Origin of the sequence: Natronorubrum halophilum (assembly GCF_003670115.1) — an archaeon.
Classification (GTDB): Archaea; Halobacteriota; Halobacteria; order Halobacteriales; family Natrialbaceae; genus Natronorubrum; species Natronorubrum halophilum.
Map to the genome: position 1 here is coordinate 560,777 of NZ_QQTY01000004.1, position 55,873 is coordinate 616,649.

At 64.6% G+C, this 55,873-nt stretch carries 54 protein-coding genes (2 of these 54 cut by a window edge); 24 read left to right on the forward strand and 30 right to left on the reverse strand.

The window, feature by feature from the left end; all coding sequences use genetic code 11:
- Together glyS and DWB23_RS18215 are read right to left on the reverse strand one after the other, a co-directional pair.
- On the reverse strand, positions 1-688 hold the 5' portion of the coding sequence (gene glyS / locus DWB23_RS18210) for a glycine--tRNA ligase (protein WP_121744186.1). The gene continues 1,151 nt to the left of window position 1, outside the view; 688 of the gene's 1,839 nt are visible here — the first part of the coding sequence; it begins with the start codon at positions 686-688; its stop codon lies beyond the left edge, outside the window.
- Positions 681-1,532 (reverse strand): CBS domain-containing protein, encoded by an 852-nt coding sequence (locus DWB23_RS18215; RefSeq protein ID WP_121744187.1) that lies wholly within the window; start codon positions 1,530-1,532, stop codon positions 681-683. Before DWB23_RS18215 ends, glyS begins: the two co-directional genes overlap by 8 nt.
- 132 nt (positions 1,533-1,664) lie before the next feature.
- On the opposite strand from DWB23_RS18215, the gene DWB23_RS23145 reads away from it, so the two are divergent.
- The 4 genes from DWB23_RS23145 to DWB23_RS18230 all read left to right on the forward strand — a co-directional run bounded on the left by DWB23_RS23145 (position 1,665) and on the right by DWB23_RS18230 (position 4,174).
- A complete protein-coding gene (locus DWB23_RS23145; RefSeq protein ID WP_162989865.1) occupies positions 1,665-1,826 on the forward strand; it encodes a DUF7556 family protein in 162 nt (53 codons plus the stop codon).
- A gap of 180 nt (positions 1,827-2,006) precedes the next feature.
- Positions 2,007-2,525, forward strand: a complete 519-nt coding sequence (locus DWB23_RS18220; protein WP_121744188.1) for a hypothetical protein — start codon at positions 2,007-2,009, stop codon at positions 2,523-2,525.
- A gap of 91 nt (positions 2,526-2,616) precedes the next feature.
- Entirely contained in the window at positions 2,617-3,123 is a 507-nt protein-coding gene (locus tag DWB23_RS18225; RefSeq protein ID WP_121744189.1) for a hypothetical protein, read from the forward strand.
- Positions 3,124-3,370: 247 nt separating this feature from the next.
- Positions 3,371-4,174 carry a class I SAM-dependent methyltransferase gene (locus DWB23_RS18230; protein ID WP_121744190.1) on the forward strand — a complete coding sequence of 268 codons (804 nt, stop codon included), beginning with the start codon at positions 3,371-3,373 and terminating at the stop codon, positions 4,172-4,174.
- A 138-nt stretch (positions 4,175-4,312) separates the two neighbouring features.
- On the opposite strand, the gene DWB23_RS23150 is transcribed toward DWB23_RS18230, so the two are convergent.
- From DWB23_RS23150 to DWB23_RS18255, 6 genes are all read right to left on the reverse strand, one after another.
- Complete coding sequence (locus DWB23_RS23150; RefSeq protein WP_162989866.1) at positions 4,313-4,471, reverse strand: hypothetical protein; 159 nt, start codon at positions 4,469-4,471, stop codon at positions 4,313-4,315.
- Between the two features lie 212 nt (positions 4,472-4,683).
- On the reverse strand, positions 4,684-6,030 hold the full coding sequence (locus DWB23_RS18235; protein WP_121744191.1) for an ABC transporter ATP-binding protein: 1,347 nt from the start codon (positions 6,028-6,030) through the stop codon (positions 4,684-4,686).
- A complete protein-coding gene (locus tag DWB23_RS18240) occupies positions 6,027-7,259 on the reverse strand; it encodes an ABC transporter ATP-binding protein (protein ID WP_121744192.1) in 1,233 nt (410 codons plus the stop codon). The genes DWB23_RS18235 and DWB23_RS18240 overlap by 4 nt, the downstream gene beginning before the upstream one ends.
- Positions 7,260-7,263: 4 nt before the next feature.
- A complete protein-coding gene (locus tag DWB23_RS18245; RefSeq protein WP_121744193.1) occupies positions 7,264-8,289 on the reverse strand; it encodes an ABC transporter permease in 1,026 nt (341 codons plus the stop codon).
- Between the two features lie 20 nt (positions 8,290-8,309).
- Positions 8,310-9,308, reverse strand: coding sequence for an ABC transporter permease (locus DWB23_RS18250; protein ID WP_121744194.1), 999 nt, complete (start codon positions 9,306-9,308; stop codon positions 8,310-8,312).
- Positions 9,309-9,386: 78 nt separating this feature from the next.
- Positions 9,387-10,988: an ABC transporter substrate-binding protein gene (locus DWB23_RS18255; RefSeq protein ID WP_121744195.1), complete on the reverse strand. Its 1,602-nt coding sequence runs from the start codon at positions 10,986-10,988 to the stop codon at positions 9,387-9,389.
- 476 nt (positions 10,989-11,464) lie between these two features.
- Here DWB23_RS18255 and DWB23_RS18260 point away from each other — a divergent pair, with 476 nt between their 5' ends.
- Together DWB23_RS18260 and DWB23_RS18265 are read left to right on the forward strand one after the other, a co-directional pair.
- Complete coding sequence (locus DWB23_RS18260; RefSeq protein WP_121744196.1) at positions 11,465-11,884, forward strand: PPC domain-containing DNA-binding protein; 420 nt, start codon at positions 11,465-11,467, stop codon at positions 11,882-11,884.
- A gap of 1 nt (position 11,885) precedes the next feature.
- Positions 11,886-15,524, forward strand: a complete 3,639-nt coding sequence (locus DWB23_RS18265; RefSeq protein ID WP_121744197.1) for a DNA polymerase II large subunit — start codon at positions 11,886-11,888, stop codon at positions 15,522-15,524.
- A gap of 302 nt (positions 15,525-15,826) precedes the next feature.
- Here the strand turns inward: DWB23_RS18265 and DWB23_RS18270 are convergent, their stop codons facing one another.
- Positions 15,827-16,735 carry an alpha/beta fold hydrolase gene (locus DWB23_RS18270; protein ID WP_121744198.1) on the reverse strand — a complete coding sequence of 303 codons (909 nt, stop codon included), beginning with the start codon at positions 16,733-16,735 and terminating at the stop codon, positions 15,827-15,829.
- Between the two features lie 450 nt (positions 16,736-17,185).
- On the opposite strand from DWB23_RS18270, the gene DWB23_RS18275 reads away from it, so the two are divergent.
- Positions 17,186-17,485, forward strand: coding sequence for a PRC-barrel domain-containing protein (locus tag DWB23_RS18275; RefSeq protein WP_121744199.1), 300 nt, complete (start codon positions 17,186-17,188; stop codon positions 17,483-17,485).
- Between the two features lie 45 nt (positions 17,486-17,530).
- On the forward strand, positions 17,531-18,436 hold the full coding sequence (locus DWB23_RS18280; protein WP_121744200.1) for a ketopantoate reductase family protein: 906 nt from the start codon (positions 17,531-17,533) through the stop codon (positions 18,434-18,436).
- A gap of 84 nt (positions 18,437-18,520) precedes the next feature.
- Here DWB23_RS18280 and DWB23_RS18285 read toward each other — a convergent pair whose 3' ends face one another.
- Both DWB23_RS18285 and DWB23_RS18290 read right to left on the reverse strand, forming a co-directional pair.
- Positions 18,521-18,889 (reverse strand): NifU family protein, encoded by a 369-nt coding sequence (locus DWB23_RS18285; protein ID WP_121744201.1) that lies wholly within the window; start codon positions 18,887-18,889, stop codon positions 18,521-18,523.
- A gap of 85 nt (positions 18,890-18,974) precedes the next feature.
- Positions 18,975-19,292 (reverse strand): DUF5783 family protein, encoded by a 318-nt coding sequence (locus DWB23_RS18290; RefSeq protein WP_121744202.1) that lies wholly within the window; start codon positions 19,290-19,292, stop codon positions 18,975-18,977.
- Between the two features lie 195 nt (positions 19,293-19,487).
- Here DWB23_RS18290 and DWB23_RS18295 point away from each other — a divergent pair, with 195 nt between their 5' ends.
- Positions 19,488-19,871, forward strand: coding sequence for a hypothetical protein (locus tag DWB23_RS18295; RefSeq protein WP_121744203.1), 384 nt, complete (start codon positions 19,488-19,490; stop codon positions 19,869-19,871).
- 305 nt (positions 19,872-20,176) lie between these two features.
- Entirely contained in the window at positions 20,177-20,932 is a 756-nt protein-coding gene (locus tag DWB23_RS18300; protein ID WP_121744204.1) for a CehA/McbA family metallohydrolase, read from the forward strand.
- On the opposite strand, the gene DWB23_RS18305 is transcribed toward DWB23_RS18300, so the two are convergent.
- The 5 genes from DWB23_RS18305 to hemC all read right to left on the reverse strand — a co-directional run bounded on the left by DWB23_RS18305 (position 20,924) and on the right by hemC (position 25,694).
- Positions 20,924-22,438 (reverse strand): single-stranded-DNA-specific exonuclease RecJ, encoded by a 1,515-nt coding sequence (locus DWB23_RS18305; protein WP_121744205.1) that lies wholly within the window; start codon positions 22,436-22,438, stop codon positions 20,924-20,926. The genes DWB23_RS18300 and DWB23_RS18305 overlap by 9 nt on opposite strands.
- 77 nt (positions 22,439-22,515) lie before the next feature.
- Positions 22,516-22,881, reverse strand: coding sequence for a hypothetical protein (locus DWB23_RS18310; protein WP_121744206.1), 366 nt, complete (start codon positions 22,879-22,881; stop codon positions 22,516-22,518).
- 110 nt (positions 22,882-22,991) lie between these two features.
- Positions 22,992-23,735 carry a uroporphyrinogen-III synthase gene (locus DWB23_RS18315; protein WP_121744207.1) on the reverse strand — a complete coding sequence of 248 codons (744 nt, stop codon included), beginning with the start codon at positions 23,733-23,735 and terminating at the stop codon, positions 22,992-22,994.
- Positions 23,736-23,747: 12 nt separating this feature from the next.
- Positions 23,748-24,560: a uroporphyrinogen-III C-methyltransferase gene (gene cobA, locus DWB23_RS18320; RefSeq protein ID WP_394341757.1), complete on the reverse strand. Its 813-nt coding sequence runs from the start codon at positions 24,558-24,560 to the stop codon at positions 23,748-23,750.
- Positions 24,561-25,694: a hydroxymethylbilane synthase gene (hemC, locus tag DWB23_RS18325; RefSeq protein WP_121744340.1), complete on the reverse strand. Its 1,134-nt coding sequence runs from the start codon at positions 25,692-25,694 to the stop codon at positions 24,561-24,563.
- 155 nt (positions 25,695-25,849) lie between these two features.
- Between hemC and DWB23_RS18330 the strand changes: the two genes are divergently transcribed.
- Entirely contained in the window at positions 25,850-26,215 is a 366-nt protein-coding gene (locus tag DWB23_RS18330) for a group I truncated hemoglobin (RefSeq protein ID WP_121744208.1), read from the forward strand.
- 149 nt (positions 26,216-26,364) lie between these two features.
- Positions 26,365-27,177, forward strand: a complete 813-nt coding sequence (gene pheA, locus DWB23_RS18335) for a prephenate dehydratase (RefSeq protein WP_121744209.1) — start codon at positions 26,365-26,367, stop codon at positions 27,175-27,177.
- 121 nt (positions 27,178-27,298) lie between these two features.
- Here pheA and DWB23_RS18340 read toward each other — a convergent pair whose 3' ends face one another.
- Positions 27,299-28,969, reverse strand: coding sequence for a right-handed parallel beta-helix repeat-containing protein (locus DWB23_RS18340; protein ID WP_121744210.1), 1,671 nt, complete (start codon positions 28,967-28,969; stop codon positions 27,299-27,301).
- A 518-nt stretch (positions 28,970-29,487) separates the two neighbouring features.
- On the opposite strand from DWB23_RS18340, the gene DWB23_RS18345 reads away from it, so the two are divergent.
- From DWB23_RS18345 to DWB23_RS18370, 6 genes are all read left to right on the forward strand, one after another.
- Positions 29,488-29,946, forward strand: a complete 459-nt coding sequence (locus DWB23_RS18345) for a peroxiredoxin (protein ID WP_121744211.1) — start codon at positions 29,488-29,490, stop codon at positions 29,944-29,946.
- Positions 29,947-30,007: 61 nt separating this feature from the next.
- Positions 30,008-30,427 carry an Hsp20/alpha crystallin family protein gene (locus DWB23_RS18350; protein ID WP_121744212.1) on the forward strand — a complete coding sequence of 140 codons (420 nt, stop codon included), beginning with the start codon at positions 30,008-30,010 and terminating at the stop codon, positions 30,425-30,427.
- 195 nt (positions 30,428-30,622) lie between these two features.
- Positions 30,623-31,423: a hypothetical protein gene (locus tag DWB23_RS18355; protein WP_121744213.1), complete on the forward strand. Its 801-nt coding sequence runs from the start codon at positions 30,623-30,625 to the stop codon at positions 31,421-31,423.
- 130 nt (positions 31,424-31,553) lie between these two features.
- On the forward strand, positions 31,554-34,259 hold the full coding sequence (leuS, locus tag DWB23_RS18360) for a leucine--tRNA ligase (RefSeq protein WP_121744214.1): 2,706 nt from the start codon (positions 31,554-31,556) through the stop codon (positions 34,257-34,259).
- A 136-nt stretch (positions 34,260-34,395) separates the two neighbouring features.
- On the forward strand, positions 34,396-35,247 hold the full coding sequence (locus DWB23_RS18365) for a YqjF family protein (protein WP_121744215.1): 852 nt from the start codon (positions 34,396-34,398) through the stop codon (positions 35,245-35,247).
- 181 nt (positions 35,248-35,428) lie between these two features.
- Complete coding sequence (locus DWB23_RS18370; protein ID WP_121744216.1) at positions 35,429-36,865, forward strand: sugar porter family MFS transporter; 1,437 nt, start codon at positions 35,429-35,431, stop codon at positions 36,863-36,865.
- Positions 36,866-36,942: 77 nt separating this feature from the next.
- On the opposite strand, the gene DWB23_RS18375 is transcribed toward DWB23_RS18370, so the two are convergent.
- The 4 genes from DWB23_RS18375 to DWB23_RS18395 form a co-directional block, all read right to left on the reverse strand.
- Positions 36,943-37,935, reverse strand: coding sequence for an ornithine cyclodeaminase family protein (locus DWB23_RS18375; RefSeq protein ID WP_121744217.1), 993 nt, complete (start codon positions 37,933-37,935; stop codon positions 36,943-36,945).
- Positions 37,936-38,424: 489 nt separating this feature from the next.
- Positions 38,425-40,086 carry a thermosome subunit alpha gene (gene thsA, locus DWB23_RS18385; RefSeq protein WP_121744219.1) on the reverse strand — a complete coding sequence of 554 codons (1,662 nt, stop codon included), beginning with the start codon at positions 40,084-40,086 and terminating at the stop codon, positions 38,425-38,427.
- Between the two features lie 297 nt (positions 40,087-40,383).
- Complete coding sequence (locus DWB23_RS18390) at positions 40,384-41,814, reverse strand: short-chain fatty acid transporter (RefSeq protein WP_121744220.1); 1,431 nt, start codon at positions 41,812-41,814, stop codon at positions 40,384-40,386.
- A 141-nt stretch (positions 41,815-41,955) separates the two neighbouring features.
- Complete coding sequence (locus DWB23_RS18395) at positions 41,956-42,513, reverse strand: KH domain-containing protein (RefSeq protein ID WP_121744221.1); 558 nt, start codon at positions 42,511-42,513, stop codon at positions 41,956-41,958.
- A gap of 109 nt (positions 42,514-42,622) precedes the next feature.
- Here DWB23_RS18395 and DWB23_RS18400 point away from each other — a divergent pair, with 109 nt between their 5' ends.
- Positions 42,623-43,402 (forward strand): proteasome assembly chaperone family protein, encoded by a 780-nt coding sequence (locus DWB23_RS18400; RefSeq protein ID WP_121744222.1) that lies wholly within the window; start codon positions 42,623-42,625, stop codon positions 43,400-43,402.
- Between the two features lie 60 nt (positions 43,403-43,462).
- On the opposite strand, the gene DWB23_RS18405 is transcribed toward DWB23_RS18400, so the two are convergent.
- The 3 genes from DWB23_RS18405 to rio1 all read right to left on the reverse strand — a co-directional run bounded on the left by DWB23_RS18405 (position 43,463) and on the right by rio1 (position 46,401).
- Positions 43,463-43,963, reverse strand: coding sequence for a YfcE family phosphodiesterase (locus DWB23_RS18405; protein ID WP_121744223.1), 501 nt, complete (start codon positions 43,961-43,963; stop codon positions 43,463-43,465).
- Positions 43,964-44,028: 65 nt separating this feature from the next.
- The gene (locus tag DWB23_RS18410; RefSeq protein WP_121744224.1) at positions 44,029-45,318 is read right to left on the reverse strand and encodes a tryptophan--tRNA ligase; all 1,290 of its coding nucleotides are present in this window, start codon (positions 45,316-45,318) and stop codon (positions 44,029-44,031) included.
- A gap of 213 nt (positions 45,319-45,531) precedes the next feature.
- On the reverse strand, positions 45,532-46,401 hold the full coding sequence (rio1, locus tag DWB23_RS18415; RefSeq protein WP_121744225.1) for a serine/threonine-protein kinase Rio1: 870 nt from the start codon (positions 46,399-46,401) through the stop codon (positions 45,532-45,534).
- A 174-nt stretch (positions 46,402-46,575) separates the two neighbouring features.
- Between rio1 and DWB23_RS18420 the strand changes: the two genes are divergently transcribed.
- The 4 genes from DWB23_RS18420 (at position 46,576) to ligA (ending at position 50,980) form a co-directional block, all read left to right on the forward strand.
- A complete protein-coding gene (locus tag DWB23_RS18420) occupies positions 46,576-47,976 on the forward strand; it encodes a selenium-binding protein SBP56-related protein (protein ID WP_121744226.1) in 1,401 nt (466 codons plus the stop codon).
- 6 nt (positions 47,977-47,982) lie between these two features.
- Positions 47,983-48,360: a 2Fe-2S iron-sulfur cluster-binding protein gene (locus tag DWB23_RS18425; protein WP_121744227.1), complete on the forward strand. Its 378-nt coding sequence runs from the start codon at positions 47,983-47,985 to the stop codon at positions 48,358-48,360.
- Positions 48,361-48,446: 86 nt separating this feature from the next.
- Positions 48,447-48,827 (forward strand): 2Fe-2S iron-sulfur cluster-binding protein, encoded by a 381-nt coding sequence (locus DWB23_RS18430; RefSeq protein ID WP_121744228.1) that lies wholly within the window; start codon positions 48,447-48,449, stop codon positions 48,825-48,827.
- Between the two features lie 68 nt (positions 48,828-48,895).
- The gene (ligA, locus tag DWB23_RS18435) at positions 48,896-50,980 is read left to right on the forward strand and encodes an NAD-dependent DNA ligase LigA (RefSeq protein WP_121744229.1); all 2,085 of its coding nucleotides are present in this window, start codon (positions 48,896-48,898) and stop codon (positions 50,978-50,980) included.
- A 40-nt stretch (positions 50,981-51,020) separates the two neighbouring features.
- Here ligA and DWB23_RS18440 read toward each other — a convergent pair whose 3' ends face one another.
- The 6 genes from DWB23_RS18440 to DWB23_RS18465 form a co-directional block, all read right to left on the reverse strand.
- Positions 51,021-51,272 (reverse strand): type II toxin-antitoxin system HicA family toxin, encoded by a 252-nt coding sequence (locus DWB23_RS18440; protein WP_121744230.1) that lies wholly within the window; start codon positions 51,270-51,272, stop codon positions 51,021-51,023.
- 2 nt (positions 51,273-51,274) lie between these two features.
- Complete coding sequence (locus DWB23_RS18445) at positions 51,275-51,544, reverse strand: type II toxin-antitoxin system HicB family antitoxin (protein ID WP_121744231.1); 270 nt, start codon at positions 51,542-51,544, stop codon at positions 51,275-51,277.
- A gap of 332 nt (positions 51,545-51,876) precedes the next feature.
- On the reverse strand, positions 51,877-52,884 hold the full coding sequence (locus DWB23_RS18450) for an ArsA family ATPase (RefSeq protein WP_121744232.1): 1,008 nt from the start codon (positions 52,882-52,884) through the stop codon (positions 51,877-51,879).
- 120 nt (positions 52,885-53,004) lie between these two features.
- Complete coding sequence (locus DWB23_RS18455; protein ID WP_121744233.1) at positions 53,005-53,979, reverse strand: ABC transporter permease; 975 nt, start codon at positions 53,977-53,979, stop codon at positions 53,005-53,007.
- Positions 53,976-54,902: an ABC transporter ATP-binding protein gene (locus DWB23_RS18460; protein ID WP_121744234.1), complete on the reverse strand. Its 927-nt coding sequence runs from the start codon at positions 54,900-54,902 to the stop codon at positions 53,976-53,978. Before DWB23_RS18460 ends, DWB23_RS18455 begins: the two co-directional genes overlap by 4 nt.
- A gap of 83 nt (positions 54,903-54,985) precedes the next feature.
- Entirely contained in the window at positions 54,986-55,255 is a 270-nt protein-coding gene (locus tag DWB23_RS18465) for a hypothetical protein (RefSeq protein WP_121744235.1), read from the reverse strand.
- A gap of 113 nt (positions 55,256-55,368) precedes the next feature.
- Between DWB23_RS18465 and DWB23_RS18470 the strand changes: the two genes are divergently transcribed.
- Positions 55,369-55,873: the 5' portion of a hypothetical protein gene (locus tag DWB23_RS18470; RefSeq protein ID WP_238717497.1), read on the forward strand. It continues 131 nt past the right edge of the window; the window shows 505 of its 636 coding nt (coding positions 1-505); its start codon is at positions 55,369-55,371; its stop codon lies beyond the right edge, outside the window.

Below are 55,873 nucleotides of genomic sequence, written 5' to 3' on the forward strand. Positions count from 1 at the left end.
CGGCTTGCGTGAACTCGCGGGTCCGGATGATCGAACGCCGCGGGCTGATCTCGTTGCGGTAGGCGCGGCCGATCTGGGTGACACCGAACGGAAGCTGATTTCTGGCGTACTCCTTCAGCCGGGGGAATTCCACGAAGATGCCCTGTGCGGTCTCGGGACGCAGGTAGCCGGGCTGGGAGTCGCCGGGGCCGATGCTCGTCGCGAACATGAGGTTGAACGCCTCGACGGCCTGACCCGCGAGGCCGGCGCCACAGGAGGGACAGACGAGTTGGTGCTCGGCGATGACCTCCTCGATTGCCGGGATGGCGAGGCTCTCGGCGTCCTCGTACTCCGTGTTGTCCTCGACGACGTGGTCGGCGCGGTGGCTCTCGCCACACTCCGGACACTCGACGAGCATGTCGTCGAAGCCGTCGAGGTGGCCCGACGCCTCGAAGACCGGTTCTGGCATGATCGTCGGCGCGTCGATCTCCATGTTGCCCTCGGCGACCGCGAACCGGTCGCGCCAGGCGTCCTCGACGTTGCCCTTCAGGGCCGCACCCTGCGGGCCGAACGTGTAGAAACCGCCGACGCCGCCGTACGCGCCGGAAGACTGGAAGAAGTAGCCCCGCCGCTTGGCCAGTTCGACCAGTTTCTCGCTCGTCGGTTCGTCCGCGGTGTTGGTCGCCTCCGCGCGTTCGTGCTCACTCATACAGCGCCTCCAGAATGTCGACGTCGCAGACGATACCCACCAACTGCTCGCCGGTGACCATCGGAATCTGTTCGATATCGTTGCTGATCATCTGCTGTGCGGCCTCCTGTACGGACGTCTGTACCGAGACTGTCACCACGTCGTCGCTCATGAACTCGCTGACGGGCCCGTTGGGAATCTCGATGTCCCGGGTCGGGAGGTAGCGACTGCCAACGCCCTTGATGCCCTCCCAGGACCACTCCGAGTCCTGATCCGGGAAGTTGTTCCCCGTCTCCTCTTCGCCCTCGACGATGCGGGCGACGTCGATGATGTCGACCTCCGTCAGAACGCCGCACATCCGGCCGTCATCGTCCAGTACGACCGCGTAGGGAACGTTCGCGTAGTACAGTTCGCGCTCGGCGACCGGCAGCGGCGCGCCCTCGTAGCTCGTGTTCACGTCGGTGCTCGCGTAGCCCTCGACGGTGCCCTCGGTCTCCTGATCTCCCGTCGCGATCGCGTGGATCACGTCCGTCACCGTGACGATTCCCTCGAACTCGCCGTCGACTACCGGGACGCGGCGCGCACCCTCCTCGACCATCGTTCTCGCGACGTCCTCGAGCGACGTCTCGGCCGTCGTCGTCGGTACGTCGTCCATCAACATCACGAGCTGGTCCTCGTCGGGCTGTTCGATCAGGACGTCCCGCGAGACCAGTCCGCGGTATTCGAGGCCGTCGTCGGTCGATTTGACGACCGGAACGGACGAGAAGGATTGTTCTTGCAGGTACTCGAGGACGTCCGAGCGAGTGCCTGGGAGTTCGGCGGTGACCACGTCCTCGCGGGGCGTCATCGCGTCGGCTACGTTCATGTCCCCATCGTACGGCTAAAATAAGTATAAACCCAATGTTTCGCGCGCCCACGATGCCGGTTCGCTGATCAGTCAACGCGACAGACAGTCCGATTCGACGAGTTTATATATGGGTGGGTGCCACTCTCACACATGGTGACGAACTCCCACACCATGACCTCCGACGACACCGTCATCGGCTCGATCGACTCGACGAACTCGAGCGAGGAATACGTTATCGCCGATATTTCGGCCGACGGTGCCTGGCTTTCGATGCAGGCGGACGACGCGCCGACGCTTCCGGCATGGCGATAAGTGGGATGGGTCGGGGACGCTGTCGACGGGGTGGCATCGGCTGTGGATCGATTTACGGGGACTGTCCGACTTTTGTCGCGTGATCGTTCGAACGCCGCTTTTGACTGCGCTGTAACTCGACTTCGAGCAGGCGTGCAGTGGGACCACGTTTTACTACGGTAGCCGTTGAGCCGTCAGTCGATGGTCGGCCCACAGCCCCAACACGACACCGGGACCGACGCGAGCGACGAGTTCGGGTTCGAGACCGACGATTCGCGGTACTCCGTCGCGACGCTCCTCGCTGCGCTCGTGCCGACGCCGCTCGCCCGGCGTGCGGTCTCCGTTTCGATCGAGACCGACCGGACCGTCTACGACCGCGACGATCCCGTCGAGATCGACATCGATTTCAAAAACCGACTCCCACTTCCCGTCTCCGTCCCGACGCCGCGACAGCGCCGCTGGGGGTGGACGGTCGACGGCGAACTCGAGGCCAGCGACGAACGGCGGTACACCCGCAGTCGGCCCGCGGCGTTTCGCTTCAGCGGCGGTGAGCGCAAACAGGTCTCGTTCACCTGGAACGGCCGCCTCGAGCGCACGGACAACGACACGATGGACCGATCGATCGTTCCCGACCCCGGCGAGTACGAATTCGAGGCGTTCGTCACGACGGACGAGGGATGCTATCGGCCAAGCGACTCGGCGACGATCCGCCTTGAGTAGCCGTCCGACGGCCGCCGTTGCTGGGCCGTTCGCCGACCGGTTCGCCCGACCCACCGGTAACCGTTTAGCCGTCCGCGCCGTGGTATCTCTCATGTCGCTCGAGCAGGTGTTCGCCCGGCTACCGGATCCCCGCTCGCACTCGTTTCCCGACCACTCGCTGCCCCGCGGCGACCCCGTCTTCCCGATCGCGGTGGCCCGCGAGGAACTGACGACGGTGCTCGAGTTGTACGAGACCTTCGAAGCCGTCGATCCGACCGGACTGGACGCGAATCCGTTTCTCGAGGCGACGACGCGGTACATGCAACGGGCGTTCGGCGTCCCGGAGTACCGGCCGGACGAGCAGTTGCACGACGATATCGCCGCGCTGCTCAACGACTTCTCGGACGACCTCGGCGGGCGAGCGCTGGGCGTGGTCGACGCGACTCTCCACCACTATCGGACGCTGTACTTCTTCCTGGTCAGTTGCCGGGGCTATCACACCGCACCTCACATCCGGTTCGATCCCGACGAGGTGGCCGTGGAGACGCTGTACGAGATCTACCAGCGGGTGACCGAACAGGACGCGTATCTCAAGCATCCGTTATCGGTTCTCGAGTGACGCCCGAGGCGTGAACGGTGTGGATCCGTACGGAAGGATCTCGCACGCTTGCAGTTCGTGATCAGCGTTCGTCGCGTGCGTGACGGTTGGGTGCTGATCGCGTATCACTAGGTGCCTACATATTTTCCCTGTCCGTAGTGCTACTCGCCGAAACCGAGTTGTAATCCAATGCTTCGACCTACGTTTCCGAACCGGGCGCGAGTCGCCGATAGACCCCCGCTGGCAGCGATCGCAGAGGGGTGGTCGCATGGGTGAAGAACTCAGCCGATCGGCCAAGCGACGTGGCGAACTCTGGAGCGCCGCGGGCGACGACTGGGCCGAACTCCTCGCCCCGACCGTCTCCTCGATCTGGGGTCCTGTTCTCGACCTCGCTCGAGTGACGAGGGGAAGCCGGGTGCTCGACGTCGGCTGCGGATCCGGCGACGTTCTCGCTCAGGCTCAGCTCCGGGGTGCGACGGTGTCCGGCGTCGACCTCGCCGACTCCCTCCTCGAGATCGCGAGCGACCGACTCCCTGAGGCGGACCTCCGACTCGGGGACATGATGACGCTCCCGTTCGAGGACGACGCGTTCGACGCCGTCGTCTCCCTCAACAGCCTCATGTTCGCCGGCGACCCGGTCGAGGCGCTACGCGAAGCGAGGCGGGTACTGACTCCCGACGGCCGACTCGCGGTCGCCCTTTGGGCGGAGGAAGAGATCAACGAGTTCCGCCACGTCGTGCGGGCCCTTGTGAGCGTCCTGCCCGAGCCACCGGCGGGCGACGGCCCGTTCGCGCTCTCCGAGCCCGGGGTCTTAGAGGAGGTGATATCGGAGGCCGGGTTCGAGCCGTTCGAGACGCGATGCGTCCCGACGCCGTTCACCTTCGTCGACCGAGAACACTACCTCGGAGCCGTCCTCGGAATGGCTCCCGGGCAGAGCGTCCTCAGGCAGGTGGACGAGGAGGCGGTGATCGAAGCCCTGTTGGAGGCGGGCGAGGAGTTCCGTCGGGACGACGGGTCGTACCGCCTCGAGAATACGTTCCAGGCCGTTGGTGCGATCCCGCGAGTCGAGTGAGGGAGCGGGCGAGCGGCCGGCGTCCGGCACTTCGATCGGATCGCACCACGCGGAGCTATCGGAGGGAACGCGACGATCGGCGGCGACGAGCTGGAAGAAGAAAATCCGCGTCCGCGGGTTCGGTCGGCGACACGTTCCTCACCCGGTGAGGAAGCCACCCGGCGGAATGCGCGTCGCGGGACTGCCGTCTTCGCTCGTCGTTCGGTCCACACCGAGCTTGGGGGAGTGTCGGATCGTTCGTCGCGCCTTTGTCATTCGTCCGGTGCCAGTCGTGATCGCTGCGAATATCTTACTCATACATGAGTAAAAAAGCACCCTGCGTACATAAGTATTTTCGAGATGAAAGATCGTGTCGTTCATCGGGAGGTCTCAGCGAATCGAGGCACGGGGTGAAGGTGACTTTCGAGCCTTCTCACTCATGAATCTGGGTGATTATTCGACAGCGATTATCGAGAATCGAGCGCAATTTCAAACACTCTGAAATTAGATATGAGGTCGTCGCGCCGCCGTCACCGGTGTCGGTGACACGCCGCGAAGTGTTCGCCAGACCCGTACTCCGGTTCGAGGTCGTAGGCGGGTCGCTCCCGCGCACAGATGCTCCGCTCGGCGAAGGACTCGAGCAACAGGTCGGTCGCTTCCTCCCAGCCCGCTCGATCGCCGGTTTCGTCGTCCTCGGTTCGGTAGTCGCTATCGGCCGCGACGAACTCGATCGCGTTCTCGACGATCTCACCCGCCTCGCCGCTGGGAACGGTGCCGCCGAAGAACTCCTGACGGATTTCGGCGGCTGCCATCGCCTCGAACGCGCGCCGCTTGACCGCGCGCATGAACGCTCGAGTGTGCTCCCACTCTGCTTCGCTCAACGTGTATTCGTCGGGCGCGATCAACTGCGGACATCTGGTCCGGAACCGACAGCCCGAGGGCGGCTCCTGCGGGCTCGGTACCTCCCCCTCGAGCACGCCACGAACCCCCGACTCGCGCGGGTCCGGAACGGGGATCGACTCGAGCAACGCCTTCGTGTAGGGGTGTTGGGGGTTCTCGAACAGTTCTTCCTTCTCGGCGAGTTCGACGATGTGGCCGAGGTACATCACCGCGACGCGGTCGGAGATGTGGCGAATCACGGAGAGGTCGTGGGCGATGAAGAGGTAGGTGAGTCCGAACTCCTCCTGTAGCTCCTCCATCGTGTTCATCACCTGCGCCTGAATGGAGACATCCAGCGCGGAGACGGGTTCGTCACAGACGACGAAGTCGGGGTCGACCGACAGCGCCCGCGCGAGGTTAATTCGCTGGCGCTGCCCGCCGGAGAACGCGTGAGGATATCGGTTGTAGTGGCGCGGATCGAGGCCGACCTTCTCGAGGAGTTCCTTCGCTCGCACCTCGCGACCCTCGCCGTCGAACATGTCGTGGGCCCGCATCGGCTCCTCGATGATCTGGCCCACCTTCATCCGGGGATCGAGCGACGACTGGGGATCCTGAAAGATCATCTGGATCTCCGCGCGCTTCCGGCGCAGTTCCTCGCCGCTCAGCTCGGCCAGATCGTCACCCTTGAAGCTGATCGTCCCGTCGGTCGGATCGAGCAGTCGAAGGATCGTCCGCCCGAGCGTGCTCTTTCCACAGCCCGATTCCCCCACGAGCCCCAGCGTCTCGCCCATCTCGATCTCGAAGGAGACGTCGTCGACGGCCTCCACCCGATCGACCCCGAAACTCACCGGCGGGAACCGATCGGTCTCGAGGTTGATCCCCGCGAACAGCCCCGATTCGGACGCGAAGTGCTTCGTCAGGCCGTCGACCTCGAGCAACGTCTCGCCGCGGGGAATCTCGTTCGCTCCGAAGCCGATCGGATCGTCCGGCGTGCTCATCGCTGGGACTCACCTCTTTCGGACTTCCGGTCCGATGTGGATCGGCTCACGTCGTTCGCCTCACCCCCATCCGTCGACGCCTGTCCTTCCTCCGCGGGCGACTCCGCGTTCACGTCGCTTTCGGTCCCCGTTTCCCCCACCCTCGTCTCCGCCCCGTTCCCTTCCTCGAGCGGCGCGCTTTCCTCGTATCCGACGTCGAAGACGTCGTGTTTCACGCAGGCCGCTCGATGGGGGTGGCCGTCGGCGCGATCGACCTCGAGCGGTTCGGGGTTGACGCGCGTACAGACCTCTCTGGCGTCGGGGCAACGGGGATGGAACCGACAGCCCGAGGGCGGGTTGATCGCCTCGGGCATCACGCCCTCGATGGGGTCGAGTTCGTCGACGGTTCGATCGGGCCGGGGCATCGAATCGAGCAAGGCCTTCGTGTAGGGATGGTTGGTGTCGTAGAACAGTTCGTCCACCGGCGCTTGCTCGACGATTTCGCCGAGGTACATCACGTTCACCCGATCGCAGATCTCGGCGACGACGCCCATGTCGTGGGTGACCCAGATAAAGCTCGTGTCGTAGCGATCCTGCAACTCGTCGACGAGGTCCAGGATCTGGCTCTCGACGGTGACGTCCAGCGCGGTGGTCGGCTCGTCGGCGATGATGAGACTCGGCTCGCAGGCCAGCGCCATCGCGATGAGCACGCGCTGGCGCATCCCCCCGGAGAACTGGTGGGGGTACTCCTCGTAGCGTTCGTTGGGGTCGGGAATGCCGACCTCCCGAAGCATCGCGATCGCCTCGTCTTTCGCCTCGTCTGTCGGGAGGTCGCGGTTGATCTCGATGAACTCCCGGAGCTGGCCGCCCACGGTGAACACCGGGTTGAGCGACTCCATCGGATCCTGGAAGATCACCGCGATCTCGTTGCCCCGGATCCGATCGCGGATCTCGGATTCCGAGAGCATCTCATCGCGCTCGCGGAGTTCCCCGTCGGGTCCCTCCTCGAGCCCGAAGATCGTCTCTCCCTTGTAGGTGACTTCCCCGCCGACGATTTCGCCGGGGGTTTCGACGAGGCGCATCAAACTCATCGACGCGACCGACTTGCCGGCCCCCGACTCGCCGACGAGGCCGACGATCTCGCCCTCGTAGACCTCGAAGGAGATGCCGTCGACGGCGCGAACGGTCCCGGTCTCTGTGAAGAACTGTGTCTTGAGATTCTCGACGCGAAGGAGTGGTTCTGTGCTCATTGTGTTAGTTTTCGATCCGCGGATCCAGCGCGTCCTGCAGCCCGTCGCCGAACAGGTTAAAGCCCATAATGGTCACGAGGATCGCAAGCCCCGGCCAGATCGACAGCCAGATGTTCGAGTGCATGTACCGACCGTGCGCGATCCTGAGCATCTCGCCCCAGTCGGGCGTCGGCGGCTGGGCACCGTAGCCGAGAAAGGAGAGGCCGGCGACGATCAGGATCGTCACGCCGATCTGTAACGTTGCGTACACCATCACGGGCGCGAAGCTGTTCGGGATGACGTGTCTGCGAATGATGTTCCGGTCTTTTACCCCCGCAGCGCGGGCGGCTTCGATGTAATCCATCTCCCGGACGGAGAGCACGCGACTGCGGATGATCCTGGCGAACACCGGAATGAAGGCGATCCCGACGCCGATCACCGCGTACTGGATATCCGGGCTCCCACCGCTGATAAAGACCGTGAAGACGATGATCAACACGAGCGGCGGGATCGCGTACACCGTTTCGACCGATCGCATCAGGAGATCGTCCACCCTGCCGCCGTAGTAGCCCGCGATCGAACCGATAATCGTCCCGCCGATCAGTCCGATCGCCGTCGACGCGAGTCCGACGCTGACGGACACCTGCGAGCCGTAGACGATCCGCGTGAAGTAATCTCGGCCCTGCGGGTCGGTTCCGAGCGGCTGCGAGAGGGTCCCGCCCTCGAGGAACATCGGCGGCTGGTTCGGGTTCCCTTCGCCCGGCGGCGGGATCCGCGTCGGGTGGTCGAAGATCGGCAGCGCCTGTGCGATAGTGTAGTCCGAGACCGCGTCGAACGTGAGCCGCGAGAGGTTGCTGTCGATCGCCGCGAACGCGGCGACGAAGAGGACGAGCCCGACGATGTACAGCCCGATTCTGGCGGTCGCGTCCCGTTTGACTTTCGCAAGCGTGTATCGCCACCCGACGCGGGCTTCGACCTCTTCGCCGGCTGTTCCACCCTCGGCTCCGGTACCTGGCTTCTGATCCTCGAGTTGCGATTCGGTCGTTGCCATGTTTTATGCACCTCTCATCGTTACTCGCGCTCCCCGTAGGTTACCCGCGGATCGATGTACGCGTAGGAGATGTCCGTGATGACGACGCCGATGACGAACATGAATCCGAGGACCATCGTGATCCCCATGATCAACTGGTAGTCGAGTTGCTGGATCGCCTCGACGAACAGCCGTCCGATCCCGTTGATGGCGAAGACGGTTTCGACCAGAACGGCACCGCCGAGCGCCGTCGACAGGTTGAGTCCAACGATAGTGATGATCGGTAGCTGGGCCGACCGGAACGCGTGCTTCCGGAGGATCGTCCGCTCGGGCACGCCGTAGGCGCGGGCGAGTTTGACGTACTCCTCCTGTAACGACTCGATCATCTGCGTTCGCTCGACCCGCATCAACGTCGCCATCTGGAGCGTTCCCAGCGCGATCATCGGTAACAGCAGGTGTCTGATCGACGCGACCCAGTGCTCGAGGTGGCCGCCGTGGCCGGCCGCTTCGGGCGGTTGCCACGGGTAGACCAGCCCCGCCGATGGGAGGACGCCGAGCCTGACCGCGAAGACGATGATCAGCATGATTCCGATCCAGAACGAGGGCGTGCTGACGCCGATCAGCGCGACGATCCGCGAGATGTGGTCGGTCGGTTCGTTTCGCCGCTTGGCCGCGATGACGCCCAGCGGGATCGCTGTCGCGAGCGCGAAGAGGTACGCCGACAGCACCAACAGCAGCGTCGGTCCGACCCGTTCGAGCATCAGTTCGGAGACGGGCCGCCTGCGGTGGATGCTGTAGCCCAGATCGCCCTGGACGAGCCCGGTCATGTAGTTCCAGTAGCGGACGTGCAGCGGCTGGTCGAGCCCGTAGCGCTGTTCGATCGTCCTGATGAGTTGCTCGTCGACTTGCTGGCCCTGTAACATGAGCCGGACGGGATCGCCGGGAGCGAGGTTCGCCAGCACGAACGTGATGACGGAGATCCCGATCAGGACGGGGATCGCCTGTAACAGCCGGTAGATCGTGTATCGGAGCAGCCCCATTCGTATCAGATGTGTGTTGTCGATCGTCGGTCGTCAGCCTCGCCTCGAGTCGGTCGTCGTGGCGTCCACACCACGGGATCACTCCTCGAGGGTAACGTTGTTCTCGCCGGAGACGAGTTGCGGGTTGTACGCGACGTTCGGATGCGGCTGCATGTCGGTGACGTAGTCCTGAGTCGCGATCGTGTTGTGTTCGGAGTAGGCGGCCATAACGGGGAGTTCCTCGACGATTTCGTCGATGGCGCTGACGTAGAGTTCGCGCCGCTCGTCCTGGTCGGCCGTCTGCCGAGCCTCGGCGATGTTGTCGTGGAAATCGCCGCTCCCCTCGTAGAAGTGGCCCTGCGTGACGCCGGCGTTGTCCTCGTGAAAGAGGTTGTAGAGGTAGACGTCCGGGTCGGGCCCCCCCGTCCAGCCGAGGATGTACATCTCGTAGTCGTCCGCGCTGCCCGAGATGTAAGTGTCCGTAAGTGTCGCGAAATCGAGGCTCTGGACCTCGGCGTCGTAGCCCAGTTCGTCCAGCCGCGAGGCGATCAGTTCGCCGAGGGCGATTCGGACGTCGTCCGGCGGGACGATGATGGTCGGATTCCAGGAGTCCGGATCGTCCAGTCCCGATTCGAGGAGCGATTCGGCCTCGTCCGGATCGTACTCCGGCGTGGCCTCCGCCCACTCGTCCGTCGGGAAATCCCAGCCGAGTTCGTCGACGATCGGCGGAACCGGCGAGTTCATCGGGGTTGCGCTGTCGCCGAGGTTCGATGAAACGAACTCGCTCATCGAGAACGAGTGCGCGATTCCCCGTCGAACCTCGGGACTGGTCGTCTCCCCCTCGTTGCAGTTGAACGCGACGTACTGGTAGGACGGACTCCTGGTGCGGTGGACCTCGATCCCCTCCTCGCCGTCGATCTGGTCCCAGTCCGCCGGCGGAACGGTCGCGATCGCGTCCGTATCGCCCGCGAGGATCTGTGAGACCCGCCCCGCGTCGTCTTCGGCCGCTTCGAACCGGATCGACTCGAGTTCCGGCTGTGGCTCACCCCAGTAGTCGTCCCAGGCCTCGAGTTCGACGTACTCGTCGGAGGTCCAGTCCTGGAAGGTGAACGGACCGGAGCCGACGGGATCCCGGTTGTAGCTCTCGCGGTCGTCGGTTCGAACCGACTGGTTGACGACGTATCCCGCCACCGTGAGCGTTTCGAACGGCCCGTAGGGATGATCGAGGTCGAACTGTACCGTCCGTTCGTCGACGGCTTCGGTCCCGTCGACGTCGATGAAGTCGTACTCCGGACGGTTGTCGGTGTCCTCCTCGATCGGCGCGGTAAACGAGTGGACGACGTCCTCGGCGGTGACGGGATCGCCGTTGTGAAACTCCGCGCCCTCGACGATTTCGACGATGTAGCGCTCGCCGTCGCGCTCTTCTTCGGGTTCGCCGGCGGCGATCTTCGGCTGGAGTTCGAGCTCGTAGTCGTACTCGTAGAGGCCGTCGTAAACCTGGTGGATGACCTGACTACTGTAGGCGTCGTTCGAGACGACCGGATCGAAGTCCCCCTCCGGATTCACTTCCTGCGTGTACAGGAGGCCACCATCCCCCGGGCCGCCGTCCCCACCGATACAGCCGGCCACCATCGCTGCACTGACTGCTGCACCTGATGCGAGTACCCGCCGCCGCGTGGCGGTGAACTGATCGTGTACCATCTTGATACCGAATGTCACCCAATGAGTATTGGTAACAGGGTAATACAGGGTTGGCAAGCGAACTTTACTGTAAACATACACGTACACACTGTTCCAGTATTGTACACGGGTGTCCATCTTATCGGACGACGCGAGTCGGTTTCTGCTCGCTTGATATCGGTCCCACCAGCGTCGGCCGCAGGACGATCCAGTCTCACGAGACCGGACCGAGCCCGCGGACCACGGACTCGAGTTCGCGAGCGGGGCTTTTCGTCCCAACCGAAACGCGTGAGACGCCGATCGAATCCCGTATCGACTGACCTACCGGTCCACCCATCGTACGGCCGTCATGCGATCAGATGCGCGGTGACTCGCAGTGGCTACTGTCGCGTGACGGTCAGCAGCGACGACCATCGGGACGTGGTTTCGGATCGAGACCGTGTCGTGACGGACTGAATACCGATGGCATTTTTGTTCTGGTCGTACTGATACTGCGTATGAACTACAGGGCGGTCGAGACGGAATCGGAGTATATCGCCCGCCTCGAGACCGGTGCCGACTGGCGGGCCGAGATCGAGTCGCTCGCGGACGAGGTTGAAGCCGACGCGGCCTGGTTTAGCGCCCTCGGGGCGGTCCAGAACGCCGAACTCTGGTTCTACGATCAGGACGAGTGTGAGTATTATCCGATCGAGTTCGACGAACCGCTCGAGGTCGCGAGTTGCGTCGGCAACGTCTCGTGGCTGGACGGAGAGCGCTTCGCTCACACGCACGCGGTCCTTTCCGATCCCGACGGCGACGCCGTCGCGGGTCACCTGAACGAGGCGACCGTCTGGGCCGGCGAGGTCCACATGCGCGTCTTCGAGGAGGGCTTAGAGCGCGAGTACGACGACACCACCGAACTCGACCTCTGGCTCTGACATGCGCGAGGAAGACACGCGGTACTTCGAGCGACTCGAGTCCCAGTTGGACGAGGCGTTCGACGTCGCCGAGCGCGCCAAGGAACGCGGCAGGGATCCCGAACCCGAGGTCGAGATTCCGGTCGCAAAGGACATGGCCGACCGCGTCGAGAACATCCTCGGCATCAACGGCGTCGCCGAACGGGTTCGCGAACTCGAGGGCGAGATGTCCCGCGAGGAGGCCGCCCTCGAACTCGCGAAGGATTTCGCGGAGGGTCGCGTCGGCGACTACGAGACGAAAGCGGGCAAGATCGAAGGAGCCGTTCGCACTGCGGTCGCCTTGCTCACCGAGGGCGTCGTCGCCGCGCCGATCGAGGGGATCGACAGGGTCGAAATACTGGCGAACGACGACGGCACCGAGTTCGTCAACGTCTACTACGCCGGACCGATCCGCTCGGCCGGCGGGACGGCCCAGGCGCTGTCGGTTCTGGTAGGCGACTACACGCGCGCGCTCGTCGGGATCGAACAGTTCAACGCGCGACAGGAGGAGATCGAGCGCTACGCCGAGGAAATCGCCCTCTACGACAAGGAGACCGGACTCCAGTACACGCCGAAAGCGAAGGAGGCCAAGTTCATCGCCAAACACCTCCCGATCATGCTCGACGGGGAGGCCACCGGCGACGAGGAGGTCTCCGGATTTCGCGACTTAGAGCGCGTCGACACCAACAGCGCCCGCGGCGGGATGTGTCTCGTTCTCGCGGAAGGGATCGCGCTCAAGGCCCCGAAGATCCAGCGCTACACCCGCAATCTCGACGAGATCGACTGGCCGTGGCTGCAGGACCTGATCGACGGTACCTACTACGACGAAGTTGACGGGGGCAGCGACGACGAAGCCGAGTCCGACGGTGAGGGCGAAACGGACGACGCCGACGACGATGACGACGACCCCGACGACGCTGCCGAACCGGACGGCTCCAGCGGCCCGCCCCGCGTCGACACCTCACAGAAGTTCCTCCGCGATCTGATCGCCGGCCGTCCGGTCTTCTCTCATCCCTGTGCTAAGGGCGGGTTTCGACTGCGATACGGCCGCGCGCGAAATCACGGCTTCGCGACCGCCGGCGTCCACCCCGCCGCGATGCACCTGGTCGACGACTTCCTCGCGACGGGAACCCAGATCAAAACCGAACGGCCGGGGAAGGCCGCCGGCGTCGTCCCCGTCGACTCGCTCGAAGGCCCGACCGTCAAACTGGCCAACGGCGACGTTCGGCGGATCGACGACCCCGAGGACGCCCTCGAGATCAGAAACGGCGTCGAGAAGATCCTCGATCTCGGGGAGTACCTCGTCAACTACGGCGAGTTCGTAGAGAACAACCACCCGCTTGCTCCCGCCTCCTACACCTACGAGTGGTGGATTCAGGACATCGCGGCCGCCGGGGCCGACGCGCAGGCGATCGAAGACGACCCGCGGATCGACCAGGAGTTCCCGCCCGCGACGACGGCCCTCGAGTGGGCGTCGGAGTACGACGCCCCACTCCACCCCGAATACACCTACCTCTGGCACGACATCTCGGTCGACGCCTTCTGCGAACTCGCCGAGGCGGTCGCCGACGGCCGGATCGAGCACGATACCGACGCCACCGGCGACGGTACCACGCTCGTCCTCGAGTACAGCGACGCCGTCCGGGAGGCCCTCGAGACCATCGTCATCGAACACCGCCAGCGTCCGGACGACGGCCGAATCGAGATCGACGACTGGCGACCGTTCGTCCGAACGACCGGCTGTACCATCCGTGAAACGGCGACCGACGGAGCCACGCTGAATCCCGACGCCCAGCAGCCGAGCATCGAACTCGAGCGCGCGTGGTCAGAAGACGACCTCTCCGAACGTGCCGAGACCTGGGGTCACGAGGAGGCCGGCGACAACGCCATCGAGACGGTCAACGAGGTGGCCCCCTTCGCGGTCCGCGAACGCGCGCCGACGCGGGTCGGTAACCGAATGGGCCGCCCGGAGAAGTCGGAGAGCCGCGACCTGAGCCCCGCCGTCCACACCCTGTTCCCGATCGGCGAGGCCGGCGGCACGCAGCGCAACGTCGCCGACGCGGCCAAACACGCCGAAACGATGTCGGACACCCCCGGCGTCGTCGAGGTCCAGATCGGCCGTCACCGCTGTCCCGACTGCGAGACGGAGACGTTCAAGAACCGCTGTCCGGACTGTGACACCCGAACGACGCCCGACTACCGCTGTCCCGACTGCGACACCCGTATCGAACCCGACGAAGCCGGCCGCGTCGAGTGCGGTCACTGCGAACGCGAGGCCACCTGCGTCGAGAACCGCGAGGTCGACATCCACGAGGAGTACCGGGACGCGCTCGAGTCGGTCGGCGAGCGCGAGAACGCCTTCGAGATCCTGAAAGGCGTCAAGGGGCTCACCTCGACGACCAAGGTGCCAGAACCCATCGAGAAGGGCGTCCTGCGGGCCAAACACGACGTCTCAACGTTCAAAGACGGCACCGTCCGTTACGACATGACCGACCTCCCGGTCACGGCCGTCCGCGCGAGCGAGCTCGACGTCGACGTCGGCCAACTTCAGGCGCTGGGCTACGAGGAGGACATGCACGGCGAACCGCTGACTCACGAGGATCAACTCGTCGAACTCAACGTGCAGGACATCGTCCTCTCGAACGGCGCGGCCGAGCACATGCTGCAGACCGCGGACTTCATCGACGACCTGCTCGAGCAATACTACGGCCTCGAGCCGTTCTACGAGATCGAAGATCGACAGGAGTTGGTCGGCGAACTCGTCTTCGGGATGGCGCCGCACACGAGCGCGGCGACTGTCGGGAGAGTGATCGGTTTCACGAGCGCGGCGGTCGGATACGCGCATCCGTACTTTCACGCCGCCAAGAGGCGCAATTGTGACGGGGACGAAGATTGCGTGATGCTGCTAATGGACGGTCTTTTGAACTTTAGTACCAGTTTCTTGCCAGACCAACGGGGAGGGAAGATGGACGCCCCGCTCGTCATGTCCTCGAGAATCGATCCCTCCGAGATTGACGACGAGGCCCACAACATGGACATCGTCTCGCAGTACCCCCGCGAGTTCTACCTTGCCTCCCTCGAGCAGGCCGATCCCGAATCGGTCGAGATCCAGATCGCCGAGGAAACGCTCGGCACCGACCTCGAGTACACCGGCTTCGAGCACACTCACGACACCACCGATATCGCGATGGGGCCGGACCTTTCGGCGTACAAGACGCTCGGCTCGATGATGGACAAGATGGACGCCCAGCTCGAGCTCTCGCGGAAACTTGAGGCCGTCGACGAGACCGACGTCGCCGAGCGGGTCATCGAGTACCACTTCCTGCCGGACCTGATCGGGAACCTGCGGGCCTTCTCCCGCCAGGAAACCCGCTGTCTCGACTGCGGCGAGAAGTTCCGGCGGATGCCCCTGACCGGGGACTGTCGGGAGTGTGGCGGCCGCGTCAACCTCACCGTCCACAAGGGGTCCGTGAACAAGTACATGCAGACGGCGATTCAGGTCGCCGACGAGTACGACTGTCGAGCGTACACGAAACAGCGCTTAGAGGTCCTCGAGCGTTCCCTCGAGAGCGTCTTCGAAAACGACAAGAACAAGCAATCGGGGATCGAGGACTTCATGTGAGCCGGCGTTTGCACTGCGGTCTATCGCGCTGACGGCAGCGCAGTTGCCCCAGAGCGTGATGTCTCTCGGCAAACTTCGATCAAAACACTGGAAGACGTTCATCCTCCCGTTCGCTCGCTTTTGTGGCGCTCTGCGCCACGCACTCGCTCATATCAGTCGCCGCCTCGCTTGAGAGCGCCGTTGGCGCTCTCTCGCGGCGACTGTCGGTGAAGCGCCTGCCCTTCCCCGGGTCGCGAGGGTCGTCGCGAACGGCGACGACCCTCAGCTCCCGGCCACACTACTAGTGGTCCAGAGACGGCCGATCAGTAGCTGGCTCGAGTGAGCCCCGGAATCCGGGCCTTCGGATACTGGGGTTGCCGAACGCGCTGATAGTCCGGCAGCCACTCGAGAAGGCTCTCGTTGAACCGTTCCGGCCGCTCTCGAGGCGTCCAGTGGCCACAGTTTTTGACGAGGTCCAGTTCGGCGTCCGGAATCAGGTCCGCCGCGCGGATCGACCACTCGACGGGGACCAGGGGGTCCCGTTTCCCGTGGACGAGCAGCGTCGGGACCAACAGCGACTCGAGTTCGTCGACGAAGTTCGTCGCGACCCGGCCGTTCATGGAGAGTTCGTTTCGCTGGAACGCTTTGAACGCCTTGATCGAGCCCGGTTCCATGAGTTTCTGCCTGACGTCCTCGACGAACGGTTCGGGTAGCGCGGCGGAATCGGCGACGAGACTATCGAGGACCATGCGGACGGTCTCGTTGCTGACGCTCGCTGCGATCTTCCCGAACTCGGTCAGGCCGGGAACCTGCGCGAAGAGCTTCCACGAGAGGGCGCTGGGAAGCCGGCCGCCAAGTCCGTAGCTGTCCACGAGCGCCAACTGCTCGACCCGGTCGGGGTTCCTGAGCGCGTAGCCCAGCGCAGCGCCGCCGCCCATCGAGATGCCGGCGAGCGAGACGCGCTCGTCGGGAAGCGTCTCGAGGAACCCCTCGAGAACGTCGACGTACGTGTCGATGGTGTGGGTGACGTTCCCCGTACTGTTTCCGTACTCCGGCCAGTCGATCCCGTAGACGCGGTAGTCGTCGGCGAGCGCGTCGATGGTGTGTCGCCACGAGACCGTCGCGTCGTCGATCCCGGCACCGTGACAGAGCACGACGGGCGGACCGCTCGTCCCCGCCCGTCGGTAGGCGATCCGACAGTCGCCGATGGTGGCAACGCCGGTTCCGGTCATGCGTGAGACACGCCATCACCGTGATGGCCTCCGCTCGTCTCGGCGGCCGACCGATAGCCGAATCGACCGTTCGTGGTGGCTGTTGGAGGGCGCACGTGCGCCGATTGAGCCTGCCTGTTGTGGGCCTTTCTATCGGCAATGACCGGTCGGCCCCGCGCTCGAACCGACTCGAGACGACGCGATTCGACCGGAAGCACACCGTCAGGAACCCCAGCAGCGCGATCAAGCGTCATGACCGTGTCTCTATACGGGGGATGTATATTGTTTTCTATTACCATGGCTGGAACTGTCATGTGCACGTCGACTCGTCCGACGCCGCTCACATTCTGTATCGCGGATAATAGTTTATGAAACCAATTTCAACACGAATCGACTTTCACAGCGTGGCGTTATTCAGGGCTGTCGGCGGTCGTACTGCCTTTATTGCCCGTCGGAGCGTGAGTTCGTACGATGGCCACAGAACAAGACCAGCCACGTCTCGGATTCGGAACGACGGTCTACACGGAGGACGGGGAGCGAATCGGTCGCATCCGTGGTTTCGACGAGGAGGGGTTCTACGTGACGCTTCGCGACGGTCTCGAGGGGATGAGCGTCGAACACGTCCGCTCCGGCCACGAGTTCGGCGAGGCCCACCTGATGTGGCGCTGTTTCGAGTGTGGTGAGATGGGGTCACTCGAGGACGACTTGCCCGAAACCTGCCCGTCGTGTGGGACCGAACGGGAGAACCTCTACTACTGGACCGAAGACTAGGACGAAAACCGCTTTGATCGCGTCACTCTCAGTACGTGTAGGGCCATGGATATCGTCGTCTTCGGAGCCGGCAGCCTCGGGAGTCTCGTCGGGGGGATGCTCGCACGCGATCCCGCCCACGACGTCACGCTCGTCGCGCGCGACCCCCACGCGACGGCCGTTCGAGAGCGCGGCCTCGAGATCGTCGACGAACTCGAGGCCAGAGTCTATCCGGCGACGACGACCGACGGTCGGGATCTCGCGGCCGAACTCGCCATCGTCACGGTCAAATCGTTCGATACGGCGGCGGCCGCCGAAACGCTCGCCACGGGCTCGTACGAGACGATCCTCTCGCTTCAGAACGGTCTGGGAAACGAGGAAGCGCTTGCAGCCCGACTCGAGTGCCCGATTCTCGCCGGAACCGCCTCCTACGGAGCACTGCTACGGGAACCGGGAGTCGTCGCGTGCACCGGCATCGGCGATATCGTTCTCGGCGCGCGGGGCGGTGGCCCCTCGGAGCGCGCCGATCGAGTCGGCGATCTGTTCGCGTCGGCCGGCCTCGAGACGACCGTCGCCGACGATATGCCCCGCCGTCTGTGGGAGAAACTCGTGGTTAACGCCGGGATCAATGCCGTGACGGCGTTGACCGCGACCGAGAACGGTGCCGTCCTCCAACGGCCGGCGAACGAACTCGCACGCGAAGCGACCGGCGAGGCGGCGCGGGTCGCTCGAGCTCGCGGTATCCGACTCTCGAACCGCGACGCGCTGGCGGCTCTGGAGTCCGTCGCCGCCGATACGGCCGCGAATACGTCCTCGATGCGCCAGGACGTTCGCGCCGAGCGGCGCACCGAGATCGATGCGATCAACGGCTACGTGGTCGATCGGGCGGCGGAACTGGGGATCGAGGTACCGACGAACGGCGTTCTCACGGCGCTCGTTCGAACGTGGGAGCGAGGACGGGACTTGCGCTGATCGGAAGCGGAACAGATCTGTGCGCTGTCGGACGCACCAGTCGGTACGGGCGATTATCGCTACGAAAAAGACTCGCTCGAGGACTCAGAACGGGGCTTCGGGGCCTTCGTCCGCTTCGGTACCGTCGTCATCGACGGTTTCTCCGGGGAAGGAGGGGCTCATGCCGCCGCTGCCATCCATGTCGCCACCCTCCATACCGGTGTGGGCGTTGACTTTCTCGATCTCGGGAATCTCTTTGACCATGCGGCTCTTGATCGCCTGGATCGTCATCGGCGAGATACCGCAGCCACTGCAGGCGCCGCCGAGTGCGATGGAGACTTCACCGGTCTCGCGGTCGAGGTCCTGAATCGCTGCGCTGCCGCCGTGCATCTGAATCTGCGGAAAGTTCCGTCGCAGGAAGTTCGCGACGCGGTCTTCGAGGTCGTCCCCGTCGTTCTGGGTCTCGGTACTCATAGGAAACCCTTCGGTATCAGAGCCCCTAAACCTTCCGTCATCCATGTTCGGCTGCCGACACCAACGGCCGCTACGGGTCAGTTAGTTAGGCGAACCCGAAGACGCGCTCGAGTTCGGTCTCGATCTCTTCGACGTGTTGCTCGAGGACCTTCTCGAATCGTTCTTCTTCGACGACGACGCCCGACAGTCGCTCGTAGGGCTCTTCCGGCAGTTCGATTCTGAACTCGCCGTTTCCCTCGTAGAAGGGTTCGCTCTCGTTTAGCACCTGCTGGTCGATCGCGTGGACGAGTTCGGAATCGTAGGTGTCGTTCATCCGGTTGAACGCGTTCTTGTACGCCTGCTGGAGTTCGGGAAAGTAGTTGGCGTACTTGTCTTCGAATTTGTCGGGATCGAAATCGGCCATATACGGGGAAACGGCGAGCGGAGACAAAAGTCGGGCGATCGGTCGTTCGCGTCCCTCGATTGCGACGGCTGCCTTCTTATTCCGCGTCGGATTTTACCAATGATGACAAGTAATTGATACGGTATGGGTGTCCTACATACGGAGGATGCGTATGCAAGCGGAACCGACACTCCGACAACCCCATTCAAGTGCTACATGTCCCCCGATTACCCTCCCATTCCGCGCGAAGCGTTGCCTCCCGGATGGGGTCTCGCTGACTGCTGTAACGAGACGTTTTCGTACCGTCATACACAGCCTCCGGTCGAACTCCTCGCAGACCGGACGTCCGCTGACCGGTCTCATCCCGGACTCGGACTCAGCCGCTGTTGGGAACTTCGGTATCGATACTCGCTTACAGACCGAACGATCACCGAATCGATCGGCCGCGTCTCGACCCGTCAGGCCGCTGCCGACGGATTACTCGAGTGTATGCACCTCATTCACGAGTCCGTCGAGGAACCGACGGATCCCGTCGAGGTACGGGACGTTCTCGAGCGGGTACGGTTTTCCGACGTCGTTCCGGACAACCCATCCCCGTGAAGTGAGTAAACCCGGGTTACGAACCGTCGATGCGATCGCGCGTTAACTGACTCCACGCCGATCGTACAGCCGATATTCGATCGAGTGGAGCCGTCTATCGTTCTTTCCGAAACCTCGGTACCGGGTCGTAACACTCGGTGTCTGTATTCACAACCTACTCCGATCTCGGATGGCTGTCGTGAGTGTCGCTCCGATAAACTTCATACTGCGATATCGAATCCTCCGCTGCTCTCGAGCGGCGCGCTGGCGGAGCGCTTATACTCTCGTCGGCGAATGGGGTATCACGGAAGCCACCCGATGGTCCTATGATATCTCAGATTCCCTTCGCTATCGACTTCCACGTCCACTCGGACGACTCCTACGACGGTCGTGAACCGATCGAGCTCATCTTGGAACACGCAGCCGACATCGACCTCGATGGGGTCGTCATCACCGATCACGACGAGATCAGCGAGTCGATCCGCGCCGCCGAACTCGCCCCGAAGTACGGTCTGATCGGCATTCCCGGCGTCGAAGTATCGACGCGTCACGGTCACCTGCTGGCGATCGGTGTCGAGGAGCGACCCGACCCCGGCCAACCGTTCATGGAAACGGTCGACGCCGTCCGCGAACTCGGGGGCATCGCGATCGTTCCCCACCCCTTCCAGCGAAGCCGCCACGGCGTCCGCAAACGCCACATCAAAGACGCCGACGCGATCGAGACCTACAACTCCATGGTCTTTACCGGCTACCGAAATCGTCGTGCCCGCACGTTCGCCCGCCGTCGCGACTACCCCGAGATCGGTGCGAGCGACGCCCATTACCTCCCGAACGTCGGGAAGGCCTACACCGAGATTCTCGTCACCCCCGACGCCGAGAACCCGACGAAGGCCGATATCGACGGCGACGAACTCGTCGAGGCGATTCTCGAGGGACGGACGCAGATTCGGGGCAAGCGCACGCCGATTCACAAGAGCACGGTCCAGTACGCCAAGGGCGCGGTTCGCAAGTCGACGTATCTGCTCACGTCGCGCGCGCCGCTCGTGCCGACGGTGCCGGCGTCGATGGACCGATCAGGATAGCTGCTCGCCGACGATTTCGTCCGCGCGTTCGATAAACGCCTCCTCGTTGCCTTTCGGCACCGTCGCACCGGCGGCGACGTCGTGACCGCCCCCGTCGCCGCCGACGGCTCGCGACGCCTCCCCTACCACGGTAGAGAGGTCGAGCCCCTGCCGAACGAGCGTATGCGTGCCGCGGGCCGAGATCTTGACCGCGTCGTCGCCCTCGTCAGCGGATCGCGAATCCGCGCTCTTCTCGGCGAAGGCGATGATCGGCTTCGATCGACTGATTCCCTTGTTCCCCATCGCCATCCCCGCGACGATGCCGACGATGGTCTCGCGGATGCGATCGCCCGCGTGAAACCACTGCAGATGGTCCTCGTGGGTGACTCCCTCCCGCGTCACGAAGTCGATTCCTTCCGAGAGATTGCGCCGGTGGGTTCGGAGGAGCTTCCTGGCGCGCTCGAGCGCACCCTCTCGATCCCCGAGGCAGACGCCGAGGCCGACGTCGGCGCGTTCGTAACGGGCGGTCGCGTTGAGCAGCGTCGAAAACTCGCTGGCGTCTCGGAGTTCGGTGCCGACGGGTTCTTCGGGAAGCACGTAGGCGGTGCTGACGAGTTGGTCGATCTTCTTCGCGGGAACGCCACTCGAGACGGCCCGCTTGACGAGCGCGCTGGCGACGGTCTGTTTCTCGTCGTTCGTGAGGCCGGACCACCGACGCCACTCGCCGTCCGCTTTCAACTCGAGATCGAGTCCGTCGAGGAATCGTAGCGCCCCCTGCTGATCGTTCGAGATGCCGGGAATGTGGACGTCCGTAGCGTACTCGAGCAGTTTCGGCAGCGGACGGGTCTGTTTGCCGTAGAGTGCGAGGTCTTTGCCGGTCTCGAGGACGCCCGCCTCGACCCCTTCGGCGACGATCTTCGCGTTCGCGCCGCGGAGTTCGCCGCCGGAGGCTTGCATGTCGCCGACGGCACCGACGACGGCGAGCGCGGCGAGGTCGCGATTGTCGGGGCGAGCGCTGGTCGCAGCAGTTGCGCCGGCGCCGCCGTCGGTTGCGACTGCCTGGTCCGCATCCGCGTGGCGGTCCGAAACGTCCGCAAGCGCCCGCGCGAGGACGTAACTCGCGCCGGCACCCGACAGTTCGGAGGCGCCGTTGATCCCGAACAGGAGGGGGTTGAGGTGGAACTCGGTCTCGCGGTCGGCGGGCTGGTGGTGGTCCGCGATGACGGGCGTGAACTCGCCCGCGTCCTCGTGATCACCGATCACGTCGAGTTGGCCGCTCCCGAAGTCGGTAAAGAGGACGGTGTCGTAGTCGGTCGCGGCGATATCGGCGACCGCCGTCTCGTCGAGTTGCTTCTCGAAGACCGCCTCGAAGGGAATCTTCGCGCGCTCGAGCGCCTGGGCGGCGATCGCGGCGCTGGTGAGACCGTCGGCGTCGATATGGGAGGCCAGCAGTACGCGGTCGGCCGCACACAGCCGCTGTGCACAGCGAGTTGCACGGTCTTCGAGATCGGGGATCGGACCAGCCATCGAGGTGTCGTTGGGCCGCCTTCAGTCATAAAGGTGCGGTCTAGCTCACGGCGATCGGTTCGGTCGCTCGCGTCGGCTCACCCCCAGATTCCCAGGAGTTCCGGCAGCGGTTGGCGGTAGAGGAGCAGGAGAAGGTTGTTCGCGACGAATCCGACGTACAGTATCACGACGATACTGACGAACCGAACGTCCATCGGATCGGAGAGAACGTGACCGATCACGACCACGATCGCGGCGTAACAGATCGCGGCGAAAGCGACGCCCGGCAGCCCGATCAGTTCGTAGAAGAAGACGGTAACCGGATTGAGCTCCGTCGCATACGGAACCAGAAAGAACAGCGTGGCGGCAACCGCGTCGATACCCCAGAGTACGAGAAACGTGAGCCGTAATCCGGCGGATTCCGGCGGGTCCAGTTTGCGCAACGGAGACGCTTCTACTGTCATGGCTAGTACAGACTTGGCCGCGAGTCAGAGTAGATGTTAAGCTTGCGAAATCCGGTTATGACAGGCGTACACACGCCTCTAGTCCGGTTTCACTCTCCTCGAAAACCACCCTACTTCGGGGTCGTCCGAACCGCCTCGAGCGTCGCCCGCGCGAGCGCGTCGAACGTGGCTTCGTCGGGGACCACGTCGACGTCGATCTCCATCGATTCGGCGGTCTCGGCCGTCGGGGAACCGATCACGCCGACGGTAGCCTCGGCGAGCCCCTCGAGCGCCGCCTCGCGCAGCCCTCGCTCGGCTGCGGCCTCGAGGAAATGTTCGACGGTCAGCGAGGAGGTGAAACAGACGGCCTCGAGTTCGCCGGCGGCGGCGAACTCGGCCGACTCGCCGGTGCCCTCGGGTCGAACCAGCCGATAGAGGATCGTCTCGTGTACGTACGCGCCCGCGGCCTCGAGCCCATCGAGCAACACCTCGCTCCCGTGGTCGCTGCGGGCGACTTCCACGCGTGCGCCGTCTACTTCCCCCTCGAGTCTGGCGACGAGCCCACTCGAGGTGAACTGTTCGGGGACGATATCGACCGCGTACCCCTCGTCGCGAAGCGCGTCGGCCGTCGCGGAACCGATCGCACAGACGGTCGTTTCGCCGGGGTCCCAGCCCGCGTCCGAGACGAGTTCCGCGCCGGTCTTGCTCGTCAAAATAACGTACTCGGCGTCGGTTCGCGGCGTCGCGTCGGTCGCTTCGACGGCCAGCATCGGATCTGGAACGGGGTCGGCCCCGAGTTCCTCGAGCAACGCGACGGAGTCGGCGGATCGATCGTCGTCGGGCCGGAACACGGCGACGGTGGGTGTGTCACTCATCGTCTCCTCCCGTTAGGCACCCTCGGCCGCCGGGCCGTAATCGTTCCGGAGGAAGTCGACGACCAGCTCGCGGCTGCCGGCGACGTCACCGATCACCGTCACTGCTGGCGGCGAGATGTCCCGTTCGTCCCGAGCGTCGACGATGGTCTCTAAGGTGCCCGTCGCAACCCGCTGGCCGGGCCACGTACCGCGTTCGACGAGTGCGACCGGCGTCTCGGGATCCATACCGGCCTCCCGCAGCGCTTTCGTGTAGTCGGGGAGCCGACCGACGCCCATCAGCACGACGATGGTGCCGCCCGTTTTCGCCAGTGCGGCCCAGTCGATCGCGGACTCCGCCTTGGTCGGGTCCTCGTGACCCGTGACGAAGGAGACGGAGGAGGCGTGATCGCGGTGCGTGACCGGAACGCCGGCCACGGCGGGGGCCGCGATGGCCGAGGTGACGCCGGGGACGACCTCGAACGGCACCTCGTGGGCTGCGAGGTACTCGGCTTCCTCGCCGCCGCGGCCGAAGACGAACGAGTCGCCGCCCTTGAGCCGAACGACCGATTTGCCCTCGCGGGCGAGTTCGACCAGTCGCTCGTTGATCTCCGACTGGGGCGTGCGCTCTCCGCCGGCGCGCTTGCCGACGTCCTCGCGTCGGTCTTCGGGGAGCATCTCGATTATTTTCGGTCCCGGAAGCTTGTCGTGGAGGACGACGTCGCTCTCCTCGAGCAGTCGGCGTGCCCTGACGGTCAGCAGGTCCGGGTCGCCGGGACCGCTACCGACGAGGTAGACGGTGCCGGGATCGACGTCGGTGGCATCTGCCGACACGTCCCCCGCCGTCATCTACTTCCCCTCCGGCTTCTCCTCTTCGGAGATGTCGTCCTCGCCGGTCGCGTTTCGGGCCCGTTTGATTAGTTCCGCCGCGCCGCGGTCCGCCAGATCCCGGGCGAACTCGCGGGCTGCCTCGGCGTGCGTCTCGACCGGCAGGTTTTGGCTGCCGGCCACCGACTCCTCGCCGTCGCGGTCGAAGACGCTGACGGTGGCGTGGACGTACTCCCCCTGAAGGATCGCGTAGATTCCGACCGGCGCGATACAGCCGCCGCCGAGTTCCGCGAGGATGGTCCGTTCGACCGTCGTCTCGACGCGACTGCGCGGATGGTCGACCACCGACTGAATCTCGCGGGCCGTCTCGCCGTCGGTCGCGGTCACCGCGAGCGCTCCCTGGCCCGGTGCCGGGACGAACGTCGACGTCGACAGCTTCCGGTAGTCGACGTAGTGTGCGAGGCCGCTGCGCTCGAGGCCGGCCTCGGCCAGCACGATCGCGTCGTACTCGGTCTCGAGTTCCCGGCCGAGGGCCTGTCGCTCGAGTTCCGAGAGCCCGTCGAACCACTCGTCCGTGGTCTGACCGAACTCGGGCTCGAAATCGTCGTTTCCGACATTTCCTTTCCGCTCCTTGTCCGCCTCCGTCCGTTCCTGGTGTTCCGCCTGCAACGCGGGCGCGAGCAACTTCTCGAGTCGCGTATCCACGTTCCCGCGCAGCGGCTCGACCGTGAGGTCCGGTCGCTCCGAAAGCAGTTGTGCGCGTCGGCGAAGGCTCGAGGTCCCGACGGTCGCTCCGTCGGGGAGCTCCCCGAGCGTCGAGCCGTCGGGCGTGACGAGGGCGTCGCCCGGCGCGCCCCGTTCGGGCACCGCGGCGGTCACCAGTTCCGCGGGCTGTTCCGTCGGCATGTCCTTCATCGAGTGGACCGCCCCGTCGAGGTCGCCCTCGAGGACGCGCTCGTCGAGTTCGCGGACGAACGCGCCGGTCTTTCCCAGCCGGTGGATCAACTCGTCTCTGATCTGGTCGCCCGTCGTGTCGACGGTGACGAGCTCGACCTCGTACCGTCGATTCTCCAGGGCCTCCTGTACCAGCGAGGCCTGCCGCCGAGCGAGTGTGGACCCCCGTGTCGCCAATCGAAGCGTCCCGCGCGTTCTCATAGCCATGAGTCAGCGCCTGGGGTATGAAAAGCGCACGCTTGTCGGACGCCGATCGAGACGCGTCCGCACGCTCGACGTGCAACGCGTGCCGCGGGCTGTGCTGAGAACATATTCGTGCCGGATTTTATATCTATCCCGTCGATACATTCGACTGAATGAGCGAGACGCTCTACGATCGACTCGGCGGCGAGGACGCCATCGCGGCAGTCGTGGACCGGTTCTACGAACGCGTGATGGCAGACGAACAGGTTGTCCACTACTTCGACGACGTCGACATGCAAAAACAGCGCGCCCACCAGACGCAGTTCATCAGTGCGGTCGCGGGTGGTCCCGTCGACTACACGGGTGCGGACATGGAGGCCGCACACGACGACCTCGGTATCTCGAAACCCGATTTCGACGCGATCGTCGCGCACCTCGAGGCGACCCTCGAGGAGTTTGACGTCGACGAAGCCGACCGAGACGCGGTCCTCTCGGCGGTCGGGGAGTACGAGGACGCGATCGTTACCGTACCCGCATAGAAGGGGTCCGATCGACGGCTCCGGTCCACGAAGTGCCGGCTCGGGTTGCGACCCGTCGGCCTCTGGATCGCGACACGTCGACTCGAACCGTGCGCGTGTTCGACACGGACCCGACGGTCTTTTGATCCCCTCCCCGGTATGACAACGCAATGGAAACAGTTACCCTCGGTCCCGAAGGGACCTACTCGCACCGAGCCGCGACGGCGGTCGCCGACGGTGACGAGATCGAATTCCGCCAGTCGGTCACGTCGATCGTCAACGCCGTCGCCGGCGGCGAGTACGACCGCGGCGTCATTCCGATCGAGAACAGCATCGAGGGCAGCGTCACCGAAAGTCTCGACGCCCTCGCGGAGTACGACGTCGCCGTCGTCCGAGAAATCGTCACCCCGATCAGACACGCCTTGCTCGCTCAGGGACCGGAGTTCGACACGATCGCCAGCCACTCACAGGCGCTCGCACAGTGTCGGTCCTACCTCGAGCGCGAGTTTCCAAACGCCACCCTGGAAGCCGTCGCGAGCACCGCACAGGGTGTCGAGTTCGCCCGCGACGACGCCTCGATGGCGGGCATCGGCCACCCCGACAACGGCGGCGACGGGCTCGAGGTGCTCGCCGAGGACATCCAGGATCAGGACTCGAACGCGACGCGATTCTTCGCGCTCGCGCCCGCCGAGGAGCGCTCGAAGGGCGGCGGCAAGTCCACGCTCGTCGTCTACCCGAACGCGAACTATCCCGGCTTGCTGCTCGAACTCCTCGAGCCCTTCGCCGAGCGGGAGATCAACCTGACCCGCGTCGAATCCCGCCCCAGCGGGCAGCGCCTCGGCGACTACGTCTTCCACATCGATATCGAGGCCGGACTCTACGAAGCGCGGACGAACGAGGCGATCGCGGACCTCGAGGAGTTAGCCGAGAAGGGGTGGGTCCGTCGGCTGGGGTCGTACGATACCGAACACGTCGTCGGGTAAAGACCGGCGAAAACGATCAGCTGAGGCGTAGAGGGGTCGACGTTTGGGCGCTCATATTACAAGTGCGTACTCCGCCACGTAGAGAACCGACGTTCTCAACTATGGCGTCGACTGCGGCTCCTTACACCTCGAATCCCCAGTTGAAGTCTCCCTTCCAGTTCTCTCGTGCCCCGTGGAAAACCGTGTCACCTTCGTGGTGATTCCCGAGCCACAACACGTCCGTGAGCGATGCGTCGGCGTCGCTCATCACGAGCGCCTCGAAAATCGAGTTTTGGACGTGGTGTTTTTCTCCGCTATCGGCGAACCGTAAGCTCGCGCCATCCGCGTCGACGCTGCAGTTGGCGATACCGAGAGTATCGACGTTCTCGCCCCGGCCGTTGACGAATATTCCGTGACGGTCGTTGCCCGACCGCGATTCGAAATCGAAATCGCAATCGCGGAATTGAACGTTCGACGACTGCACGTATACCCCGTAATCGGACGTCGTTGGACTCGATCTGTCCGTGATGGTACACGAACTGAAGGTGGTCTGGCTATCGTCGTTGTCGTTCACTCGGATAGTCCGACCGTTGCCCCCATCGTCGTTGATGTGGACGTTTTTGAGCTGTGCCTGTCCGCTCTGCGTACAGCGAATAATCTCGGTCGGTTTTTGAATGAGGTTGCGGATGTAGAGCTTCTCGACCACTTGTCCGCCGCCGTTTTCGAGCCACAGTCCGCTCCACGAATGTGCGGGCTCTTCCCGCATGATGATCTTGCAGTTGCGGACCATGTCGTTGTCACCGATTCGAATGCCCGCGCCGGCACAGTTGACGGCCGTACAGCCGCTAATGAGGTTTCGACCGTTGCTGGTCGACATATAGAATCCGTTGTCCGTGTAGCCGGTCACCTGACAGCCCTCCCACACGTTCAACCCGACGTGGCTGGGTTCCGAGCTGTATGCGACCGCATGACCGACCTGCGGAGCGTCGTGCCGTACGTCCCAGTTGTTGAGGTCGCATCCTCTGATGAGGTTCGTCGACGTCGACTTGATTCCGTCCACCATGATCGTGTGCCGGTCGCCGCCGTACTCCGGGTGGAGTCTGTTCCGCGTGCCGAGCATCGTGATCCGCTCGATGAGGCCGAATCTGTAGGTGTACCACCGACCGATGCCGGCGTCGTAGTCGCCGCGGATGTCGACCGCGAGGTCCTGCATCACGGTCCGTTGTGCATTCGGGGGCGTATCGTCGGTCGTCCCCACGGTCATCAGGCGGTCGACGTCCTGGTCGTTGACTCGTAACGTGGCGGACGGGTTCCCGGAGATGCCGAAGAATTCGTGAGCCTCGAGGTGAATGTTGTTCGTTTCGACGAGCCACGTCCCCGGCGGAACCACGTACATGTGGTTTCGATTGCTGGGGCTGAACGACTGGTAGTGGTCGTAGATCGCTACCCAGAGATCGTCTTCATTGGATTCCACTCCCAGATCAGTTCGAACGTTGACGATGTTCGGGTTCGGGCTCTCGACATCGAGGTCGACCCGAAAACTATTGTCGCCCTCGAGTTCGGTTGCAGCGAGCGACTGGCCGAGATCGAGGTGGGAAAGATCGTTGGTGACGTTCGTTCCCGAATCGGACAGGTCGATCCCCTGCCACGGACCCTGGGTACTCGCCGCTTCGTTCGACCCCTTCAGGCCGCGTGAAGACCGCCCGACAATACCGCCGCTCACACCCGAGACGGCTAGTGCGCCGACGAACGATCGCCGCGACGTTCCGTGTTCATTCGTGCGAGGTCCATCTTTCTCTTGATCGGATACCATTGCATTCTCCTGAGATAGTCACTAATGTTTTTATTATCTCAGAAGTAATATTCATGTCAGCGGCTCTACCCTCCGAAACCGGGATAAACGGTACCTATATTTTAAGACGTTTTTTCACTATCTGTTCCTTTTGTATTCTACTAGAACAGTCTCTATTTTCTCACTATCCTGCGTGAATCATTCTTGAAGGCCAATTATTGAAATAAAATATAAATGATACAATAGATGGGTTTTAAGATAGATACTAATTCATTTTTACACTTCTCCTTCGAAACACGAACTTCCCACGGGCTCTCCTATCGTAACGACTGAAACGGTCTACACACCGATCGCACAGTCATCGTGCGATCGGGTGTGCCTTGACTTTCAGCGGCTGCCGTATTCAGTACGCTTTCGCGACCGTGTCCGGATCACCCACGAACCAGCGTGTTACTTCGCTTCTCCCGACCGAACGACGTGTGCTTGTCGACCACCTCGTACCGCAAACGATTTTCCGCGTCCCCGCGGTAGCCTCGCGTATGACGCTCGAGGAAGGCGACGACGCTCCGACCGTGACCGCAGCCAATCAGGACGGCGAGGACGTGACGCTCGAGTTCGACGACCCGACCGTCGTCTACTTCTATCCGAAAGACGATACGCCCGGTTGTACGATCGAGGCCTCCCAGTTCCAGCGCGAGCGCGAGAGCTATCGGGATGCCGGCGTCGAAGTTTACGGCGTCTCGAGGGACGACGTCGACTCCCACGACTCGTTCTGCGAGTCGGAAGGCCTCGAGTTCGACCTGCTCGCGGATCCCGACGGCGAACTCGCCGAGGCGTTCGACGTCGAACTACGAGACAGCGGCGTGACCACGCGGACGACCTTTCTTCTCGCCGACGGCGACGTGAAGGCCGTCTACGAGAACGTCGACCCCGACGGCCACGCGCGCGGCGTGTTGCTCGACGCGCTCGACGATGGACTGGTAACGCTGCCCGAGTAGTCGATCTTCTGACCTCGAGTCGCGGGCAGAATTTATCCCGGTCGACGCCGTACCCTCGAGCATGCGACGAAACCCGTTCGAAGACATCGAAGCGATGCTCGACCGCCTCAACCAGCAGATCGAGGAGGGGATGACCAGCGGCGGCCTTCAGGTTCCGGGCTCGGTTCCAGTGGACGTCGTCGATACGGGTGACGAGTATCACGTGACGGCGGACCTGCCCGGCTACGAGATCGACGACATCGAACTCACTCTCTCCGAGGGAACGCTGCGCCTCGAGGCCAGCCGCGAGGACGAGGAGAAGACCGCGGAGGGGCGCTACCTTCGCCGCGAGCGAACCCGAACATCGGCGAACCGCCGAATCCGACTGCCCGAACCGGTCGAGGAGGACGAGGTGTCGGCCGGCTACCAGGACGGCATCCTGACGGTTCGGCTGCCGAAGGTGTCAAACGAGGAGGAGTCGCGCCGGATCGACATCGAGTAGTCGACGCTGACGCTCTTCGAGGCCCCCGGGTTTCGGTTCCGGCGGCGGCCGGTAGATCGGCCGAACGAGGTGGGGTATCCGTGCGAAGGCGGTGTCGCGAAAGCGCCGGCAGCGTCCACTCGATCACCGATCGGACCGTCACCGCGACTGGATATTTTCGGATAATTATTGTACCTCGATGACAACTTGCCGCTTATGGTCCACGTGATGGCACTCGTCTTCGCCGGGGCCTTTCTCCTGTTCGGTGGTATCGTTCTGTCTCGAGCCAACGAACTCGACGGTCGACACGAGACGATCGGCGAACTCGCGTCGGCGGGCGACGAGCCGGTCGAGCCGGGCGGCGAGGCGACGATCAGCGGCCCGGTCTCCGTCCTCGAGCCGGCGTCGCCGACGCGGACCGGCCCGGATTCGAGCGGGGGCGACTCGGCTGCCCTCTGGACGTGGCGGGTGCGCCAGAAGGAGACCGCAGGGAACGGCACCCGGTGGCGGACCGACGAGGCCGAACTCGCGGTCGGCGAGTTCGCCGTCGATCACAGCTGGGACCGCGTCCGCGTGGACGCGACGACGCTGACAGTTCAGGAGGGCGACGACCCCTTCGATTCGTCGGGGCTGTTTCTCGGCGACCCCGCGACCGAATCCTACCTCGGCGACCTCGGCCCGGTCAATCGCTTTCTCGAGCGGACGGGGTTGGCGGACGAGGACGGCATCGTCAGCGACCTGGAGTTTACCGTAAACGTCGGCGGAGAGACCACCATGCCGGACAAGTATCAGGCCACCGTCGTCCGGGACGGCGACGAACTGGTCGTTCGGGGCGAACTGACCGAGGCGTCCGACGGATACGTCCTGCGAGGGACCGACGAGACGCCGCTCGTGATCGCGGCCGGATCCCTCGAGGAGCAACGAGAACGGGTTCGCTCGGAGGTCCGCCTCCGAAGGGTTGCCGGCGGGATACTCGTCGGTCTCGGCCTGATCGTCGCGATCCTCGGTGTCCTCTGAGTTCGCGTCTCGAGTCGGCGCGGGTCCGCCGTAAGCGTTGGTTTGGCCGTCGCTGGGGCCTTCGACGACCCGGTGGGCTACGGTATGGAAAGGTATAGGACGGCGTCCCATCCTAGAAGTATATAAGCAAATGAGCGACGCGGGATACGACCACGCGACGGTCGAACGGCGCTGGCAAGAGGCGTGGGACGACGAGGACGCCTATCGGACGTCCGACGACGTCGAGGATCCGACGTACGTCCTCGGGATGTACCCCTATCCGTCGGGTAAACTCCACATGGGCCACGTCCGGAACTACACGATTACGGACGCGTACGCTCGCTACCGGCGGATGATGGGCGACGAGGTGCTTCACCCGATGGGCTGGGACGCCTTCGGCCTCCCCGCCGAAAACGCGGCGAAGGAGCGCGACACCAACCCGCGGGACTGGACGCTCGACTGCATCGACACGATGCGCGACCAGATGACCGCGATGGGCTTTGGCTACGACTGGGATCGCGAGATCGCCACCTGCACGCCCGAGTACTACCAGTGGAATCAGTGGCTCTTCTCGCGGTTCCACGAGGAAGGACTGGTCGAGCGCCGCGACGCCGAGGTCAACTGGTGTCCCGAGTGCGAGACCGTCCTCGCCGACGAACAGGTCGAGGGCGAGGCCGAACTCTGCTGGCGCTGTGGCACACCCGTCGAGCAGCGCGAACTCGAGCAGTGGTTCCTCCGGATCACCGAGTACGCGGACGAGCTGTTGGACGCGATCGACGGCCTCGAGGGCTGGCCGAACTCGGTGCGTCAGATGCAGCGCAACTGGATCGGCCGGCAGTTCGGGACGGAACTCGAGTTCGAGATCAGCGAGGCGCGTAGCGCCTCGGACGGACGCGGCGAGCAGAGCGAGCCGCGTGAGCACGGCGCTGTCGAGGCCTTCACCACCCGCGTCGACACCATCCACGGCGCGACCTTCTTCGCGCTCGCGCCGGACCACCCGATCAGCGAGGAGCTGGCCGCGGAGAACGACGAGGTTCACCAGTTCGTCGAACACGAGGCCGATCCCGAGGGCGACGAACCCAACGGCGTCGCGACGGGCCTGACCGCGACGAACCCCGTCACGGGCGAGGAGATCCCGGTCTACGTCGCCGACTTCGTCCTCTCGGACGTGGGGACGGGTGCGCTGATGGCCGTGCCGGGCCACGACGAGCGCGACCACGCCTTCGCTGAGAAGATGGGCGAGGAGATCAAACCGGTCATCACGCCGAAGCCGGACGAGTGGGACGGCGAGACGGTTCCCGACGCGCCGGACGTCAGCGAGGAGGCCTTTACCGACGACGGAATCCTCGTCAACTCCGGCGAGTATTCGGGCCTCGAGAGCGAGACGGCTCGCGAACGACTCACGGCGGACATCGACAGCGCCGAGGAGGCGACCCAGTACCAGCTTCGCGACTGGGGGATCTCGCGCCAGCGCTACTGGGGCACGCCGATTCCGGTCATCCACTGCGAGGACTGCGGCCCCGTGATGGTCCCGGACGAGGACCTGCCCGTCGAACTGCCGGCGTTCATCAACACCACCGGCAACCCGCTGGACGCCGCCGAGGAGTGGAAGCGGACCGATTGTCCGGAGTGTGGCGGCGACGCCACCCGCGAGACGGACACGATGGACACCTTCGTCGATTCCTCGTGGTACTTCCTGCGTTACGTTTCGCCGGATCTCGAGGAGGCTCCGTTCGACCTGGAACGGGCCAACGACTGGATGCCCGTCGATCAGTACGTCGGCGGCATCGAACACGCCGTGATGCACCTGCTCTACTCGCGCTTCTTCACGAAGGTGCTGGCGGACACCGAGGGGCTCGCACACCGCGAACCCTTCACCAACCTGCTGGCTCAGGGGATGGTCCAACTCGAGGGCGAGAAGATGTCCAAGTCGAAGGGGAACACGGTTTCGCCCCAGCGGATCGTCGAGGAGTACGGTGCTGACACCGCGCGGCTGTTCATGATGCAAGCCGCCCAGCCCGAACGGGACTTCGACTGGAGCGAGGAAGGCGTCAGATCGACGAACGCGTTCCTGGCGCGGCTGAAAACGCTGGTCGACGAGTTCGTCGAGAGCGAACCCGACGGCGACGACGATGCCGTCGCGAGCTACGTCGACGCCGAGATCGACGCGACGATCGCCATCGCCACCGGCGAGTACGACGACCTGACGTTCAACCGAGCGCTCCGGGAAACGCAGGATCTGGTCCGGACGCTCCGTCAGTACGCCGACTACACCGAGCCACACGCCGACACGTGCGAGCGCGGGCTATCGGCCGTCGTTCGCCTGCTCGCGCCGGTCGCACCACACCTCGCCGAGGAACTATACAGTGCGCTGGGCGGCGACGGGTTCGTCGTCGACGCCGACTGGCCGACCGCGCAGGTCGACCGCGATTACGTCGCCAAACGCCGACGGCTGGTCGAGAACACGCGCGAGGACATCCGCCAGATCGTCGACGTGGCCGGCATCGAGGACCCGACGGCGATCGACGTCGTCATCGCCCCCGAGTGGAAGTACGACGCCCTCGAGATCGCGATCGAGAGCGACGCCGACAACCTGATCGGCGAACTCATGCAACAGCCCGAAATCCGCGAGCGAGGCGACGCCGCGGCCAGCTACGGGCAGGACCTCCAGGCCGAACGCGAGGCGCTGTCGATGACGCTCTCACCGGACGACGAGCACGCGGCGCTCGAGTCCGCCGCGTGGCTCATCGAGCGCGAGTTCGACGCGCCGGTCGACGTCGTTCGCGCCACCGACGTCGACGAGAGCGTCCTCAAAAACGCCCAACCCGGCCGACCGGCGATCGAGATCGACGACTGATCACCGCCGGTGAGGCTGTGACGACTCGAGGCGGCCGCTCGGCATCAAGAACGTCCACCGAACCTGATAGGTAGCTATCTTCTTTATACGCCTCCCCGACGTATCGCCGACACAGCCCGCGGGCTGATCCTCGAGGATGAACGAACAGTACTCCCGACGGTCGCGGAATCGGACACGAACGCGAACGGACCCGTCTCGATGGACGTTCGCCGGTGAGTCGTCACCGACGGCCCCGCACGTCGCGTCGATGACGTGGCGCGATGGATTGTTCGTCAACTGGCCCGTCGACCCCGACGCCATTCGCTCGCACGTCCCGGAGCAACTGACGCTCGAGACGCGAGACGGCGAGGCCTGGCTCAGCGTGCTCCCGTTCGTGCTCACGAACGCCGGACTCCGCGGAACGCCGTCGATCGCTAGAACGGCGGTTGCCGAACTCAACGTCCGAACGTACGTCCGGTACCGCGGCGACCCCGGCCTGTTCTTTTTCAGTATCGACGTCGGGAACCCGCTGATCGCCGCGGCCGTCGGTCGGACGACCCGGCTTCCGGTGTACCACGCCCACATGCGAGTCGGTGCCGACGACGACGAGGTCGCGTTCTCGAGCACGCGAGGCCAGACCGCCGTTGGTGCCCGTCCGCAGTTCCAGTTCGAGGACACTCCCGCGCGCTTTTCGGCGACGTATCGCCCCGTTGGCGACGTCTTCACGCCGGAACCGGAGACGCTCGCGCACTGGCTGGTCGAACGCCGCCGGTTCTACGCGTCCGAAGCACGCGGTGTTCTGGCCGGCGAAATCGCCCACGAGCCGTGGCCCCTGCAGCCCGCGGACGTGACGGTTCGGGAGAACACGATGTTCGAAGCGAACGACCTGCCGAAACCGACGGGTGACCCCGTCGCGTACTACTGCGACGAACTCTCGATGACGGGGTCGATTCCGCGACGGATTCGAGACAACCCACGCCGGCGGCCGTTACTCCGTCGACGGTCGTAACTGGCGGGTCGACCGATATTCGCTCGAGTACTGACTGAAGCGGACGATTCGATATTCGATGCAGGAGACGGTCGCGGGTCGCGGACGGAAACATAACTAGTTTGTGCACTGACACCCCGCGATCGACACCGTTGGTTTTGTTACCGACGATGTGGGCGGATTCTAACGAAGGTCCACATCTATGACAGTCTCACAGAACGGAGAGTCAGCCGACGAACGCAACTCCTTCATCTACGTCGTCGCGTCGTTGGCCGCGCTCAACGGGTTACTGTTCGGATTCGATACCGGCGTCATCTCCGGTGCGATGCTCTACATCCGGGAGACGTTCGAACTGGCGACGATACTCGGCTACTCGATGAACCCCTCCTACGTCGAAGGGATCATCGTCAGCGGCGCGATGATCGGCGCGATCGTCGGTGCAGCCCTCGGCGGTCGTCTCGCGGACCGACTCGGTCGGCGACGCCTCATCCTGGTCGGTGCCGTCGTCTTCTTCGGTGGCTCGCTGATCATGGCGATCGCCCCGACCGTCGAAGTACTGATCCTCGGTCGAATCATCGACGGGATCGGGGTCGGCTTCGCGTCGGTCGTCGGCCCGCTGTACATCTCCGAGATCTCGCCGCCGAAGATCCGAGGGTCGCTGGTGTCGCTGAATCAGTTGACGATCACCAGCGGGATTCTGATCGCCTATCTGGTGAACTACGCGTTCTCGAGCGGCGGCGAGTGGCGCTGGATGCTCGGCCTCGGGATGGTACCGGCGGCCGTGTTGTTCGCCGGAATGCTCTTCATGCCCGAAAGTCCCCGGTGGCTCTACGAACGGGGCCGCGAATCGGACGCCCGCGAGGTGCTCTCTCGAACCCGCAGCGAGGGGCAGGTCGGCGACGAACTGCGCGAGATCAAAGCGACCATTCGGACCGAGTCCGGGACGCTTCGCGACCTGCTCCAGCCGTGGGTTCGACCGATGTTGATCGTCGGCGTCGGTCTGGCGGTGTTCCAGCAGGTCACCGGCATCAACACGGTCATGTACTACGCGCCGACAATCCTCGAGTCGACCGGATTCGCGGATACCGCCTCGATCCTCGCGACCGTCGGGATCGGTGCCGTCAACGTCGCGATGACCGTCGTCGCGGTCCTGCTGATCGATCGAACTGGTCGTCGACCGCTGTTGCTTACGGGCCTCGCCGGGATGACCGGGATGCTCGCCGTGCTCGGAGCCGCGTTCTACATGCCCGGCCTCTCGGGGATCATCGGCTGGGTTGCGACCGGGAGCCTGATGCTGTACGTCGGATTCTTCGCAATCGGTCTCGGGCCGGTATTCTGGCTGATGATTTCCGAAATCTATCCGATGGAAGTCCGCGGACGGGCGATGGGCGTCGTCACGGTCCTCAACTGGGCCGGGAACCTGGTCGTGTCGCTTACCTTCCTCCGCCTCGTCGACGTCTTCGGCCAGTCCGGAACCTTCTGGCTCTACGGCGCGCTCTCCTTGCTCGCGCTCGTCTTCTGTTATCGGCTCGTCCCCGAGACGAAAGGTCGGTCGCTCGAGGAGATCGAGTCAGATCTGCGCGAGACGGCTTTCGGAAGCGAGGCCGAACGGACGGGTGCCACAGGGACGGACGACTGACGCGACTACCGGTGCCGTTTTCGTCGCATACGGATCCGAACCAGAACGAATGGCGACGCTCGATCGCGAAGACGCGGCTACCGGTCGGTATCGATCAGGCCGAACGGGAGCCCCTCGTCTGCTTCGCTCGCGTGCTCGTAGACGACGTGCGCTGCGGCGACGTCCTGAATGGCCAACCCGGTGGAGTCGAAGACGCTGATTCCGGTTTCGTCCGTTCGACCCGCTGTCGATCCCACGACGATCTCGCCGATCTCGGCGTGAATGTCCGCGTCCGTCAACACCTTCGCTCCGTAGGGGACGTTAATCTCGCCCGAGTGGGTACACTGCTCGTGGTCGTCGATGACGATCGTCGCGGATTGCAACAGCTCGTCGCTCAGTTCGTGTTTCCCGGCCGCGTCGGCCCCGATCGCGTTGACGTGGGTGTGATCGCCGACGTCCTCGAGTCCGACGATCGGGTCCTCGACGGGCGTCACCGTCGAGAGAACGTCGCAGTGACCGGCCTCCGCGATCGAACCGGCGCGGACCTCGAATCGGTCGCCGAAGGCGTCGACGAACCGCCGGACGCGTTCCTCGTCGGGATCCGAGACGACGACCTCCTCGATCGGTCGGACCTCGGTGATCGCCTCGAGCTGGGTGTACGACTGGACGCCGGCCCCGACGATGCCGAGCGTCGTCGCGTCCTCGACGGCGAGGTGGTCCGTCGCGACCGCCGCCGCTGCGCCGGTGCGTTTCATCGTGAGCATCGTTCCGTCCATGATCGCCAGCGGGAAGGCGGTCTCGGGGTCGGAGTAGATCATGGTTCCCAGAACGGTCGGCAGGTCGTGGTCCGCGGGGTTGTCGGGGTGGACGTTGACCCACTTCAGCCCGGCGGCGTCCCAGTCGCCGGTGTTCAGGTAGGCCGGCATCGACCGAAAGTCCCCGTTGTACTGGGGGAGGTCGATGTACGATTTCGCGGGCATCTGGGTGGTCCCCCGTTCGAAGGCCGCGAAAGCTTGTTCGACGGCGTCGATGACGTCGCCGAATCGTGCGTGTTCGTCGACGTCGCCGCTGTCCAGAAGAAGCGTGTTCATGGTGGCGAATATTGCGGGCGACTACTTATTCGTAGTGAATCGGCGGAACGAGCGTAACTGGCCGTTTCAAAGCCGATACGCACCGCTCTCGAGGAGTTCGAGTCGTGAACAGGATCGCGAATTCGACGCGACGACGAAACGGCAACTGAAATACGAGTCGACTCGAGGCGGAACGGGTCGGCGGCTCGAGCGGTAGCGTACAAGCGTCCTCACCGCGAGGGCCGACGACCGACCCGGAGAGCGCGGCGCGTAGCGCCGCGAGGAGGCGAACGGCGAAGCCGTAAGCCAGGGGAGTGTGCGTGTAATCGAAGTCTTAGCTCGCGGGTCACTTCGTTCCCCGCTCGCGTTCGGAGGTTCTCGGCCTACGGCCTCCGAACCTCCCCGCTCGCATTTCAGCGGTTCTCTCTCACTGCGTTCGTTCCGAACCTTGCTTTGCTCGCGGCTTACGCCGCTCGCATTTCCGAGGTCTTCGCTGTGCTCAGACCTCGCTTACATCATGCCGCCCATGCCGCCGCCCATACCGCCCATGCCGCCGCCCATGCCACCGCCGCCCGGCGGCATCTCGTCTTCGCCGTCGTCGTGGGAGACCGCGAGGTCGCCCGCGGCGATGACGTCGTCGATGCGAAGGAGCATGACGGCCGCCTCGGTGGCGGACTCGATGGCCTGGGTCTTCACGCGGAGGGGCTCGTAGACGCCCTCCTCGGCCATGTCGATGGTGTCGCCGGTGTAGGCGTCCAGCCCGGAGGTGGTCTCACCGGCGTCGTGGTCGGAACGGAGTTCGACCAGCGAGTCGATGGGATCGAGTCCGGCGTTCTCGGCGAGCGTTCGCGGGATGATCTCGAGGGCGTCCGCGAAGGATTCGACGGCGAGCTGTTCGCGGCCGCCGACGGAGTCGGCGTAGTCGCGCAGCGCGAGGGAGAGTTCGACTTCGGGTGCGCCGCCGCCGGCGAGGACTTTGCCGTCCTCGATGGTCGTTCGTACGACGCCCAGCGAGTCCTCGATGGCGCGGTCGACCTCGTCGATGACGTGTTCGGTGCCGCCGCGGAGGATGAGGGTGACGGCCTTGGCGTCGTCGACGTCCTCGACGAAGATGCGCTGGTCGCCGGCGATCTCTTTCTGGGCGACGCTGCCCGCGAAGCCGAGGTTGTCCTCGGACAGGTCGTCGACGGACGAGACGGGCGTCGCGCCGGTTGCGCGGGCGAGTTGGCCCTGGTCGCTGGATTTGACGCGCCGGACGGCGATGATGCCCTCCTGTGCCAGGTAGTGCTGGGCCATGTCGTCGATGCCGCCGTCGACGAAGACGACGTCAGCGCCGGCGTCGGCGACCGCTTCGGCCATCTCGCGCAGCTGGGTCTCCTCCTGTTCGAGGAACTGCTCTAGCTGGTCGGGGTCGGTGACGTTGACCTCGGCGTCGATCTCGGTCTCCTTGATCTCGAGGTCGCCGTCGATGATCGCGACGCTGGCGTCCTCGGCGAAGTACGGCATGTTGTCGGAGACGCGCTCCTTGTCGACGATGACGCCTTCGACGAGTTCGGAGTTCTCGATGGAACCGCCGACGACCTTCTCGACTTTGATGTTGTCCGTGTCGACGTCGTCGTCGTCGGCGACGGATTGGACGGCCTCGACGACGAGTCGGGCGAGCAGGTCGCGGGCGTTCTCCGCGCCCTTGCCGGTCATCGCCGTGGCGGCGATCTGCTCGAGAACCTCGTTATCGTCCGCTTCGACGTCGATGGCGATCTCTTCGAGAGCCTCGGTGGCTTTCTCGGCGGCCTGACGGTACCCCTGAGCGAGGGTCGTCGCGTGGATGTCCTGCTCGAGGAGGTCCTCGGCCTGGCTGAGGAGTTCTCCCGAGATGACGACGGCGCTGGTGGTTCCGTCACCGACCTCGTCTTCCTGGGTCTGGGCGACTTCGACGATCATGTCGGCCGCCGGGTGATCGATCTCCATCTCCGAGAGCAGGGTGACGCCGTCGTTCGTGACGATTACGTTGCCCGTCGAGTCGACGAGCATCTTGTCCATCCCCTTCGGACCGAGCGTGGTCCGTACGGATTCGGCGACGGCCTTCCCGGCCTGAACGTTCATCGATTGCGCGTCTTTGCCGGATGTCCGCTGGCTGTCCTCCGAGAGAACGATAAGGGGCTGGTTGCCCATCTGCTGTTGTGCCATAGTCAACTGAAGGATTGATTGTGATTCTATATAAATTCTTCGAGATCAATCGATCCAAACCCCCTTACGAGGGTGTAGTACGGCAGTTCACCATCGGCCGTGCTACTGGTATTTATATTCTTCTGGCGGTGTTCGGCCGTGAGAACGGGCGGGAAGACGCACGGAACGGGACCCGAAACGGCGTCTCGACGACCGACGACCGTTCGCGCGAAGACGACGATCCAGCCGTCGTAGGGTCGATCCACCGATTCTGACCGCGAAAAACGAACGTGGCGGGTGCAATCAGTACGGAACGAGGTAGAGGGTGATCGCGAGGAACGGAATCAACAGCAACAGCATGGCGATGGCGTAGCCGAACATCTCGCGGGCTTTTATCCGGGTGATCGCCAGCAGCGGGAGCGCCCAGAACGGGTTCAACAGGTTGGTGTGGGCGTCGCCGACGGCGTAGGCTATCGTCGCGTGGCCGGCCGGAATGCCGTGGGCCTGGGCGGCCTCGATCACCGACGGCCCGAGGACGATCCACTCGCCGCCGCCGGAGGGGACGAACATGTTGGTGACCGCCGCAGTGAGCCAGGCGAAAGCCGGGAACGTCGCCGGCGAGGAGATCGCGAGCAGTCCGTCCGCAATCAGCTCCGCGAGTCCGGACGAAGCCATGATGCCCTGGATGCCGGCGAAAAAGGGAAAGAGGAGAATAACGCCCGCAGCCGCGCTCGAGGCGTCGCCGAAGCGGTCGCGGTACACCTGCGGTTGCGTGTAGATCGCCAGTCCGGCCATCAGGAACGCGAAGTTGACGACGTTCAAGTCGAGGGCGTCCAGTCCGAGCGTTACGAACGTGTAGCCGACCATCACGAGCCCGGTCAACGCGATGAGTCCGCCCATGAGTCGGCTGTTGTTGAGCCGCTCCGCGGGCACCCTCTCGTCCGGATCGTTTTCGACTGAGTTCTCGGCCTTCGCTTTCACCTCACCGCCGTCGGGAGTCGTCTCGAACAGTTCGTCTTCGGGGATGTACTCCGTGATGGGGCGCGACCGTTCGGGCGACGGACTCAGCAGGTAGAGCACGATCGAGGCGAAGACGATCGAGAGCGCCGTGAGCGTCAGCGCGTAGGGGTGCAGGATCGTCGCGGACGTGGGAACGGTCTCCTCGAGAACGCCCATCTCGATGAACTCGTTCCCCTCGGTCGCGAGCAACAGCGGCGCGGACCCGGAGAGCCCCCAGTGCCAGGTCAGTCCGAGACCCATGTAGCCCGCCACGCACAGCAACGGATAGTGGACGGCGATGCCGTTCCGGCGGGCGGCCTTCCCCATTTCCCGGGCGAATATCGCCCCGATGATCAGCCCGAGACCCCAGTGAATCCAGGCGAGCATCATGGACACGACGCCGACGAGGACGACCGCCTGCTTCCCGTTCGACGGCAGACGGCTCAACCGCTGAAGGCCGGCGTTCACCCGCGGATGGTAGGCGACAACGAACCCGGTCATCAGGACGAGTACCATCTGCATCGCGAACGTCAGGAACGCCCAGAACCCGTCGTACCAGAACTCGACGGCCTCGAATACGCCCGCGTCCGTCCCGAGGACCGCGGCGACGTACACGATGTACGTGAGGATGATGGCGAACAGGAACGGACTGGGCATCCACCGTTCGACGCGGTTCGCGAGTTCCGCTCCGAGTCGCTCGACAATCGACTGCTTTCCGGTGGTTGATTCGGGCATGTTGTTTGCTACCACACAATGAATATAATTGCCATAATAGTGTCGGTGGGTTTCGTCGGGACTCGAGACTGACGACCGTCGTACTCGCGGGAGGAATAAGGAAAACGGTCGGCAAGGGAGGGGAATCGATCGAGTCGAAAGTCAGGACTGTTCGCCGGAGAACTGGTGATACTCCATGCCCTGATGTTTCATCTCGTTGTGCTTCTCCTCGAGGAATGAGTAGACGGAGCCGTGTGGCGCGCCGTCGAGCAGCATTTCGGCGGCGCTGCGGACGACCTCGACCTCCCGTGGTGCCCCGATGATTCCGAGCGTCGACCCGTAGATGACGACGTCGGCACCCGTCAGTTCCTCCATGAGTTCGCGGGTGCGGCCGCCCTCGCCGATGAGTCGCCCCTTCTTGCGTTTCATGTCGGTTTTGTTGCGCGCGGCGGCGTCGATGTCGACGAGATCGAACAGCATAATCTCGTCCTCGAGCAGGCGGAGCGCTGCCTCGGGCGGGAAGCCACGGCCGATCGCACGGACGATATCGGGACCTTTGAGGCCGAGAACGGGGTCGCCGATGGTCTCAACGGCGACGGAGCCGTTCTCCGAATCGATGTCGAGTCGTACCTCGGCTTTCGACTCGATTTCGCGCATCGTCTCGCCTCCTTCGCCGATAAGAACGCCGATGCGGTCCTGCGGAATCTTCACGTGCTGCATACACGCCGATACTGGCTGGGTGAGGTTAAGACCTTGGTCCGACACCTGCGACGTCTGGGGCTGCAGCGTGCTCCCACACGAATATACGTGTCGCCGTAGTGAAAGTCCCATGGCTCCCGACGTCTGGTACGAGAGTACCGTCTCGGCTCCCGACCGCCTCACTGGAACGCTCTTCGTCGCGCTCTCGAACCTCGGCTTGGCGGGCGTTACGGCTCTCGACCACCTCACGACGGCCCGCAGCGACGATCAGATCGGTCGACTGCGATCCCGCGGCATGCCGGGGATCACGCCGGTCGAAGACGGCGAACCCAGCCATCCGATGCGGGTGTACGCCTCACCGGAGACCGACGCCGAAAACGACTACTGCGCCGTGATCAGCGAACTGGCAATTCCCGTCTGGGCCGCCGAACCGTTCGCCGACGCGATACAGGACCTGCTCGGCCGGTCCGAAGCCGACGTCGACGAGGTCGTCGTATTCCACGGGATTCCCATCCCCCACAACCCTGACGAACACGAGGTGTACGCCGTGAGTACTCCCGAGTACCGGACGCGACGGCTCGAGGAATCAGACACCGATCCGCTCCGGGGCGGCGTCCTCGACGGCGTGCCGAGCGAACTGACGGTCCGCGGTCTGGACGACGAGATACCGCCGGTCGGGACGCTCGTCACGCCGGTCCATCCGCCGGGGCCCGATCTCGACGCGGCGCTTCGGTTTCTCGCGTTCGTTCGCGACGTCTACGGGCTCGACGTCGACGATGAGCCACTGCGCGAACGCTCCGCGGCGATGACTCAGTACTACAGCGAACTCGCCGAGCGACTCGGCGCGCTCGAGGCCGCCGACGCGCCGATCGGTACCCAGTCGTGGCCCGAAGACCGGATGTACATGTAGCGCGGTCGGCGGGGACGCGACGCGGCCGTTCGTGATCTGCTCGTTCGACCCGCCGACGGCTCATTCGACCGTCGATCGAAACCGCACCGATCCCGAGAGCGTATCCACGACCGCGACCGTCCGATCCTCCTCGTTCGCCAGGAAGTGTGCGCCGGGGTTGAGAACCGTCGTCCGCCCCTCCTCGGTTCGTTCGCGCTCGTGGTGGTGGCCGTAACAGACGAAGTCGTACGTCTCGCCGGCGGCGATCGCGCGGACTTCCTCGAGTTGCTCGCCGTGTAAGACAGCAACGGAAAGTCCGTCGAACTCGAGGCCGGCGAACCGACCGTGGAGTTGGCTCTCGCCGCCCAGCGCGTCGAACGCGGCCTGCAGGTTCGCGACGTCGCCGTCGTTGTTCCCGAGGACGCCGTGGAGTTCGAACTCGTCGAAGTACGGTACCATCAGCGGCGCGACGAAATCGCCGCAGTGGATGACGACCTCGACGCCCTCCTCGGCGAAGATTTCGGTCGCTCGCTCGGCCGCTTCGGCGTTGTCGTGCGTATCGGCGATGATTCCGATGTTCATGTCCCATCGCGCGCTGGCGAGCCACTAAGGCGTTCGGGGGAAGGCGAGTCGAGAGAGCCGTGTATCTACGATTCGAGTACGGACGGCACTCCGGCCCGCTCGACCGCGACCCGTCGCTCTCCGGAGGTCAACCGATAGGGCTCGAGTTCGGCCTCGAGCCCTCCGAGAGCCGCCCGCCGGCGCTGGTGGCCCTCCAGAAAGTCCGTAATCCGATCGATCGCGAGCTCCTTCAACTCGCCGCTCGTCAGGTCGCCGGCACGGTAGTCGGCGGCGATGCGCTCGAGTTTCTCGTCGTCCTCCTCGAAGAAGAATCGCAGGTACTGGAAGGGGACGTCGACGGTCGGATCGCCGCCGTGCTCGCGGTGGGCCTCGAGCGTCGCCCGGCCGCCCGTATACGCGTGCGTTCGAATCGTCTCCGCGACGGTTTCGGGGTCGTCGGTGAGTTCGATCGACGGCGCGTCGCCGGAACTACTCATCTTCCCCGGCCCATCGAGACCGGGGAGGAAGCGCCCGAGCAGCGCGCCCGGCTTCTCGACGGGCAGCGCCTCCTTCGCGGCGACGTCGCGACAGACGCGAACGTGCGGGTCCTGATCGACGGCGATGGGGACGAGCGTCGGCTGGCGGCCGTCCACGAGTTGCGGGAGCAGGAGGTGGGCCGCCTGCACGGCGGGGTAGAACTGTAGCCCTACCGTGTCCTGTTCGCCGTAGACGGCCTCGACCGTCGCGGGCGTGAGGTGTTTCGCGAGGCGAACGGCGATCGGATAGATCGCGTCCGCGTCGGCCGTGTCGACGACGATCCGCGTCCGTTCGGGATCGAACCCGACGGCCAAGATATCCCGCAGGTTGTCTCGAGTGTGGCCGCCGATCGCCTCGAAGGACTGGTCCTTCGCGAGGAACTTCTCGTCGTCCGAGAGCGGGACGTAGACGGTCGCGCCCGTCTCCCGCTGGAATCGCTTCGCGAGATAGAGCGGCAGGACGTGCCCGAGGTGCATCGGTCCCGAGGGTCCCCTGCCGGTGACGATGGCGTGTGGCTCGTCCGCGTCGGCGGCCTCGAGGTACCGATCGACGTCTCGGCCGGCGTAGAACGTTCGCCGCCGGAGCATCGGCTGATCGGGAAAGCGAGCGACCTGGTCGTCGGTGAGCGGGTCGGCGCCGAAGCGCTCGAGCAGTTTGTCGTAGTCCACCTCGCCCTCGACGGCGTAGGGGGTGACGGTGAACTCGTCGTCGGACGGAGTGACGGTGAACTCGTCGTCGGACGGAGTGACGGTGAACTCGTCGGTGGACGGAGTCGATTCGCTCGAGTCGGCTGTGCGAGTGCTGTCGGTGCTGTCTGGGAGTTCGTCTGGGTGCGTCATTCGTTTCGGAGTCGACTGCAGCGGCTGGAACGCGATTCGACGGTGAAAACGAACGGAGGGAGCAGCCACCGCAACGGTCGACGGGTTAGGCCGCGTCGGCCGTCGCGGGGGGACTATCCGCTCTCGAGGTGGCTTGCAGGCGCCATCGCCACTCGAGAGCGGCCGTCATCGTGCTACCGTATCGGCGCGGTGATAATGAGCGTTTCGGGGCCGTCAGTCCCGCGACGGGTCCGGTTCCGGGCTCGTGACGAACTCGAGCAGGTCGTCTTCGGTTACTTCGAGGCCCTGCCGGGAGAAGAAACTCGCCACGTTCCGGCAGTCGCGCTCGAGAAAGGTGCGGCTGTTCGGGTGGTGAACCGTCACGGCCTGTCCGAGGTCGATGACGACGAGTTGCCCCTCGTCGTAGATGACGTTGTACTCGCTCAGGTCGCCGTGGACGAGGCCGGCCGAGTAGAGCCGGCGCATGTACTCGCGCATGACCTCGTAGGCCGTCTGCGGGTTCTCGATGTGGACCTCGCCGAGGCGTTTCGCGCGTCCGTCCTCGTTGCCGATGTACTCCATGACTAACACGTTTCGCTCGGTGGCGAACGGCTCCGGTACCCGCACGCCGGCCGCGCTCGCTCGCTTGAGGTTCGCGAACTCCTTTTTCGTCCAGGCGAGTACGACGTCCTTTTTTTTGCCGCCCAGGCCCTCGAATCGGGGGTCGCCCTCGAGATAGTCGCGCATCTGTCGGAAGTTCGAGGCGTTGATCCGATAGATCTTGACCGCGACCTCGCGGCCGTCGCCCTGGGCGTGGTAGACGTTGGCCTCCTTGCCCGTCGAGAGCGGACCGCCGAAGGCCTCGACGTAGCCGTCTTGGACGAGTTTGTACAGTGCTGCGAGGGTCGCGTCGTCGAACACCGACTGTTCGACCTTGAACTGGTCGGCGTCCTTGATCCGCTCTTCGAACTGCTCGAACTTCCGATCGCGCTTGCGGGCGATCCGGTCGGCCTCGGTCTCCGAGACGTCGATTTCCTCCCACTCGTCGCCCGGCGTGTCCACTTCCTCGAGGTCGACCAGGCCGTACTCCGTTCCCTGTCCCATCTACCACGACGTACGGACTCGGGCGGGTAAAGTACTGGGTATCGTTCAGCCCGGATCGACTGTCGGGCTTTCGCGTGCCGTCGGGGCGAAGTCAGCGCTACGGTCGAAACGCCGGGTTCGAACTCGCCGTCGCCCCCGGCTAGACTTATTTGCGAGCCCGTGGTCGCCCATTCTATGAGTGATGCTAACACAGGAGGCTCCGAGGCTGGATCGGATCACGATCACGACCACCACACTGGTCCCGGCTACGCCTCACCCCAGGCCGCCATCGAGGAGGGCGAACGGGAACAACTCGCCTATGTGATGAGTCTCTACACCGGCTCCGACGTCGATGCACCGGATTTCGTTTCCGTCGTCGACCTCGATCCGGACTCGGAGACGTACTGCGAAATCGTCGATCGGATCGAGATGCCAAACCGCGGTGACGAACTCCATCACTTCGGGTGGAACGCCTGTTCCTCGTCGTGTCACATGGATGGTCTCGAGCGCAGACACCTGATCGTTCCCGGACAGCGCTCGTCGCGGATCCACGTGATCGATACGAAAGACCGGCGAAATCCCGAACTGGTCGAGGTGATCGAACCCGAGGAGGTCTTCGAGTACGACCTCTCGGCACCGCATACGGTCCACTGCGTGCCGGACGGCCAGATTCTGATCAGTATGCTCGGCGACGCCGACGGCGACCTGCCGGGAGGCTTCCTCGAACTCAACGACGACTTCGAGATCGAGGGTCGGTGGGAGCCGCCGGGCGAGATCGAAATGAACTACGACTACTGGTACCAGCCGCGCCAGAACGTGATGGTCTCGACCGAGTGGGCCGCCCCGAAGACGTACTACCCGGGGTTCGACCTCGACGACGTCGAGGAAGGCAAGTACGGACGACGACTCCATTTCTGGGACTGGGAGAACGGCACCGTCGAGCAGACGATCGACCTCGGCGAGGAGGGACTGATTCCGCTCGAGGTTCGGTTTCTCCACACCCCCGAATCGACTCACGGGTTCGTGGGAGCCGCACTCTCCTCGAATATGTTCCACTTCTGGTATGACGAGGGCGCGGGCGAGTATCGTGCGGAGAAGGCGATCGATTTCGAGGCCCGCGATCACCCCGACTGGGAAATGCCCGTCCCCGGCCTGACGACTGACATCCTGATCTCGATGGACGACCGCTACCTGTTCGGTTCCAACTGGCTCCACGGCGAGCTCTGGATGTACGACATCTCGGATCCCGCGAACCCACGCCGGGCCGACTCGCTCTCGGTCGGCGGCACCTTCGGCGAGGTTCAGGGGGTGCAAGGCCGTGAACTGGCGGCCGGCCCGCAAATGCTGCAGCTGTCACTCGACGGCGAGCGCCTCTACTGGACCACCTCGCTGTTCTCCACGTGGGACGAGCAGTTCTATCCCGAGGAAGGTGAGCGCGGCTCGGTGATGCTCAAAGCCGACGTCGATCCACGGAACGGCACGCTCGAGTTGGACGAAGACTTCCTCGTCGACTGGGGCGACTGCCCGGCGGGACCGGCTCGCGCCCACGAGATTCGCTGGCCCGACGGCGACTGCACGAGCGACGTCTGGCAGTAGCCTCGAATGTCGAGCTACGATGTCACGCTCGAGCGGGTCGGCGGTCCGACGCGGACGATCGGTATCGATGAGCGCGAAACGGTGCTCGAGGCGGCCCAGCGGGCCGGCACGCCGTTGCCGTACGGCTGTCGAACCGGCGCGTGTGGAACCTGCGTCGGGCGGCTGCTCGCGGTCGACGGGACGGCGAGCGTCGACGCGGACGCGGCCGAGGATGGAATCGACGTCGCGGACGCGTTCGCATACCGACGCGAGCCGCGGGCGTTGAAACCCCGCCACCGCGACGACGGATACGTGCTTCTGTGTATCGCGACGCCCGAGACGGCCTGTCGGGTGGCCGTCGGCTCGCAGGTGCAGTCCGAACTCGTCGACAACCCCTGGAAGTAACGGCGGCGCGCACAGCCTTTTCTCGCGGCCCGTCCTAGAGCTGGTGTGATGCTCCTGTACGAACGACTGCGAACGAGGACCGGGCGATGACGGGCCACGACGTGACACTCGAGTGGACCGGCGGCCCGACCGAAACGATCAGCGTCGACGAGGGGCAAACCGTTCTCGAGGCGGCCCAGCGGGCCGGCGTTAGACTCCCCTACGACTGCCGAAGCGGGACCTGCATCACCTGCGTGGGCCGACTGCTCGAGGTCGAGGGCGGTGAAACCAAACCGGAAGAGCGCGAATCGAATCGGCCGCCCGACGCCGCCGACGCCTTCGCGTACCGACGGTCGCCGGAAGCGCTGACCGACGGCGAGCGAGCGGACGGCTACGTCCTGCTGTGTATCGCCACCCCGCGAACCGACTGCCGCGTCGAGGTCGGGCCGCGCGTTCGAGCGGCGGTCGGCGACAGTCCGTGGGCGTAGGCTCCGCCGAGAAGCGGAACGACTGCAGTAACGTTAACGGGTGAGGGCGGCTACCCTCGAGCAGGACCATGGCCCTCACCGACGAGAACGCGGACGAAGACAACCCGTACCTCCGGGATCCGCCGACGACCTTCGAGCCGATCGAGGATCTCTCGACGGCCGACGCCGAACACCAGATCGAGCAGTTGCGCGAGGCGATCCGCGAACACGACCGCCGGTACTACGTCGAGGGCGATCCGATCATCGCCGACCGAACCTACGACGCCCTCTTTACCCGCTTACGGGACCTCGAGGACGCCTTCGACCTCTCCCATCCCGACAGCCCGACACGCAGCGTCGGCGGCGAGCCGCTCGAGGCCTTCGAGACGGTCGAGCACGTCGCGCCGATGCTCTCGATCGACCAGAGCGGCGAAGCCGAGGACGTCCGGGAGTTCGCCGACCGCGTCCGCAGGGCGGTCGGTGATGTCCAGTACGTCTGCGAACCCAAGTTCGACGGCGTCTCGATGGAGTTCGTCTACGAGGACGGCTCCCTCGAGCGCGCCGTGACCCGCGGCGACGGCCGCGAGGGCGACGACGTCACGCGAAACGCGCGCACCATCGGCTCCGTTCCCCAGCGTCTCCACGGCGACTATCCCGAGTTCCTCGCGGTGCGCGGCGAGGTCTACATGCCGAAAGACGCCTTCCAGGCGCACAACCGCGAGCGAATCGAACGCGGCGAAGAGCCCTTTGCGAACCCGCGAAACGCCACCGCGGGAACGATCCGCCAACTCGATCCCGCAACCGTCGCCGACCGCCCGCTCGAGGTGTTCTACTTCGACGTGCTGGAGGCGAGCGACCTCGAGGACAGCCACCGCGAGGAACTCGAGCGTTTCCCCGAGTGGGGCCTCCGGGTGACCGAACACGTCGAAATCGCGGATTCGATCGACGGGGCGATCGACTACCGCGACCGCATGCTCGAGGCCCGCGACGACCTGAACTACGAGATCGACGGCACCGTGATCAAGGTCGACGACCGCGAGGCCCGCGAGGAACTGGGCCGAACCGCGCGCCACGACCGCTACGCGTTCGCCTACAAGTTCCCCGCACGCGCGGAGGTCACGCCGATCGTCGACGTGGCGGTGCAGGTGGGCCGAACCGGTCGGCTGACCCCCGTCGCCCTCCTCGAGCCGGTCGACGTCGGCGGCGTGACCGTCTCGCGGGCGAGCCTGCACAACCCGGCGGAGATCGCCGAGAAGAACGTCAACGTCGGGGACACCGTCCGCGTCCAGCGCGCCGGCGACGTGATCCCCTACGTCGAGGAGGTCGTCGAGAAGGGGAGCGAGGGCCACTACGAGATGCCAGCGAACTGCCCCGTCTGCGGGAGCCCAGTCGAGCGCGACGGTCCGATCGCGTTCTGTACGGGCGGGCTGGCCTGCGACGCCCAGCTTCGACGCTCGATCGAGTACTACGCCGGCGACGGCGGGCTGGACCTCGAGGGACTGGGCGAGAAGAGCGTCCGCCAACTCGTGGACGCGGGCCTGCTCGAGTCCGTCGCGGACCTCTACGAACTCGAGTTCGAGGAGCTGACCGACCTCGAGGGCTGGGGCGAGACGAGCGCCGAGAACCTGCTGTCCGAACTCGAGGCCAGTCGGGAGCCGCCGCTCGACGACTTCCTCTCCGCGCTCGGCATCCCCCACGTCGGTCCGACGACGGCCCGCGAACTCGCCCGCGAGTTCGGCGCGTTCGAGGCGTTTCGCGAGGCCGCCGAAGCGGACCCGGGGCGACTCGAGGGCGTCGACGACGTCGGCGAGACCGTCGCCCAGCAACTCCACGAGTTCTTCGCGAGCGAGGCCAACGCCGCGGCGGTCGACGCCCTGCTCGAGCACGTCTCGCCGAGGGAGTCGGAGCTCGAAAGCGGCGGCGACGACCTCGAGGGGCTGACGTTCGTCTTCACGGGCTCGCTCTCCGGCGTCACCCGCGGCGAGGCCAAGGAGACCGTCGAGGCCCACGGTGCGAACGCGACGGGAAGCGTCTCGGGGAACACGGACTACCTCGTCGTCGGCGAAAGTCCCGGCCAGACGAAGCGCGACGATGCCGAGGAGAACGACGTGCCGATCGTCGACGAGGACGAGTTCCGGGAGCTGCTGGAGGAGTACGAGATCAGTCTCGAATGATCGGTGATTGGATATTCGGACCGATTCGAACGAAGGTACGCTACGAGTTGCGATCGATCCACGCACAAAATTCGTCGAAGTCCCGTGCGCCGGCGCTATCGGCGATCGTTCTGAGTGTTCCCGTTCGAAGGTCGTCGTGTAACGGGACCGTTACTCGTCGTTGGTCATCCTCGTTCGTCGGGTGTTCGTAGTACAGTTGCGCGTGATCGCCGGTCGTTCGACGCCACTCGAATCCGCCGGCGTTGACCAGCGCTTTCACGACCTCTCTCCCGGAGAACGTTCGCCGCCCCATTCCTACTCGAGAACGTCCGGCGGACGCTGGTCTCCAGTCGTATTCTCCCCAGGGTCGATTCCCAGTTCGCGAAGCTCCGCATCGGTCGGATCGCTCCCGCTGTCTCCCTCGTGGAGTGCAACTGCGTCGTCGAGGTTTTCCAGTGCAGTCTCTCGAGTCGGGCCTTGGCTGGTGACTCCCGTCTCGACATCTGTGGCAACCCACCAGTCCTCCTCACGCCAGAGGCGGATCTCATCGTCGTGGGTGTCACCGCCGCTCACTGAACTGGCCATTATGTCTCTGAATTGGGGAACGATTCGCATAAGCGTTCGGCTCTGGCTCGGCTGCGGCCGTCGAGACCAACGCCACCAATGCGACGGGCAGCGTCTCGGTCAACACGGACTACCTCGTTGTCGACGAGAGTCCGAGGCAGACGAAATGCGACGACGCCGGGGACAACGACGTGCTGATCGTCGACGAGGACGAGTTCCGGGAGCTGCTGGCGGAGAGGGGGGATGAGTGAGCACCCGCTGGGTGCGAACGGATCGGCTGGGGAGGGCGTGGAGTTCATCGTTGCCAGTATCAGCGTCACGCTCGCCGCTCTCGCCTCCGTCGCGCTGTCTCATCAGGTTTCGATTGCGAGGCGTTCCGCAACCTCCCGCACCGCCTCGAGTCCCTGTACCTCTCCCTCCTGTTCAGGCAAGGTCACCACTTCGAGGCCGGGAAACGCCTCCCGAACCTCCGACACTCGCCTCGAGTGGCGCTCGTACCGCGACTGACAGCGCGCACAGCCCTCCTCGGGGTCCTCGAAGACGCGGTTTACGACGAGCCGATCGATCCGAATCTCGGCCTCTCGCAGCGTCTCGACCAGCCGTTCGGACTCGGCGATGGCCATCCCCTCCGGGATGAGCACGACGCGAAATTCCGTGCGCTCCGAATCCCTGAGCACGTCCTGCGCGCGCTCGAGACGCGCTTGAAACGCCTCGAGGCTCTCTTCGTCGCCACCCCTGCTGCCGGTCATCACCGACATCGGACCGAACACCGCCGACTTGGCCGCGTCGCCGATTCGCCGCGCCTGCCCGCGAAGCGAGCGGAGCGTCTCGAGGGCCGGCCCAATCACTGCGGGCGTGTCGAACAGCCGGAGGGTGTGGCCCGTCGGCGCGGTGTCGAAGACCACAACGTCCCACTCGCCGGAGTCGGCGTACTCGACGAGCAGGTCCAGCGCCGCGATTTCGTCGCTGCCCGCGGGTGCGCCCGACGCGAAGATCCGTTCGACCTCCTCGTCCGAGAGCCGGATGCCGGCGCTGCGGAGATCCGCGGCGAGCGCCGTCGCTAGCTTCTCGTAGCGTTCCTGCTGGGTTTCGGCGTCGATTTCGACGGCCCAGAGGCTGCCGCCCTCGTCGAGGTCGATGCTCCCGTCGTCGCTCCTCTCGAGCCCGGGACCGCCCCCCAGATCGACTTCGCTCGGTTCGGACCCGAGGTGGGTCTCGAGCGAGTCCGACAGCGAGTGGGCCGGATCGGTCGAGACGAGCAGCGTCTTCCGGCCCGCGTCGGCGAGGCGAAGGCCGGTAGCCGCCGCACAGGTCGTCTTCCCGACGCCGCCTTTCCCGCCGTAGAAGATGCAGTCGGTCACGGTCGCGGGTACGGCCGGCAGATACCTAAATACGTTGTCAGGACTCGAGGAACGTCTTCGCTACGGACTCGTGAGTCGGCTCGAGAACGAACCGTCCGCGTAAAAATCGACGGCCGCCGATCAGAGGTCGACGCGGTCGAACCGCCAGAGGGCGATCCCGATCGGGACGACGATCCAGAGCAGCAGGATGATGAAGGAGAACCAGTTTTGCAGGTAGAACGGAACGTCGCCCGTGAAATAAAACTCCGGATAGGAGGTTCCGAGTTCGCTTCCGCCGGTCGAACTAAGGACAGTGATCGCGTTCCCGAAGGCGTTACCCGGGTCGATCATGTCGATGAATAGCGCCCAATCGGGAACTCGCTCCCCTGTCATCTGTTGTACGGCTCCGTCGGGTCCAGTGAATTCCCTCGTGTAGCTGACACCCTCGATGGTGCCGCGACTGATCAAGAGCTGGAACGCGGTCTGGATCGCGTTCCAGACGATGTAGAACATGAGGAACACGCCGAACATCGCAGCCCCCGCGATGGTCGTCGATCGGGTTATCGACGAGAGCGTGACGGCGATGCTCGTATAGGCGACGCCGTAGATGATCGCCATCAGGAGCAAGCTGCCGTAGTTGACGATGTCGAACCCGCCGAGCAACACTGCAACGACGGCTGCGGCAAGCACGAACCCGACGAGTAACGAGACGGACAGGACCGCCGACCGTCCGACGAGTTTGCCGAGGAGGACGTCCTTTCGGGAGTGGGGCAGCGAGAGCAGGATCTTGATACTCCCCGTTTCGCGCTCGCCGGCGATGGCTTTCCAGCCCAGTACCAGCGCGATCAGCGGGATAACGAGCCGCGTGATCTGACTGACGAAGAGGATGAGTGCTTCCGTCGTCGCCCCCTCCGCTGCGATGTCCTCGCCGAAGTACGAGATCACTCCCGTCACGGCGACCAACAGGAGGAAGAAGAAAACGCTCAGTCCCCAGAACGTCCAGGACCGGACCGCGTCCTGGAAGTCCTTCTTCGCGATGGCGCGAACGCTCGCGAGGTTGATCGAACTCGAGCCCGATCCCGAACTCGCCGTACCGGTGCCGGTTTCGGTGCTCATCGCGCGTGCACCTCCGTGCCCGTGGTGTAGGACTGGAAGACGTCTTCGAGGCTCGCCTCCCGCGTCGAGAAGTCTTTGACCTCGATGCCGCGGTCCTCGAGCGCGGAGAGGACGGCGGTCTTCGAGCCGGTCACCTGCACGACGACCGTCGGCGGGCTCTGGCTCTCGACGGCGGCGTCGCCGACGTCCGGCAGCGAGCGAATCGCCTGTAGCGTCTCGTCGTCGAATCGATCGACGGTGACGCGGAGGGTCGTTCCGCCGCCGACGGAGTCGCGAAGCCCCTCGACGGTATCGACGGCGACCATCTCGCCGTCACGAAGGATGCCGACGCGGTCACAGACCGCCTCGACTTGCTCCATGATGTGACTCGAGAAGAAGACCGTCGCGCCGCGGGCGTTCTCCTCGCGGACGATCTCTCGCATCTCGCGCGCGCCGTTGGGGTCCAGTCCCGTCGACGGCTCGTCGAGGATCAGCAAGTCGGGTTCGCCGACCAGCGCCATCGCGAGCATGAGCCGCTGGGACATCCCCTTTGAGTAGCCGCCGGCCTTTTTGTCGATGGCGTCGCGGAGGCCGACGCGCTCGAGGAGCGCCTCGGGTTCGTCGTCGGTGCCTTTCGAGTCGATCGCGAACTCGAGGTGCTGGCGCGCGGTCAGCCGATCGTAGGTTTCGACGCCTTCGGGGAGGACGCCCGTCCGGGACCGAATTTCGCGGCTGTGGTCCCGTGCGTCGAGGCCCAGCACCGTCACCTCGCCGTTGGTCGGCCGGATGAAGTCGAGAACGACGTTGATCGTCGTCGATTTGCCGGCACCGTTCGGACCTAAAAAGCCGAATACCTCGCCCTCTTCGACCCGAAACGAGAGGTCATCGAGTGCGAGTTCCTGACCGTAGGCTTTGGTCAAGTTGTCGACTGTGATTGCTGGCATGCCTGTGTTGACTCGGTGTTCACCGATAAGAGTTGTCACTTCCTCGTGAAAGTATTCCAACCGAAACCGCGGAACAAACGCACCTATATGGGATCGTCGGGATCGTACCGCTCGGCGGTCCGGTCGACCTCCGATGCGTAGCGCTCTCTGGTTTCCTCGTCGGTGACCGGCTCGAGTTCGGCTTCCGGAACCGCCGTCGCCGCGGTAACCGGCGAACCGGTTTGCAGCGACGTCGAGGACCGCTCTCGCTGGTGGTAGCGCGAGCCGTCGGGCGTCGCGTAGATGATCGTGACGAGATTGCGGTCGTCGAACGTTCGTTCGACCAGCCAGCATCGGACCGTCGACTCACTCATGCTGAGCCCTTGCAGGTCGATACCCGAGAATGTACCGCCGTCGGTTTCGCACGTCGTGGAAGACGCCGCGAACTACTTGCGGACCGACGGTGAAGGGACCACGAACGAAACCAATGCTCGGATCCTGGGACGAGCACGTCGACGAACTGCTGTACGACGGCGAGCGCGAACAGCGACGCGTCGACCTCGAGGCCGCGACGGTCGTCGTCACGAACGATCGGATACTCGTGTTGACGCCCGACGGAGACGGCTCGAACTACCGCCACGTCGAGCGGCCGAACGTCGCGCGGGTCTCCGTCGAGACCGACAGCGCGCTTCGACAGCTCTTCTGGGCGACCGTCGCGTTATTCCTCGGTCTCGGGGTGCTCATCGCGGCGGTGACGTACGATCTCGCCTCGCTCGTTGACGGCGGGTCCCCCGCCGATAGCGATACCTTCGGCGTCGCCGAGAGCGCCCGCGAAATCGTCCAAACCCTGCTCACCGCGTTGGATCTGACCGTCCTCGCGGGCGGCGTCCTGCTGGTGGCTATCGCCGCCGCGTTCTTCGTCCGGTACGTTCGATCGCGCTCGCGTCGCCTCGTCGTCCGGGTGAGCGGCGACGACGATATCGTACTCCCGG

What these genes read in the sequence shown, in the direction of transcription:
- DWB23_RS18215 (WP_121744187.1), bottom strand. Translation starts at nt 1,532, where the DNA reads ATGAACGTAGCCGACGCGATGACGCCCCGCGAGGACGTGGTCACCGCC.
- DWB23_RS23145 (WP_162989865.1), top strand. Translation starts at nt 1,665, where the DNA reads ATGGTGACGAACTCCCACACCATGACCTCCGACGACACCGTCATCGGC.
- DWB23_RS18220 (WP_121744188.1), top strand. Translation starts at nt 2,007, where the DNA reads ATGGTCGGCCCACAGCCCCAACACGACACCGGGACCGACGCGAGCGAC.
- DWB23_RS18225 (WP_121744189.1), top strand. Translation starts at nt 2,617, where the DNA reads ATGTCGCTCGAGCAGGTGTTCGCCCGGCTACCGGATCCCCGCTCGCAC.
- DWB23_RS18230 (WP_121744190.1), top strand. Translation starts at nt 3,371, where the DNA reads ATGGGTGAAGAACTCAGCCGATCGGCCAAGCGACGTGGCGAACTCTGG.
- DWB23_RS23150 (WP_162989866.1), bottom strand. Translation starts at nt 4,471, where the DNA reads ATGAGTAAGATATTCGCAGCGATCACGACTGGCACCGGACGAATGACA.
- DWB23_RS18235 (WP_121744191.1), bottom strand. Translation starts at nt 6,030, where the DNA reads ATGAGCACGCCGGACGATCCGATCGGCTTCGGAGCGAACGAGATTCCC.
- DWB23_RS18240 (WP_121744192.1), bottom strand. Translation starts at nt 7,259, where the DNA reads ATGAGCACAGAACCACTCCTTCGCGTCGAGAATCTCAAGACACAGTTC.
- DWB23_RS18245 (WP_121744193.1), bottom strand. Translation starts at nt 8,289, where the DNA reads ATGGCAACGACCGAATCGCAACTCGAGGATCAGAAGCCAGGTACCGGA.
- DWB23_RS18250 (WP_121744194.1), bottom strand. Translation starts at nt 9,308, where the DNA reads ATGGGGCTGCTCCGATACACGATCTACCGGCTGTTACAGGCGATCCCC.
- DWB23_RS18255 (WP_121744195.1), bottom strand. Translation starts at nt 10,988, where the DNA reads ATGGTACACGATCAGTTCACCGCCACGCGGCGGCGGGTACTCGCATCA.
- DWB23_RS18260 (WP_121744196.1), top strand. Translation starts at nt 11,465, where the DNA reads ATGAACTACAGGGCGGTCGAGACGGAATCGGAGTATATCGCCCGCCTC.
- DWB23_RS18265 (WP_121744197.1), top strand. Translation starts at nt 11,886, where the DNA reads ATGCGCGAGGAAGACACGCGGTACTTCGAGCGACTCGAGTCCCAGTTG.
- DWB23_RS18270 (WP_121744198.1), bottom strand. Translation starts at nt 16,735, where the DNA reads ATGACCGGAACCGGCGTTGCCACCATCGGCGACTGTCGGATCGCCTAC.
- DWB23_RS18275 (WP_121744199.1), top strand. Translation starts at nt 17,186, where the DNA reads ATGGCCACAGAACAAGACCAGCCACGTCTCGGATTCGGAACGACGGTC.
- DWB23_RS18280 (WP_121744200.1), top strand. Translation starts at nt 17,531, where the DNA reads ATGGATATCGTCGTCTTCGGAGCCGGCAGCCTCGGGAGTCTCGTCGGG.
- DWB23_RS18285 (WP_121744201.1), bottom strand. Translation starts at nt 18,889, where the DNA reads ATGAGTACCGAGACCCAGAACGACGGGGACGACCTCGAAGACCGCGTC.
- DWB23_RS18290 (WP_121744202.1), bottom strand. Translation starts at nt 19,292, where the DNA reads ATGGCCGATTTCGATCCCGACAAATTCGAAGACAAGTACGCCAACTAC.
- DWB23_RS18295 (WP_121744203.1), top strand. Translation starts at nt 19,488, where the DNA reads ATGTCCCCCGATTACCCTCCCATTCCGCGCGAAGCGTTGCCTCCCGGA.
- DWB23_RS18300 (WP_121744204.1), top strand. Translation starts at nt 20,177, where the DNA reads ATGATATCTCAGATTCCCTTCGCTATCGACTTCCACGTCCACTCGGAC.
- DWB23_RS18305 (WP_121744205.1), bottom strand. Translation starts at nt 22,438, where the DNA reads ATGGCTGGTCCGATCCCCGATCTCGAAGACCGTGCAACTCGCTGTGCA.
- DWB23_RS18310 (WP_121744206.1), bottom strand. Translation starts at nt 22,881, where the DNA reads ATGACAGTAGAAGCGTCTCCGTTGCGCAAACTGGACCCGCCGGAATCC.
- DWB23_RS18315 (WP_121744207.1), bottom strand. Translation starts at nt 23,735, where the DNA reads ATGAGTGACACACCCACCGTCGCCGTGTTCCGGCCCGACGACGATCGA.
- cobA (WP_394341757.1), bottom strand. Translation starts at nt 24,560, where the DNA reads ATGACGGCGGGGGACGTGTCGGCAGATGCCACCGACGTCGATCCCGGC.
- hemC (WP_121744340.1), bottom strand. Translation starts at nt 25,694, where the DNA reads ATGAGAACGCGCGGGACGCTTCGATTGGCGACACGGGGGTCCACACTC.
- DWB23_RS18330 (WP_121744208.1), top strand. Translation starts at nt 25,850, where the DNA reads ATGAGCGAGACGCTCTACGATCGACTCGGCGGCGAGGACGCCATCGCG.
- pheA (WP_121744209.1), top strand. Translation starts at nt 26,365, where the DNA reads ATGGAAACAGTTACCCTCGGTCCCGAAGGGACCTACTCGCACCGAGCC.
- DWB23_RS18340 (WP_121744210.1), bottom strand. Translation starts at nt 28,969, where the DNA reads ATGGTATCCGATCAAGAGAAAGATGGACCTCGCACGAATGAACACGGA.
- DWB23_RS18345 (WP_121744211.1), top strand. Translation starts at nt 29,488, where the DNA reads ATGACGCTCGAGGAAGGCGACGACGCTCCGACCGTGACCGCAGCCAAT.
- DWB23_RS18350 (WP_121744212.1), top strand. Translation starts at nt 30,008, where the DNA reads ATGCGACGAAACCCGTTCGAAGACATCGAAGCGATGCTCGACCGCCTC.
- DWB23_RS18355 (WP_121744213.1), top strand. Translation starts at nt 30,623, where the DNA reads ATGGTCCACGTGATGGCACTCGTCTTCGCCGGGGCCTTTCTCCTGTTC.
- leuS (WP_121744214.1), top strand. Translation starts at nt 31,554, where the DNA reads ATGAGCGACGCGGGATACGACCACGCGACGGTCGAACGGCGCTGGCAA.
- DWB23_RS18365 (WP_121744215.1), top strand. Translation starts at nt 34,396, where the DNA reads ATGAACGAACAGTACTCCCGACGGTCGCGGAATCGGACACGAACGCGA.
- DWB23_RS18370 (WP_121744216.1), top strand. Translation starts at nt 35,429, where the DNA reads ATGACAGTCTCACAGAACGGAGAGTCAGCCGACGAACGCAACTCCTTC.
- DWB23_RS18375 (WP_121744217.1), bottom strand. Translation starts at nt 37,935, where the DNA reads ATGAACACGCTTCTTCTGGACAGCGGCGACGTCGACGAACACGCACGA.
- thsA (WP_121744219.1), bottom strand. Translation starts at nt 40,086, where the DNA reads ATGGGCAACCAGCCCCTTATCGTTCTCTCGGAGGACAGCCAGCGGACA.
- DWB23_RS18390 (WP_121744220.1), bottom strand. Translation starts at nt 41,814, where the DNA reads ATGCCCGAATCAACCACCGGAAAGCAGTCGATTGTCGAGCGACTCGGA.
- DWB23_RS18395 (WP_121744221.1), bottom strand. Translation starts at nt 42,513, where the DNA reads ATGCAGCACGTGAAGATTCCGCAGGACCGCATCGGCGTTCTTATCGGC.
- DWB23_RS18400 (WP_121744222.1), top strand. Translation starts at nt 42,623, where the DNA reads ATGGCTCCCGACGTCTGGTACGAGAGTACCGTCTCGGCTCCCGACCGC.
- DWB23_RS18405 (WP_121744223.1), bottom strand. Translation starts at nt 43,963, where the DNA reads ATGAACATCGGAATCATCGCCGATACGCACGACAACGCCGAAGCGGCC.
- DWB23_RS18410 (WP_121744224.1), bottom strand. Translation starts at nt 45,318, where the DNA reads ATGACGCACCCAGACGAACTCCCAGACAGCACCGACAGCACTCGCACA.
- rio1 (WP_121744225.1), bottom strand. Translation starts at nt 46,401, where the DNA reads ATGGGACAGGGAACGGAGTACGGCCTGGTCGACCTCGAGGAAGTGGAC.
- DWB23_RS18420 (WP_121744226.1), top strand. Translation starts at nt 46,576, where the DNA reads ATGAGTGATGCTAACACAGGAGGCTCCGAGGCTGGATCGGATCACGAT.
- DWB23_RS18425 (WP_121744227.1), top strand. Translation starts at nt 47,983, where the DNA reads ATGTCGAGCTACGATGTCACGCTCGAGCGGGTCGGCGGTCCGACGCGG.
- DWB23_RS18430 (WP_121744228.1), top strand. Translation starts at nt 48,447, where the DNA reads ATGACGGGCCACGACGTGACACTCGAGTGGACCGGCGGCCCGACCGAA.
- ligA (WP_121744229.1), top strand. Translation starts at nt 48,896, where the DNA reads ATGGCCCTCACCGACGAGAACGCGGACGAAGACAACCCGTACCTCCGG.
- DWB23_RS18440 (WP_121744230.1), bottom strand. Translation starts at nt 51,272, where the DNA reads ATGGGGCGGCGAACGTTCTCCGGGAGAGAGGTCGTGAAAGCGCTGGTC.
- DWB23_RS18445 (WP_121744231.1), bottom strand. Translation starts at nt 51,544, where the DNA reads ATGGCCAGTTCAGTGAGCGGCGGTGACACCCACGACGATGAGATCCGC.
- DWB23_RS18455 (WP_121744233.1), bottom strand. Translation starts at nt 53,979, where the DNA reads ATGAGCACCGAAACCGGCACCGGTACGGCGAGTTCGGGATCGGGCTCG.
- DWB23_RS18460 (WP_121744234.1), bottom strand. Translation starts at nt 54,902, where the DNA reads ATGCCAGCAATCACAGTCGACAACTTGACCAAAGCCTACGGTCAGGAA.
- DWB23_RS18465 (WP_121744235.1), bottom strand. Translation starts at nt 55,255, where the DNA reads ATGAGTGAGTCGACGGTCCGATGCTGGCTGGTCGAACGAACGTTCGAC.